Here is a 57,671-nt window from a genome sequence, read left to right on the forward strand (position 1 = left end):
TCCAGCTTCCTTCAGATTCCGCCTCGCGGCGGACACCCTTGCTCTTGGCTAACGGTAGGTGTTCGCCAACCCCCGCTCGGGACTTTCACCCTAGAGATGACGCCCATGCTGGGCGTACATCAAAAAAGGCCTGACACCGTGTTAGGTGTTCAGGCTTTTTTGGTTTCGTAACAACCGTTTATTAAAAGCAGAAGTAAAGTCAAAATTATTGCCTCCAGCATGCCCTGCACCAACTACCACACACGTCTTTTCCTTCAACATAACCATCCCCTTGTCTCTATTTGCACATACAACGATATAGGAGATCGATTTGTGACATGACTTTAATAAATCATTGCAGCATTCGATGATTTCATGGAAAAAGGCCAGCTCTTATGATAAAGCTGACCTGGTCACACGATGGACTTTATTCCTGTTTTCAAAAAACAACCTAAGCTTTCGCGGGCTTAGGTTGTCAGCGTCTTTAAGACGACAGCGCAAATTTAAGCGTCCGGCTGATCGCAGCCGGCAGCACGCTGACGTGTCCCTCACACTCAAACATCGCAAACTCCGCATGTATGGAGGAAGAATACTGCAAGCCTACAGCTAATTGCTTTGCATCATTCACCATATGTTCCCGCTCGTCCTCGCCAACCATGATCAGCAGCTTGGGAGTGTCTCTCTTCCCAGCATATGCCGACTCAAAAATTGTTTTTTCTTGCAATATCGCCTGCCCATTCCACCATATCGACGGGCTGCCTGCCGCATAATATTGAAAGCCGGAAGGACGAGTGAAAAGAGCATGAAGAACAAACAACCCGCCTAAGGAATGTCCAAAGATCGTTTGCCGAGCGTGATCGATTGGAAACGACCTCGAAAGCTCCGGCTTCAATTCCCTCTCAATAAAATCAAGAAAATGATCCGCTCCGCCATTCTCAGGCCATGGGCTGCCGTTCGGCCGCAGCGGCAAATTCTCAGCCGGTGCCGGCATCGTGAAGTCGTAACAACGCCGCTGCATGTCAAACAACTGGCCCGATGGATAACCAATCCCAATCATGACGACGGGATCATAGCCGTGCGGCTTTCGGGTCTGTACCCGAGCAGCCTGTGCGAACGTATCGAATACCGCATCTCCGTCCAACGCATAAATGACGGGATAACCTTCGCGCGGCGGAGAATCATGCGGCAGAGCAATCATAATCCGGTATGCAAGCTGGCGGTGGTTGGACCTCATGACCACTTCAAAGCACCCGTCCACAGAGCGTCTGACCATCTTTTCTCTGATCATAGCGAAATCAACTCCTATACATCATCCATCACTTTGTTGTATGTGACCAGTCCACTGCCGGTCCAATATCGGGCACTCACCTCATATATGTAAGCCCCTCTTGTGATAATCATTCTCATTGATGAAGATTATAGAACAGAAGGGTTCGTTCGGCCATGGAGTTTCTCCGTAAGTTGACTTGGACAATATCCGGTATACAGCAGAAGAAGTTCATCGAGCATGCGATCGACAGCCGATGCTGAATATTCGCACCATGGATCGGAAGGAATCACATTAACACAGCCTTTAGAAACCGCCTTCAGCTTCTGCCACTGCGATGCATGCTGTAGCATCAGCCAAAATGTGCGCGAAGCGGATTCATTGCAGACTAACACCAGCAGCCGGTCTGGATCTAACCTTTTCAACTCATCTAACGTCAAAGGCAGATTATGCGGCGCTTCGCATGGATAGACACATTTTAACCCTAATTGCTGATACAAAATCTCCTGCATGCCTTGATTGCAGTACAAATAAAGGTCGTTGCCATATACACGAAGGATCGCAAGCTGCTCATCTCCTAAAGCGTGTGAGACTTTTTTGCGTGCCACCAGCAACTTCTGCTCAAATCGCTCAATCCATGCTTCAGCTTTCTCCTCTTTCTGAATAAATGCAGCAATCTGACGAAGCTGTTCCTTCCACGTTACTTGAGAAGAAACGAATAGTATTGGTGCAATTCGGGACAGCTTTTGTTTGATTTTATCCGACAGCATGTCCGTAGCAATGACCGCGTCCGGACCGATCTTGCTCATATCGTCTTCTTCCCAATGCCTCTCTCTGTAAACGAAATGCGTCTCAATATGTGCCCCGTGCACTTGATAGTAATAAGGTGTCCATTTGGGATCCAGGGGAGCGGCGATGGGAATGGTGTCTAGTGCTAGCAGCTGACCCATCAAAGCAGGAGAGCAAACTGCAATCCGCTTTTTCGAATGCTGGATGAAAGCGGACGGCGGAATGCCAACTTCCTTTTTGAATTTTCTGCTGAAATAAAACTCATCGCTATAGCCAACGAGCTGGGCAATTTCCCGGATCCGATAATTAGACTCCGTTAAATAGCGTTTCGCCCGATTCATCCTTAACGCCGTCAAATATTTGAGAGCACTGTAACCGAACGTTTTTTTGAACAAATCAACGAAATATTTAGGGCTTACACCTGCCATTTGCGCCAAAGATTCGACCGTTAAAGCTTGATCGTAATGCTCTTCTATATAATGATGAATCTTCATCATATTCGCTCGTGTACTTCCGCTTGTTTCTTCTTTAGAACGTTGTTCATATGGATACATCCTACACCCCGCCTATGACCACTTTTCCGATGAAATCATCATACGGTAAATTTTTCATCTTATGAACATTTTATCAATAATGATAATCATTATCAATTAATAAATGGGTCATTTTTTATTCATCCCCTCCAGCTGTCGAACAAAAAATAACCCGAACCAAAAGGTTCAGGTTATTTGCATGAAATCCATTACTCCGCATAATGGCATGCTGTGTAGTGTCCCGGTCTCACTTCTCTGAATGACGGTACCTCGTTCGCACACTTCTCTGTTGCCAGCGGACAACGCGTGCGGAACGGACAACCGCTTGGTGGATTGATCGGGCTTGGCAGATCGCCGCTAAGCACGATCTTCTCACGCTGAGCAGTTGGATCCGGAACTGGAATCGCCGACATGAGTGCCTTCGTGTACGGATGCAGTGGATTGCTATAGAGCTCCTCGCTATCCGCAAGCTCGACCATCTTCCCCAAATACATGACAGCAACGCGATCACTGATATGCTTCACCATCGCCAAATCATGGGCAATGAACAAGTAGGTAAGGCCGAATTTCTTCTGCAATTCCATGAGCAGGTTCACGACCTGTGCCTGAATGGATACGTCCAAAGCGGAAATCGGCTCATCGCAAATGATGAATTTCGGATTGACCGCAAGTGCACGGGCAATTCCGATCCGCTGTCTTTGTCCGCCAGAAAATTCATGGGGATAACGCGTCGCATGATCCGGATTTAATCCCACGAGATCGAGCAGTTCCTCGATACGCGCTTTCCGTTCCTTCTTATTTTTCGCCAAATGATGAATATCCAATGCTTCACCGATAATATCGGAAACCGTCATGCGCGGATTTAAGGAAGCATACGGATCTTGAAAAATCATTTGAATGTCTCTTCTTAATTCCTTCATTTTACCGGGTTTGAGCTGATAAATATCTTGACCCTCGAAGATCATCTCCCCTGCCGTCGGCTCGTACAGCCGCAGCATGGTTCGACCCACCGTCGACTTACCGCATCCGGATTCACCGACCATGCCGAGAGTTTCACCTTTAGCAATCGTAAAGCTGACATCGTCGACCGCCTTTAAGGTCTGGCCGTTCCCTACATTAAAATGTTTTTTTAGATGATTCACTTCGATAAGAGGCTGACTCATGCTTGCTTCACCTCCTGTGCCATCGGATCAAGCAGCCAGCATCTTGCTTTCTGCGTTCCGCTGACTTCATAGAAATCAGGGTCATGATCCTTACATACCTTCATCGCCATATCGCAGCGATCACAGAAACCGCAGCCTGCTGGAGGCTTAATCAAATCAGGCGGAGTCCCCAAAATTGGAACCAGCTTCTCATCCTTCTTTTGATCCAAGGAAGGAACGGAGCGAAGCAAGCCTTTCGTATACGGATGCTTCGGATTGCGGAAAATCTCCTCAATCGTTCCCTCTTCAACCACTTTACCGGCGTACATAACGATAACCCGGTCGCAAAGCTCTGCCACCACACCCAGATCGTGGGTAATCATAATAATGGACGTGCCCATCTGCTGCTGCAAATCCTTCATCACTCTCAATATCTGAGCCTGAATCGTCACGTCGAGCGCCGTCGTCGGCTCATCGGCGATCAGCAGCGAAGGATCACAAGCTAAGGCGATCGCGATCATCGCTCTTTGTCTCATCCCGCCCGAAAATTCATGCGGATATTGATTCAGCCGCTTATCCGGATTCGGAATACCGACCAAACGCAGCATTTCAACCGCGCGCGCTTTTGCATCCTTGGCCGACATATTTTTATGCTTTATTAAGCTCTCCATAATTTGACTGCCTATGGTAAGGGTAGGGTTCAATGAGGTCATCGGATCTTGGAAGATCATCCCCATTTCCTTTCCCCGAATTTTTTGCATTTGTTTCTCATTATGATGAATTATTTCTTCACCTTTGAAGCGGATCGAACCGCTTCTCATGATGGCAGGCGGCGTAGGAATCAGTTTCATGATGGATTGAGCCGTAACACTTTTACCACAGCCCGATTCCCCAACGATGCCCACTGCCTCCCCTTTATCAACGTGGAAGGAAACGCCGCGAACAGCCTTTACCTCCCCGCCGCGGACCTGAAAGGACACTTGCAAATCATCAACCTCTAACAAGCGTTCCATAGGATCCACCTCCTATTTCTTCATTTTCGGATCAAATGCGTCTCGTAATCCGTCCCCTAATATATTAAACGCCAACATCGTTAAACTAATAAAGAATGCCGGGAAGAACAATCTCCAAGGATAATATGTCCATCCGGAAATCGCGTCGCTGATCATCGTTCCCCAAGATGCGCTAGGAGAGCGAACTCCCAATCCAAGAATGCTTAGGAATGCCTCCGCGAAAATGGAGGAAGGAACGGTCAGCGTGAGCGTAACGATAATCGGTCCCATTGCGTTCGGAATCAAATGTCTAAACAAAATACGTCCTGCACCAGCGCCGAGTGAACGGGACGCCAGTACATATTCTTGGTTTTTGAGCTGCATAATTTGGCCGCGGACAATCCACGCCATATTGACCCAGCCCGTAATGGATAAAGCAAGAACGACGGTGTATAAGCTCGGTTCCATAACGACCAGCAATAAAATAACAACCAGCAAATATGGAATTGCATATAAAATTTCTGCAAACCGGTTCATAATGTTATCGACACGTCCGCCGAAGTAACCCATCATTCCACCGTAAATGACGCCGAAGCAGAGGTCGATTAAAGCGGCAAAAATACCTACTCGAAGTGAAATCGATGCGCCTACCCATGTTCTTGAAAACATGTCCCGGCCAAGATCGTCCGTACCAAACCAATATTCGGATGAAGGGGGTTGGTTCGTCATTTGCAAATTGTTAGAAGCTGGATCATGCGGTGAAATAATCGGTCCCAGAATAGCCATCACGACCAAAATCGCAAGGATCCAAAAGCTGACCACTGCCGGCTTATTTGATTTCACCCGTTCGTAAGCATCCCGCCAAGCAGAGACACTTTCCCGTTTGATCGCTTCAGACGGCCCGTTTTGCGTAAGCTTCGTAAAATCATCCGGCGTTAACTGGATTTTGGAATCTGCCACGGTTACCCCTCCTTCCTGCTCGTCAGTTTAATTCTTGGATCAACAAAGCCGTAAGCTACATCCGTCAAAAATCTAGCAATCATCAATATGATGCCGTAAAAAATCGTCATTCCCATAATCATCGTGTAGTCGCGGTTAGATACACTATCGACAAAGTGCTTGCCGAGACCCGGAATACCGAAAATCCGCTCGATCACGACGGAGCCCGTTATAATATTCGTTGTCATCGGACCTAGATAAGTCACGACAGGAAGAATCGCATTTTTCAGCGCATGGCGAATCATAACGACCTTTTGGGAAAGCCCCTTCGATTTTGCGGTTTTAATATAATCGGAGCTCAGCACCTCCAGCATTGTCGAACGGGTTAGACGCGCGATAAAGGCAATCGGCATCGCGGACAGTGCAATGACCGGCATAATGTAATCCGTCGCAGAATCAAGTCCGGCCACACTGAGAAACTGCCATTTCACACCAAACAAATACTGCATAATATAGGCGAGTACGAAGCTCGGAACAGATACGCCGAGCACGGCGACAATCATCGTAAAGCTGTCCAAAAACTTGCGGTGCTTAAGCGCTGCAATCATGCCAAGCAGCAAGCCGACCGCCACGGAAACGATAATGGCCACAATCCCCAGTTTTAAGGAATAAATAAATGCGTCCTCAATGATTCCCCCTACCGTCTGGAATTTCTTTTTCATCGACACGCCGAGATCAAAATGCAAAAATACATTTTTCATATACGTCACATACTGCTCGAACAGCGGCTTATCCAATCCGTACTGAGCATAAAGATTTTGACGGATAGATTCCGGTACTTCCTTTTCCGACATAAATGGATCGCCCGGAATAGCCTTCATCAAGAAGAACGTGATGGTCGCCAGGACGAGAATGGATACCACCATGAAGACGAACTTCTTGGCCAAATATCTCAACATGCTTTCCACCTCCCAATCTAAAATACAAAGAATTAATATTATCGCTCGAATTTTATGTTGTACGATCGCAAATCAAGGAAGAATGAACTTTACCGGCAAAGGGTGAGCCGGAGAATGCAAAAACGGGATATATATGGGGACCACATATATCCCGTTCCGCTCAAAAATCATGGTTTGCTACAAATTACTTCTCAATGGAGCCGCGAGTAAAGTCAATGTTACCGGAATAATCGATAACGACATTCTTCACATAATCTTGTTGCAACCAAATTCCTGTGTAATAGTAGATTGGAAGGATGGCCATGTTGTCTTCAATCAGAATTTTTTCTGCTTTTGCCATAGCATCCATGCGTACTTGTGGATCGTCCGTTGAATATGCTTCTTGAACCAGCGCGTCATATTCCGCGTTGTTAAAGCCGATATCGTTGTTGCCGCTCGTAGAAGTAAACATATCGATGAACGTCATCGGATCGTTATAGTCTGCACCCCAACCTGCACGTGAAACTTGGTAGTTCAAGCTCGTACGGGTTTGAAGGAACACGCCCCACTCTTGAGAGTCAAGCTCTACTTCAATGCCAAGATTCTTTCTCCACATATCTGCAATCGCTTCAGCGATTTTCTTATGTCCGTCGCCAGGCGTATTGTACAGAATGTTAACCGTTGGCAGCTTGTCCAAACCTTTTTCAGCCAAACCTTCGGCCAAAAGTTTTTTCGCTTCCTCTACATTCTCTTCAAAATATTTGTCTGGGTATTCCTCACGGAATTCACCATTTTGACCTTGAATACCAGGGGAAACCATTCCGAATGCAGGAAGCTGGTCACCTTTCGTCACGTTATCGATGATCGCTTGACGGTCAATCGCCATCGATAACGCTTTACGGATTTTCACGTTGTCAAACGGCTCTTCGGCATTATTGAAATTATAGTAATAAGTACTTGCAATCCCTTTAATTTGCAGATTAGCTTCTGGGTCGTCTTTCAACGCAGGAATTTGATCCGTCGGAATTTCACCGTTCGGACGGCCTGCCCAATCCAATTCACCCGTTTGGTACATGCTCAATTCTGTAATGGCATCCTCGACCATGCTCATTTGCACTTTTGTCAAATGCACTTGATCCGCTTCAAAAAAGTCTGGGTTTTTCGTCAAAACAATTTTGTCGCCATGAGACCATTCACTGATATTGAATGCGCCGTTGGTTACCATCTTTTCAGCGTCGGCTGCAAAGTTAGGGTTTTCGCTAACGTGCTTTTCATTCAGAGGATAGTAAGTAAAGAAGGATACGAGACTTTCAAAATAAGGTGTTGGAGCGTTCAGCTCAACAGTAAGCTCGTAATCACCCGTAGCCTTAACCCCTACTTGGTCAGCATCCGCAATGTCACCCGCGTTGTACTCAGCACCATTTTTCAGGTAGTACAGCTGATAGGCATAAGGAGATGCAGTCTCAGGTGCCAGAGCGCGCTTCCAAGCAAATTCAAAATCAGACGCTTTGACAGGTTCGCCGTTGCTCCATTTTACATCTTCACGAAGCTTGAATACGTAAGTTAATCCGTCTTTGGAAACATCCCATTTCTCAGCAACGGCTGGAACGACATTCCCTTCAGCATCGATGCGAGTCAGACCTTCATAGATCGCTCTCAATACCGTGAAGGATGTGTTGTCTTGAGCAATACCTGGATCCAAAGATGGAGGATCAGAGCTGAGATTGATGCGGAATACTTGCTCGGCACCTTCGGAGGTTTCTTCTCCGTTGCCTGTATTCCCATTATTGTTGTTGCTGCCGCAGCCTGCCAACACAGTTCCCATTACAAGAATGAAGGCAAGCAGGGTAAAAATCCCCTTTTTCATTCATTTTCCTCCTCATCTTTAATTGCGGTCTTGTCCACAAATATCAAATATATTTGACCACCTGTTAATAAATATATATATTTTGTGTAAAAACTGCAAGTAACATTTTCTTACTTTGAAACTTCTATTTCATTCGAATTTCAACATAAATCGACATTTTCCACCATCTCTTCACCACCTTTTTCCTATTGTCGGCTTACATCATTCAGACACTATATGTCATATTTTAGCCAAAAAAAAACTGCTCTTCATAGGAGCAGCTGTTTAGTTCCATTTATATGACTCGAACACTTTGAATGAACGCGGCAAGCATGAACAATATGTAAAATACACTTAATAGTAAAAAGCCAATACGCCAGACCGCCCTTATAATTCTTTGCAGATTCACTTTCCCTTTCAATCGGGATTGGGCGCCGCCTACTAAGCCGATCGCAAGAACCATAAACAACAACAATATGTATATCCCCTGAATCTCTGTTCCAATCAGCGTATCGTATAGACCGGATACAGAAATGGCCAAGAAGGCCGTCGTCACATCCATGGCCAGACTGACCGCCTTCTTCTGATTGTTCCAGAGGCGCTTTGCAATGTACCATGCGCAAATAAAAGGTATAAATGGAAACATGGCTAAAAAGACAACAATATTCACAATAAACTCCATACCGACCCGCCTTTAATCTGATTTTGGTTTTGTATGGACGGTTTCAAGCCCTTTGACTAAGCTGTACAGCATTTGGTGTGTCGGGACTTCAATGCCATGCTCACTGGCTTTTTCTATAATAAAACCATTCATCCAATCCAACTCTGTCGGTCTCCCGTTCATCAAGTCCTGAAGCGTAGATGAATAGTTTTGCGATGTTTGCTTACAAACGTCCTCCACGTAATCCCATAGATTCAGCGGGAGATGGATATATTCTGCCTCCGCCACTGCCGTGACTTCCCTATACAATTGTTTCATCACGCGCTGCAGGTCATCACTTTCAAGCAAAGACCCGTTCCGAATCTTGAGGATCGCAGTTAATGGATTAATAATGGCATTTACCGTCAGCTTTCGCCACAATTCTTCGATAATATTATTCGACAGCGCCGCCCTTAATCCTGCTTTTTCCAGCTTTTCGATGAGCGAAAATGCCCTGCTTTTTTCATTGGAAGAAAGCTCTAAAGGCGCTGTGGAACGACCGATGCTTGTCCGTCCTCGACCAGTATACTTTATATGACCTATACCCAGCCTGAGCGATGCTTCCGTCGTGACGGCCAGCCAATGCATACCCGGAATTTGTGCTTGTATAACATCCATGGCCCTCATTCCATTTTGAAGCCATACCCAATTCGAATTAGGGTGCGCAGTCTTGCGAAATAGTTCCAACAGCTGATCTTGAATATGATGCTGCTTTACAGTAATCAGCACCCATTCCGGGGGCTGTTCCATTACTTTTTCAATATATGCTCCATCAGTTGGGACCGAACTCAATCGTACGACCGAGCCTGCATCTTCGTCTTCGATTCGAATTCCCGCTTCGGATATATACGACGCTTGCTCCATACTCCTAACGGCTAACAGCACCTGTGACGCATTTTGAGAAGCGAGCCTTGCCGCATACAGCATCCCGATCGCTCCTCCTCCGATAACATGAATCATATGAAATCCTCCCCTTTTGTAGTATACAACGGATTGCAGCTGTAAAATAGCAAATGCTCAAGAAAACAGGACCTTCCTTTGTCCTCAAGAGTCAAAGGAAGGTCCTGTTTTCAACTAATCTATTCGTTCCAAATTGCCATTGGCATCCATTTTGAACCGAGGCTTATGCTCATCGTCATCTTCTGCTAAAAGCGCGAGCTTTCTTGCCCTGTCCATAATCTGTATCAGCGCTTTGTAGTCCTCGTTGACGACTTGATAATCACTCTTCACTTCGTTAACTTGACTTCGGAGCACTGCATTCTCCTTCTTCAATTCTTCTAACTGTTCCCCTTTTTCCTTCAATTCTTTTTCATATTGCTTCAGCTGCCGCGTCACTTCCTGATAGTTTGCTTTGAACTGACGCAAATATCGAATGATCCCCTCTATAGAAACCGCGTCATCCTGAACGGCGTCACTCGATTTGTAAGGAGCTGCATCGATCTGATTCGTCGCGACCAACACATCTGATTCCGAGGTATGCTGTTCAGATCCGTGTTTCTTTTGTTTATTTCGTTTTTGTCTCTGCGCTTTAGCGATCTGAATCGCTGTTTCATATTTTTTGCGAACGAAGCTATTCCAGCGAAACCCGCATGCTGCAGCGGTTCTGCCGATTCGTTCCCCTACTTCTTCAAAGGCAGCTAACTGCGTGCCCCCTTCTCTGATTTGGCGAAGGGTGACCTCGGCCAATATCAGGTCATCATCTGGTGTCCAAGCATCTTGACGTGCTGCAGTCATCTTAGTTTGTAACCTCCTATTTAAAAATCATTCATCTCATCATTTCATAGATCAGGCAGCGAGCCATTTATGTCTGTAACCTCTCGCGCCAATCAGAATTCGCTGACGGACCGCTTAGCATCAGCTCAAATACACCTGTAATAATCTTTATGCCGATACTAGAGTTCATAGAATCTATTTCCCGTACTATTTTGTATTTCCAAAAAGGAGGATGAACATACATAGTTCTCATGAAAGTGGCCATCCTAAAAAGCAGAGGAAAGCGTAAATACAGGTCAGATGAGCATTTTGCAAAAAAAATTTGTCATTCTGTCACCTTCCACCCGTTTACACACTTTTCCTCAAAAGGTATAATGGATCATAAAGTACGCATAGAGATCATTGCAGAGAGGGGGATGCTCACATGGCACGCATGTTCAGAGTGCTTGGCTTTTGGACACTGGTTATCGGGCTGATGGCGCTTGCAGGTGATATGGTCGAGATGGCGCTGTTATTCTTCTTCCAAACTGCCGCGTTCGTCCTGCTGGGATACTTGAATTTGTCTGAAAGAGCCTACATGCTTATTTTCTGGGGTTACATGCTCGTCTGCTTTATGGGCTTCACATATTGGACATTCATAGGTATGACCGTGTAAACACATAACGAGTAAGCATGAAAGGCGGCTTCCATTCGAAGCCGCCTTTCTTAATGCATTGTCCCTCCAAGCTTTGTATAAAGACAGCGATAAAGAATATCGTTATAATAGGATATGTTGTTCAGGTGACGACTTAGATCGCACGGAAGTTGTACAATATAAGAATATGATAGAAGGAGTCCCGTCCAATTCATGAAAAAAACAACCATCGTCGTTCTGCTGTTCTCATTCGTTTCGTTGATCAGCGCATGCTCCGGTAAAGGAAACCAATATAAAGAAGAACTGATATTGGCCTTAGAAAACGATACCGTTCCGCAGCAATATCGTTTTGAGGGAGCATTGGATTACAATTTAAATCTAACAGGCATACAGCAGCAGCTTTCCGGAACGGACCAAAAGCTACCCCTGTTGCAAAGCTTCGAGAAAAGCCGTATCGAGTTTGCAGGAAAAACCGATCTGGAACAGACGAAGCTGGAGGCTGACATTCAATTTGAATCAGGTGATTTTGCCCTCTCCATCCCTTTCCTGATCCAAGATGAGCGGATGTATTTTCATATCCCTATGGTCAACGTGCAGGACGAGTATATGGCGGTTCCATTAGATGCTTCAGCCCGTGATCGGTCTGTAGATGCAACTTCAGTCATAAAAAATCTTCTTAAAGAGATCGTGCAAGAGATTAACGGAAAATGGTTTGAGGCAGATGAAAACACGGGAAACTCTGCAGAAGAACATACAAAGACGACCATAAGCATTGAAATTTCTAAAAAAAGCTGGCTGTCCATCATGCTGGACCTAAAGGGTGCTCTTCCTGATCTACTTGCTATATTAACCGATGAACAGTGGATTTCGGAAGAACAGGCAGACACTCTTGAACAACTTCTGACAAGCGACGAAATGATCGATTTCGTGAAAAACATAAAATTGACAAAACCCGGTCAACTCGCATTTACCATCGATGAAGAACATCAAATCTATGGCATCCAGCTGCAGCTTTACCTGAATGTAGATGGTGAAGAGCAGTATATCGATTTTCATTATGATTTAAGCGACTTTAACCAGCCTCCTGCCTTTGACAAACAGGTTCCTGAGCAAATCATTCGATACGAAGATTTGCTAAAGTTTATTCAGCCGTAGCCGTACAACTTGTACGGCTTTTTTTATGTCCCCTCACATATATTGGTTATAGCGAGCAACCCGAAAAAATAACCGTCCAAAATTTCTCAACCTGTGATAAGCTTATATATAGATTGGGGGACAACATGCAACATGTATGCGAGTACAATGAAAAAAGCCCGTAATGCAATCATCATGTGCTTCTGTCTTTTGATGATGCTGGTTCAAACATCGATGGTGTATGGTGAACCAGACAGCCTATCTGACGGAGACTCGGTTGAAATGTATCGGCACCTTCTGCAAAAAGGATTATCTGTTTACGAAATCGATCGAGAATTAGTGCGTCTTGAAAACAAACAGCAGGAAATTCAGCGGGAAATGGAAGAGATTAAGGTGCAGATCGGTAAGCAGCAGCAGGCGATGGAGATCATACAAGAGCAGGCCGGACAAGTCATCCGTTCGTACTATATGGGCCAGCGGGACTCGTTAATTGAAATTTTATTCTCAGCAGATAATTTGTCTGAACTGCTGGCAGCGATAGATTTTACACAGATGATTGTAAAGAATGACAGGCGCAGGCTCAATCAGTATGTAGAGGCACAGCATACGCTCAAAGAGGAAATGCAGCAGTTAAGTGATACAGAGCAGGAGCTTACCGCCATCAAGCAGCAGTTTCTCCTTCAAAGGGAGGAACAGCTCAAGCTTCAAACCGAAATCGCCCGCGAGCTTTCCGAGAACGAGCAGGCAGACCTCATTCAGCAGCAGATCGATGAGCTAAATCGAAGATGGGAGGAAACAGGACTTCCACTATTCGAAAAATATTTCGAAGCTTTAGCTGATGCGATGCAGGATTTGCCATCCGTGTTGGTGAACGATCCCAATAAGCTTCGGCGAGACGGCAGATATTTCGTCATCGAACTCACGGATGAGGAACTGAATGACTTTTTAAGAAACAATAATCCTATTTTCGAGCTGCTCAGCATTCGTTTTGCAAACGGACAAATGATTGCGGAAGGCAAGGCGGAGGATGCTGAAATATCCATTACAGGACAATATTCACTCATGACGGAGCCTGAGAACTTTGTCGACTTCACAGTGACCGAACTAAAATTCAATCAATTCATACTTCCGTCTTCCACCGCGGAACAATTGAAGGAAGAATACAACCTGGCATTTTATCCGTCACTTGTTTCCGATTCGGTTGAAGTTGAAGAGGTCACCTTAGAAGACGGCGTTCTCACTTTAAGAGTAAAAATTGATTTAAGGGAATGGTTGTTCTCATTTTAATTAATTATGGACTCTATGGCGCCAAATAATGCATTCGCTGAAATCTCACCTTCAGCAAACTTAGACCACATGACGGAGAAATCCGTCATTTTTTGTGCTGTCCCAGGCTTCCCTGGCAAAGATTGACCACGTTCTAATTCATCCCGAATCGGCTCCAGTGCATCTTTCCAATCCGCCTGCTCATATGCGCTTTTAAGTGTGGGAAACGCTCCTCCCGCATCGTAAAACTCCAGCTGTGCCTGAACGCTGGTGACCTGATTGAGCCACAAAAGCGCTTCTTCTTTAGCCTCCGAACCAGCTGTAACGACGAAGCTGTGGCCGCTCACGATTCCGCTGCTCCCGCCTTGCTCTGCGGCCGGCAGCGGACTGGATTGGAAAGAGGTGCTTTGCAGCAGGCGGACTTGACTGGCGGGAATCACCGTCAAAGCGAACTGCCCTTCCTCCAGCCATTCCTTTACATCCCCCGCTTCTACCCTGAACGAAGCAGCAGCATCCTCCCCCTCATGACTTGCCTGAATAAGGGATTCCAACTGCATTTCCGCGCTTTGCTGCTCTTTTTGCCACAAGACGTAATACGGCATTAAAAAATTCAGTATCGCTTTTGAGTCTTCAACTTGCAGAGAGATTACATGTCCATCTCCAACTGCATTTCCTGCAGCCAGGCTTTGAATATATTGGATCAACCCGTCCATTCTCTGCAAGTTCTCAGGGCTTATCCCAAATTGCTGCATGATCGGTTCATTGTATGCCAGCGCATACGGTTCTACATCTTTGGGTACGCCCCATGTATAGCCGTTCCATCGGAGTTGTGAAATCACGGCTGAGAAATGCTCCCGTTCTGAATGCATCGACAGCTCAGATGGAATATGTGTTAATAGTCCCATTGCCGCTAGATCATTAACCCAATCGTTCGGTACTAAAATGACATCGGAGGCTGTACCCAGCTGAAGCTGGTGGATCAATGCCTCTAATGACATCGGGTACGCCGTTTGCTCTAATTGTATTTGAATCTGAGGATATTCCTCTTCAAACTGCGTGGTGAGATGCTGCAGTACATCGAATTGTGATTCGGACAATGCGACGGAAGCTGTAAGCTGAACCGTCATTCCACCCGAAGGGACAGAATAAATGTGACGGGGAAAAGGCGAGTTGAAGGTGTCTGAATGGTTGTCAGATGTCGGCAAAGATTGCTGCAGCATAGAACCTGAAAATAGTATAAATATGATGAGGCAGCATACGGCTGCGATTCGGACTTTCCCTTGCACGATCCATCCCTCCATTAGCACCCTTGTCCTCTATATCATATCAAATATCAACGAACAACAGGTAAGGAATTTGTATAGTGTATAGCGCTTTCACACCTATTGACAAAAAGGCGCATCCCCTTTCATTAGAAGAGGATGCGCTTCTTGACTACAACAAATTGGAAGCGAGCTGAGCCAGATGTGACCGCTCACCGCGGAATAAAGTCACATGACCGCTGACGTTCTCCTGTTTAAACCTCTCTATGGCATAGGTCAAGCCATTGCTCTCTGCATCAAGATAAGGATGATCGATTTGCTCCGGATCGCCCATCAGCACAATTTTACTCCCTTCTCCGACCCTAGAAATAATCGTCTTTACCTCATGTCTTGTTAAGTTTTGGGCTTCGTCAATAATGATAAACTGACCTGGGATGGATCGTCCGCGAATATACGTGAGCGCTTCGACTTGAATACTGCTGAGTCCTGCTAATATTTTTTCAATATCTCCGTTCTTTTTCGTATCGAATAAATACTCTAAATTATCGTATATCGGCTGCATCCAAGGTCTGAGCTTTTCCTCTTTCTCCCCGGGCAAGTAGCCGATATCCTTCCCGACCGGAACGACCGGCCTCCCGATCAGAAGCTTCTTGTACCGGTGTTCGTCCTCAACCTTCATCAATCCTGCGGCTAAAGCAAGCAGCGTTTTGCCTGTTCCCGCTCTTCCCGATAAAGTTACTAGCGGGATATCATCATTCAGCAGCAGCTCTAAGGCCATTCTCTGCTGTGTGTTGCGAGCACCGATCCCCCACACGGGTTCGTTGCTTAAATACAGCGGCTCAAGCTTTTGGCCGTCCGTACTCACTTTAAGCAGAGCAGACTTGGACGTCCCCAGCTCATCTTTTAAAATAATAAATTCATGGGGAAGCAGCCTCACCTGCAGCTGAAGGCTTTCCACGCTCAGCATCCGGCATGAATAAAAATGATCTATAATGGACGGATGAACCGTGATCGTGCTGTATCCCGTATAGAAATCAGACACAGGCGCAAGCCGGTCTGACAAATAATCTTCAGCTATGAGTCCAAGCACATCCGCTTTGATGCGGACGAGCGTATCTTTACTGACAATCACAACCTGTTTGGGCTCCGGCTTCTCCTGCTCTTCCAAATGATAATTTAAAGCGACAGCCAAGATCCGGTTATCATTCGTCATTACGCCGAACGTTTCCTGCAGCCTAGAGAAGCTGCGATGATTGAGTTCCACCTTTAGCAGTCCTCCACGTTCCAGTATGACCCCATCATGAAGCCTGCCCTGATCTCTCAACCCATCCAACAGCCTGGATACATATCTCGCATTTCTGCCCACTTCATCCGCGTTTCTTTTTTTAGAATCGATTTCTTCCAATACTGCAGCGGGTATGATGACTTCATTATCGTCAAATGAATAAACCGCATTCGGATCATGAAGCAGCACATTCGTATCCAATACGTAAATCTTTTTCATTACCAGAGTCCTCCCCAGAAAGCACATATTTTTGTAACTGCAGGACAAACTAGGTTTACGAAATCGTAATGAAAGGATGTGATGCAGAGTGCGTTATGCTTTGGTCATTATGGCTCTGCTTACTTTATTCGGTTGCGGCAATGCTAACGAAGCTTCTCCTAATCAAGGCCAAGACGGGCAAAAAGTCCGTGTGAAACAGACCGTGCCGCCAAAGAAAGAAATTAAAGATGCTGAATCCGTAGCACAACGATTAGAGAGCATCGCTGAACAGGTCCCCGATGTCAACTCTGCCAACTGTGTTGTCTTTGGCGATACCGCGATCGTCGGTATCAACGTAAATCAGGATCTGGAGCGTTCCCGTGTCGGTACCGTTAAATATTCTGTCGCCGAAGCCTTGCGAAAAGACCCTTACGGGGTGCATGCTGTTGTGACCGCGGATATCGATATAAACGGCCGCTTAAAGGAGCTCCGCGACGAAATTAGAAAAGGCCGTCCGATTGCCGGATTTGCCGAGGAAATGGCAGACATTATGGGCCGCATCATTCCGCAAATGCCCAAAAATGTGTCGCCGTCACCCGGCAATGTCGAGCAGCGCAAAGAGGATCAGCAGAAGCTAAACCAAAAAAGCATGTAACTTGGACGACATTCACTCGCATCGTTCGACTTTCTCCTCCTTCATGGACACAAAAAGCCTAGCTGTTCGCACAGCTAGGCTTTTCTTATCGCAGAATGGATGATTTTGTCGAGTTTTCTCGCAGCGAATGGCTCACACTGGACTGTCTTCTCAACGTCAGAAGTCCATAAGGCGGCTTTGCAGGTTAACCATCCCTTCATGTCATCCAATTGATGATAAGGAACGAATGTTTCCTGATCTGCTTGAAGAGTGTGCATGTCGTTCTTTACGGCTGAGAGTACAGGCATGTTATGACGTCCTCCTCTATCCAACCTTTACCGACAGTATATCATAACAAAACTGCGGTGATCCATCGCTGTTATTGCCCATTCGCGGATTCGGACTCGGCATCCGTCCCGGTTTCTTCTGGAATGACGGTCTGCGCTTCGTCAGCTTGAAGCCGCTGCTTTAGCTTTTGTTTCGCTTCCTCGAATTTGACCGGATCCAGCTCGATATACGGACTCACCCATCGGCCTTCCAGCGGGATATATTCTATGTTATTGCTGCTAATGCCCGCATATGTCTGAATAATATCGATAATCTGGTTTTTCGGCAAATCGGTCTTCACATTATCGCCCACTGCATCCAGAAGTCCGCCTGCGCTCAGCACCACCGTCGGGGATTTAATTTTATCAATAATAGCTGAAAGCACTTGCTGCTGACGCTGATTGCGTTCTTGGTCGCTGGATGCGCCAGTTCCTCTATTCGATTTACGATAGCGGACGAAATCGAGTGCGTCTTGACCGTCTAATGTTTGCCATCCTGCTTTTAGATTAATATCCGTCCCATCTACGGTATCCACGTAACGCATATCTTGATCGACTTCAACATAAACACCGTCCAATGCGTCAACGACATCCTTGAACGCTTCAAAGTTGATCAGTACCGCATAATCCATCTCGATATCTAAAAATTCGCTAAAGATCGTTTTGACTTCGCCAAATTCACCTTCGCCGTATCCATTGTTTTTGGCGATCGAATAAAACGCATTGGCCTTCCATCCTTCAGAATAGCCGCTCGGATGAATGTACGTATCGCGGGGAATGGAAACCAGCGTAGCTGACTTCGTCTCTGGATTCATAGTGAGCGCCATAATCACATCCGTATTCATTAATCCTAGGCCCTCTCTTGAATCCAATCCGAGCAGTAGAATCGTCATCGGCTTGACGCTGGCCATCTCTTCTTCCGTCGCATCTTTCGCATTGTTTACCGTAATGTCATCCAACACTTGATTTGCCTTGTACCATAAATACCCTGCATATGCTCCTGCCGACAGAAGCAATAGTATAAATATGATCAGGACATACTTTAAAACTGTTTTGCCGCGTTTTTTCGGCTTCGACTTTTTGACCGCTTTATTCCCTCCGCGCGGAGGAAGAGGCTGAGTTGATTGTGTCGTCATTTGTCAGCACCTTTTTTCATTGTAAACTCATTTCATCCGCTTCACATCAGACGGTTCTAGGGATAGGAAGTATTCTGCCAAGGAGCAAGATAGAGAAATCGTCAAAAACAGCGTTATTTTGCACCCTCATCACATAAGACGCCTTGCAGCGATAAAAAGTTCAAGTATCAAAGGGGAAACTAATTATTCGATTGATTTCGTTTCTTCTGCAAATCCATGACAAAATAGCGTATGCGAAGCGTCAGCATCAGCCCCACCGCTACAGACAAGCTGTACACAATCGGCAGTGAAGAATCCGTTTCGAAAATGAGAAGCAGGAACGCCCCCAAGGCCAATAAAATATAAACAATAGCCTCCTTTAGAAGCGGCAGTTTGCGTGCACGGAACACCTTGTTATAGATATAAGCGATGAAGATAAAGATGATCAAATAGATCACCCAATTGTCCATCGTAATTCCAAACAGCCGATCCGTACCATAGTCCGGACCATATGCTCCGTTCTCCGTATCTCCGAACATAAACTTCTTGAAATTAAAATCCAAAATTTCCTCTTGTCCGTTTTGATTCTCCATACCGTTCCTCCTCTCCCAGCGAACCCCTGTTCATACTATCCGTTAATCGTCGTTTTGCGGTGTTTTTCCGCTCTTTCGCGTTCGCTCTTATTCAAAATCTTCTTACGCAGGCGGATCGACTCCGGCGTAATTTCGCAATATTCATCGTCGTTCAAATATTCCAATGCTTGCTCCAATGAAAGCACGCGCGGTGTTTTCATTTTCACCGTTTCATCCTTCGTCGCTGATCGAACGTTCGAGAGATGCTTTTCCTTGCAAATATTGACGACAATGTCGTTATCGCGGTTATGCTCTCCGACGATCATGCCTTCATATACTTCCGCACCAGGCTCCAGGAATAGAATACCTCGATCTTCGATGGAAAGGATACCGTACTGCGTTGCTTTTCCATTCTCCATCGATACCAGCACCCCTTGATGCCTTCCGCCTACATCTGCACCAGCATAAGGCGCATACTGATCAAAGGCGTGGTTCATGATGCCGTATCCGCGCGTAATCGTTAAGAACTCGGTACGGTAACCGATCAAGCCGCGAGCCGGAATCAAAAATTCTAAGCGAACTTGTCCATTTCCGTTGTTCACCATGTTCAGCATTTCTGCTTTTCTTGGTCCTAAACTTTCCATCACCGCACCTGTGCTTTCCTCTGGCACATCAATAATCAAGCGTTCCATCGGCTCCATTTTGACGCCGTCAATTTCCTTAATAATGACTTCAGGCTTCGACACCTGCAGCTCGAACCCTTCTCGGCGCATGTTCTCAATCAAAATGCCTAAATGAAGCTCGCCGCGTCCAGCAACCAAGAACGCATCCGGGCTGCCTGTCTCATATACTTTCAAGCTGACGTCGGTTTCGGTTTCTTTGTACAGGCGCTCCTGCAGCTTTCGGGAAGTTACCCATTTTCCTTCCTTGCCTGCGAATGGGCTGTTGTTGACAAGGAAAGTCATCTGCAGTGTAGGCTCATCAATTTTCAGGACAGGAAGTGCTTCCGGATGTTGGAGATCTGCGATCGTTTCACCGATATTAATATCTCTAATGCCTGCGATAGCCACGATGTCGCCGGCGGCAGCTTCTTCGATTTCAACGCGTTTTAATCCTTCAAACCCGAAGAGCTTTTCAATCCTTGCATTTTTCGTTTCGCCGGCTCGGTTGATTAACGCAATTTGCTGCGCACGGCGAACCTTGCCACGATTGACTCTGCCGATGGCAATACGGCCTAAATATTCATTGTAATCCAGCAGTGTTACTTGAAACTGGAGAGGTTCCTCGGAGTTATCAATTGGGGAAGGAATATGGGAAATAATCGTCTCGAACAACGCCTCCATATTGTCGTCTTGACGCTCTGGATCCATGCTTGCCGTTCCCTGCAGCGCTGATGCATAAACAACAGGGAAATCCAGCTGATCATCATTGGCCTCCAGCTCGATGAAAAGCTCCAGCACCTCGTCAACGACTTCATGTGGTCTTGCGTTCGGGCGGTCGATTTTATTAAGCACGACAATGGGAGTCAGGTTCTGTTCCAAGGCTTTGCGAAGCACGAATTTCGTCTGAGGCATACAGCCCTCGAAAGCGTCAACCAACAGCAGCACGCCGTCGACCATTTTCATAATCCGCTCTACCTCGCCGCCGAAATCGGCGTGTCCCGGTGTATCCACAATATTGATCAGCGTATCTTTATAATGGATCGCTGTATTCTTGGCAAGAATCGTTATGCCTCTTTCTCTTTCAATGTCGTTCGAGTCCATGACACGCTCCTGGATCGCTTCGTTTTCACGAAACGTACCGGACTGCTGAAGCAGCTTGTCAACCAATGTCGTTTTACCGTGGTCGACGTGAGCGATAATCGCAATATTTCGCAGGTTTTCTCTTTTCATATCCAAAAAATTTCCCACTTTCTCTATTTATATTAGAATATCTGTACTTTGTCAGTAAAATAGCGTCGGACTTTGGCCGACGCTAAACTCAGTTGTAATTATACGATTCAGTCTATGAAAATGCAAGCTGCAAAGTGTGGATAATAATGCTTCGAGTTGAACAATTACCATGCTTTAGGCTGTCTGTATATCAATACCACGCCAGCGATGATAAGAGCAAGTGCAAGAAAATAAATGGCTGAACTGAACAAAAAGCTGAAAATTAAAAATATGATGGAAGCAACACCCAAAATAATGGCGGCAATCCACGCACTCTTCGGATGCTGTCTGTCGAAAAGATAAAACTCATAAAGCCCGATCGCCACTCCTAAGATGAAGATCGGCCATAAATATGCCATGGAATCCCATCCGAAAATAATACAGAAAAAGAAGAGAAGTGCATTGGTCGTCAAAATCGCACCTGGAATGAGAACTCCCGCTGGAAGTACACCCCCGAAATACAATAAATGAAACAAAACACCCGGCGCCAAAACAAATATGGGCCAAAAAGCACTACCCACAAATTGGAATACTCCCAGCTTGCCAAGCAAAATAGCCGCTCCGGCAATAATAATAAGAATTCCAATGGAATATTGATGCTTTTTCATAATTTACCTCCATGCCAATAGTCCATTACTCTTTACATACAAGTGTAATGGATTTGACATGAAATTGCTACATCCGACAAAAGGGTTTGATGTCAGTTTTTTACTTTCACCCACAAGCCCATACAGATGACAATCAATGCGGAAAACAAAGGCACAACCCAATGATAAGAGGAATGAGCTTGTATCAGCCATTGCTGCACCTTCTCATCGTTTACAAGCATCTCTCCCGCCGTATATCCTAAAATGGCTGCCCCTAATAGATTTAAGACGGGGAGGCGATCTAGCAGCTTCATCATGAATGTACTTCCCCATATAATAATCGGTATACTTAAGGTGATTCCTGCGATGAGAACGGTCAAGTTTCCATTCGCAATCGCCGCCACTGCCAGCACGTTATCCAAGCTCATAATGAAATCTGCAACAATAATCGTCCATACCGCAGCCCATAAATTAGAAGAGGAGCGCATCTCTCTTTCTTCCTCTTTTTGCGTCAACAGCTTTAATGCAATATACAGCAGCAGAAGCGATCCTAATGCCTGAATCAGCGGAATGTCCAACAGCACGACAGCAATGAATGTAAGAACCAATCGCATGATGACCGCACCAAGTGCTCCCCACCAAACCGCGTATTTACGCTGATCTTCAGGCAGGTGTTTGCTGGCCATGGCAATGACGACTGCATTGTCCCCGCTCAGTACCATATTAATTAGCAAAATTTCCAAAAACATCCACACCGAATCCAATCTAACACCTCCTTGTACATCCAAAATATGTCCAAGCTAGGCGTGATATGATTACCAGGATGAAGAAATAACAGAACATTCATCTCTTGACTAGCCAACTTTTCATCCCCTATAATGAACTCACAAGCACAAAGGGGAGTAGCTGTACAGCAAAGTCGTCATGACGGGAATTTTATTCCCCGGCTTTGTTGGCAACATAACGTTGTTTGCAAGACCTTTGCCATTCACGGCAGAGGTCTTTTTTATATTTCCTAAAAATGGGATGGATCCCGTTTTTGGGCAGTACATAAAATAGACCTCGGTGCACACAATGAAAAGAGGAGTGAAGGACTTATGGATATTTTATCAGCTGATTTTTGGGTCGCTCTTGGAACAATTGTGTTCATCGACTTAATCCTTGCCGGTGATAATGCCATTGTGATCGGACTCGCTGCCAAAAATTTGCCGCATGAGCAGCGTACGAAAGCGGTTATTTGGGGAACTTTAGGGGCCGTCGCAATACGTGTGATCGCTACGATCTTCGTACTGCATTTATTGAAGATTCCTTTCATACAGCTCGTAGCAGGTTTGCTGCTCATATGGATCGCATTTAAGCTGCTCGTTTCGGACGATGATCACGGAAATATAAAAGCTGGCAATAGTCTGATGGCCGCGATTCGTACGATCATTATCGCGGATGCAGCCATGGGAATTGACAATGTGATCGCAGTCGCCGGTGCAGCACACGGAGATACGATTCTCGTCATTATCGGATTAATGATTAGTGTACCTATTGTCGTTTGGTGCAGCACGCTCTTTATTAAACTTACCGACCGTTTTCCGGTTATTATTTATTTGGGTTCCGGCGTTCTCGCATATACTGCTTCCAAGATGATGACGCATGACAAAAAACTAACCGGCTTCTTCGAAGATAACCCTGCCGTGAAATGGATGTTGATGGCTCTTGTTATTATCGGTGTATTAATTGCGGGTAAATTCGTGAATGATCGAAAAGCAAGTCAGAAGAATGAAGCTGTGAATACGCCATAAATGGAAAAATGAAAAAGCCGAGGGGTAGTCATCCCTCGGCTTTATTATTACGGTATTCTGCTGCGACTTTGGTTAAAACAAACGTTCGAATTCATCAGAGAGCTCAGGTTCGTCCTTCATATCGGAAGTGATCGTCATCACCTCTGTATCTCTAACGGCACGATCAATTTCCTCGTCCATCCAATCCATCCCGGCTTCCAGCTTCTCCACCAATCTCAAATTCGGGTTTGTGCTTGGCGATTTAGGAAGGAAGATGGTACAGCAATCTTCGTAAGGCAAGATGGAAGTCTCGTAAGTTCCGATTTCTTCGGCTACTCGAATAATTTCCTGCTTCTCCATCATGATGAGCGGTCTAAGGACCGGAATGCCTGTCACCTTATTGATGACATGAAGACTGGGCATCGTTTGGCTTGCCACCTGGCCTAGATTTTCTCCCGTTATAATGGCCATCGCCTGCTCCTTCTCGGCCAGTTTTTCCGTAATACGGAACATCGCTCTGCGCATCAAAGTAATCAATAAATTATCATTTTTCATCTGTTTAAGCCGAGTTTGAATCTCCGTAAATGGCACAAGGTGGAGTTTTATTTCTTTCGTATATTCACTTAGAATACGCGTCAAATCAATCACCTTTTGCTTTGCTCTCTCACTCGTATAAGGATAGCTGTGAAAATGAACCGCCTCAATCTGAATGCCTCTGCGCATCGCATACCAACCAGCGACAGGACTATCGATTCCACCGGAAAGCATCAGCATCGATTTTCCGCTGCTGTCCACAGGCAAACCTTTTGCTCCTTGAACCGTTTCACTGTATACGAAAGTGCCCTCTTCTCGAATTTCGACGGTGAGCTCCACCTCCGGATGATGTACATCCACTTTTAAATCCTTCATTTGTCTTAGAACATAACTGCCGATGAGATGGTTCAGTTCTTGAGTAACATATGGGAATGCCTTGTAAGCTCTTTTGACTCTCACCTTAAACGTTTTTGGCTCCTTGCTGAAGCTCAGCATTGCCGAGAGTGCCACCTTCTGAATTTCCTCTAAATCCACAGCGCACTTCAGCACCGGACTGAACGACGAGAGACCGAACACCTTCTTAAGCCCTTCTTTAATGGGCTCATAGGGCTCACCATTCAGCTCGATGTAGACACGACCGAATGTTTTGCTTAATGACGCATTAGGATAACCCTTTAATATTCGCTGAACGTGGCTGACCACCTGATTTTCAAACCTAGACCGATTTCTTCCCTTTAAAGTCAGCTCACCAAAACGCAGTAAAATATGATCCGGTTGCATAAGTCCCTCCTATATCATTTGCGGCTTTAATTCCGTCACGGTTTGCTCGATCTTCTGAATCAATTCGCTAATTTCCTCATCCATGGTATTCGCTCCCAAGCTGATTCGAATGCCGCTTGCAGCTCTAGCCCTGCTCAATCCCATCGCTTCCAGCACACGGCTGGGTCTGCTATCGGAAGAGGAACAAGCTGAACGAGAAGACACGTAGAAACCGTGTTTCTCCAGCGCATGCAGTACAACCTCCGATTTCATACCGGGAAACGAAAAGTTGATGATGTGAGGTGCGCAATGCTCTGGCTCCTCCGGCCCGTTCAAGATCAATTCAGGAATCTGTTGAATGGCGTTCTTAATACGCTCCCGCTGGACAGCCATCCTCTTCGTATGTACCTCTCGTCCATCCAACGTCATTCTTAACGCTTTGGCCATCCCCACGATTGCCGCTACATTTTCGGTTCCCGAACGAAATCCCATCTCTTGGCCACCGCCGCTCATAAGCGGCTCCAGCTCCATGCTGGATTTTTTCACTAAAATCCCCGTTCCTCTGGGGCCGTTTATCTTGTGTGCGGACATGCTCAGCAGATCAATGCCCCAATCATTGATTGCAATCGGCAGCTTTCCTACCGATTGCACCGCATCCACATGAAACAATATTTTATGTTGAGCTTTCAACCATTTTCCGATCGCCTCAATCGGCTGAATGGCCCCCGTTTCGTTATTTACATGCATAACACTCACAAGGATGGTATCCGGCCTGACTGCTCGCTGAATGTCCTCCAAATGGACGATTCCCTGTTCATCAGGCTTAACATATGTCACATCGAAGCCGAACGACTGCAGCTGCCTGAAGCTTTCATACACGCATGCATGTTCAATTTGTGTCGTGACGAGATGCTTCCCTCTATTTTGATATTTAAACGCAGTTCCTTTAACTGCTAAATTATTGCTTTCTGTTCCACCCGATGTGAACACGATTTGATCTGCTTTCACTTGAAGCAAGCCTGCATGTACTTCCCTTGAACGCTCCAGCAGTCGTTCCGCCTCCATACCTAATCGATGAAGAGAGGATGGATTTCCGAAATATTTTTCCATCACTTCCGTAACAACCTCGGTAACCTGTTTGAAAGGAGGCGTTGTCGCCGCATAATCCAGATAAACTACCATAAGCGTGTGATTCCTTTCAATTTGAAATGTTTAATCTATATCAGTCCGGTCCAAACTCGTACAAATGAACATTTTACACTGTTTTCGCTGTCGTTTCTAGTAGGTGCCGACGTTTCCTTATAGTATACAGCATCATGATATAGACTAATCGCTTTTCCTACCCGCGTATATTCCCGCAGTTCATGGGACAGTATGTTACTAACACCTGTGATAAGGAGGCATCTGTCTTTTGTTAAAATGGTTCGAGCAAATCAATTTATTTTATTTATTTCTCGTGCTTTTAGCTGTACATCTGATGCTGTACATTTCGCTCGGTACGGATTCCTGGTTCATCACTTCCGTACTGGCCGCGGGTGTGGAGACGATCGCTGTCGGCATTTTAAGAGTCGTGATCCGCAAACGCCAAAAAACTTGAGTCTATGTGAAAAATGCCCTGACAGCGTCCGGTGTCCCGAGCATAAGTTCATACGAGCATAGGGTGGTTGTCGGTAAACACTCCGGCATTCCCACACCTTATGTTTTAGTTAGAGCCATAAAGCCATCAAAGTTATAACCTTTAGCTTTCAAGAAAAACCCCTTCAAGCTGAAGGGGTTTTTGTTGATTTCGATATTTAATCGTATGCCATGCGCAGCAGCATATAAACAATGAATGAAATGGCACCAATCGCAATGGCCGAAATACCGAGACCTCGGCTGCCTCGGCTGTATGCAACAAATCCCATGACTGCACCAACCGGCCCTAAAATAGCTGGAAATATAAATAATGAAGCAATCGATAAAATAAATCCAAAAATGCCGATGCCCGATGCCCCGCCCCGATCTTCCTCTTCGGTATAATTCATCGGTCTGGTTGCCTGCACTGCTTCCGATGCAAATTCTGTATCATCTTCTCTACGACCGAAATCCGTTGCAATTTCTGTATCGTACTTTTTGCTGCCGCCAATATCCGTACCAAATTCCGTATCGCTCACTGTACCGCCAAAATCCTCTGCACTTACGGCTTTCTTGGCGTTACCTGCAGCCGTCTGTTTGCTGCTCGGTTCCATGCCAAATTCGGTATCACTGACAGCACCACCCAAGTTGCCGAAATCAGCGCCTTGAGCGTTGCTTACAGCTTTTGAATGGGTTTGCGATTTTTTAGGGTTCGTGCTGCTGAGATCCGTGCTGAATTCGGTATCTTTTAAAGCACTGCTTTCGACTTTTTCGGATTCGGTTCCCTTTGTCTTGCTTCCCAAATCCGTGCCAAACTCAGTGTCCTCATAGCTTCCGTACAAATTCACATTGTATTTTGTATCCTTTGCGCCCGAAGCAAATCCAGCTTCTTCGGTTTCTTGACCCCATTCGCTGCCGAACTCCGTATCCGCCGTTTCCGTATTGCTTTCCATATCAGAAGCAAACTCCGCGTCTTCTTGTTTACGGTCTAAAGCGGCTGGTCCCAATTCCTCAGAAAGCTCTTCGTCCGTTTGGTCCTGCTTCATATCTTTATAGCCGGATTCAAGACGATACTGTTGTTTAGGTGCTTTCAAGGCTTTCTTTTCCTGATCCTTCACTGAATTTCCTCCTTTCATTTAGATTTGGCCTTAAAGGTGTGGCAGCAAGTGTTCGCCGCTTTTTTCGCACGATCCTGATGCTCCGTATCAAATGATACTCCTGCAAATTCGGCGCTGTAATCTGCATTTGCATGTTGGTCGATATCGATCATGATCCGATCCGCCCCGCAATTGTTGCCTTGATTCCAATAGGTACAGTTGGAAACGGAACATTTTACATCTGGCATGATAGAAATCACCTCCGTTAACAATGTGCCCGTTCCATGAGGCAACTATTCCGACTGCGGTGGGACTGTACAATATTGCATGGATTGTTTGTTTTCCGGAAACAACAAAAAAACCGGCAAATTTGCGCCGGTCTTTCTTTTTATATGTTGCAGTGGGAAACCACTATAGTTTCTCACCCTGCATTCGTAAACGGTTGACATAATCGGATTCATAATAGGCCAAATTCTCGCGAAGCTCTTCAAAAATTTTGGAGCAAGCAAGCGTAATATCTCTCGCTTCTCTTTGCGGCTTTTTACGGAAACGGATGGCATCCTGACCTGTATATGCATAACGGCCGTCTTCCGAGTAGCATTCATGCTTCGGATAGAAGAAGCTGTTAATGCATTGATGATACACATGATACAGCACTTTTTCGGATTGTTCTTCATTAAAAGTGGGTCTTCTCAACAGAATTCCCAACTTCTCATAATAATCTTCACAATAAACGAGCAAATGTCTTAAATCAGATAAAAAGCCCGTATAAAACTCAGTCATTTCCGGTTCATCATTCGTATCAAAGCTTGTAATCGAATAGTGGTTTAAAAAATGCTCCAAATTCTCCATTGCTTGCATTAATTGTTCTTTTGTTGATTCACATAGGGCTTTCACATTTTGTACAGGCATCAGGTCCTTAACCTCCTTCAATGTAGCGAAGAAACCATATCAACGAAACCTATGAACCTTTACCGGTTCTGTTTAATCTGTAAGGCTAACATCATCCTACCACAAAATGCACAGAAACGTAACAATTATCCATACACCTTTCTTTATGATTTTAACTTTTCACACAACAATTACAAGACATAATTCCATTCGTACAATAAGACTCTAATCTTATATGACAACAAGTTATTCCGTGCGCATTTCAGGCTTATCAGGTCTGTACCCAATATGCAGCTAAATCGAGCAATTTTTGATGGAAACGGAGTGTTGATCGAATGAAGGCTATTGCTGTATTAGCTCTATCCGCAGTCGTTGTTGGGATGATTTTATGGGGAACGGCGGATCGTGATCCCGATCCACAAACTCACTCAAAATCTGAGCCGCCAAGCGAACATAACATGGATGCAAAACAGGAACTGACTATTAAAAGAAAAATTATGCAGCGCGATGTTGAGCTGACGGACGAGTTATGCAAGCAGCAATGTTCAAGAGATTTACTTATGTTTCTCCACGGTTCCATGCATCTGTCTGGACATACTGCATCCGAAGCGGCAGCGGATTTCCTTAAGCAGCATCCGCATATGAAATATTTGCGTTGGAATATGCAAGGTAAATCAGCCATAGCCGGAAAGCTTCCAAACAGACCGCCGGCAGATTTGCAGCAGTATATGGAGACTGCGGAGCAAAAAGCAAAACAAGGTAGAACATACTATTCTCCAACAGTGAACATCAATGATCAGTCCTATTATGTCGCAGCCATTCCGGTGAAAAACGGAAAAAATTATGTGACCGCTGTGATTGAACGCAGTGTCCAATCGAAGGTTGAGACCCATCAAAAGAAAAATTTGAGACTCGTTCCTTACCCAAGTGACAAACGCTTTAACATTCAGGCCGCGGACAGCGACAATCTGAAGAAAAAAGATGTAGATCATCCGGAGCAAAATGAAGGCGTCAGCCATTATCACGTTAACCAGTTGGTCGTTAAATTCAAAAACGATCCGACTCCGAAACAACTGCGGCAAATTCGCAATGACATCCAAGCGGTAAAAGCAAAAAAACTCGGCTATACGTATATCTTTGAATCCAATCAAATGAAAATGGACGAGCTGGTGCAATATTTCAAAAAATGGAACATTGAATATGCAGAGCCTCACTACATGTATATGACGAACGACGTATCAGAAGCCTCTCCAAATGATGTTTTATACGAAGAATATCAGTGGAACCTGCCGAAGATTGATACGCTCAAGGGATGGAATATATCGAAGGGTAACGAGGAAGTCGTCGTAGCCGTCATAGATACCGGCGTTGACTTAGACCATCCTGATTTGCAAGGACGTCTCGTAGAAGGTTTAAACATCATCGATGAAACCAAAACCGCCGACGATGATTTAGGGCATGGCACTCATGTGGCGGGCGTCATTGCCGCTTCGGTAAACAACTATGAAGGAGTCGCCGGCATGAGCTGGTATAACAAAATCATGCCGATCAAGGTGCTTGATGAGACAGGCGCAGGCAATACGTATAATGTTGCGGCAGGCATCATTTGGGCGGTCGATCACGGTGCCAAAGTGATCAATATGAGCTTAGGCAACTATGCAGAAGCCCAATTTCTGCATGATGCGATCAAATATGCTTATGACCGGGATGTCGTATTGATTGCCGCTACGGGCAACGATAATACAGAACAACCGGGGTACCCCGCGGCATATCCGGAAGTATTTGCCGTCTCTGCAACGGACCCTACAGGGAACAAGGCGATCTTTTCCAATTATGGCGATTATGTCGATGTTGTCGCTCCGGGTGAGAATATTGCCAGCACCTATCCCGATGCGAGGTATGCTGCACTGTCCGGTACATCAATGGCCAGTCCTCATGTCGCTGCACTCGCTGCGATGATCCGCTCGACGAACCCGCTTCTAACCAATGAAGAAGTCATGGACATCATGCGAAAGACCAGCGTAGACATCGGTACGAAGGGGAAGGACAAATTTTTCGGATATGGCCAGATTGAAGTGAATGAGGCGCTGGAATTTGCTCAAGGCCCTTCTCAATCTTTTTTTCTCTATCCGCAAAGATTTGAAAGAGAAGTAAAAAAGTTGAAAAGTGCCAGTGGAACCTAGATGGTGCCTTGGAAATGACTCTTGAAGACAGAAAAAAACCGTTATTGCACAAGTTGCAATAACGGTTTTTCATTCCGATCAAGTGGTGAATGGAAAGCTTGCCATAAGCCGGGTTCTGTCCTTCCAGTGGTCATCACGGGAACCACCCTCCCACCATTGAAGTGACAATCATCTATCTAGGCAGTACATTGCTGCACTGCTCAAGCGACCAACCTGACGCACCTCGGGCAAAGGCTGTACTGCTATCGCAGCACGGCGTCCATTAGGTCTTGCTCCAGATGGGGTTTACCAGGGAATAAGTCGCCAAATTCCCTCGTGGTCTCTTACACCACGGTTCCACCCTTGCCTGTGCGCATCAGCGCCATCGGCGGTCCATTTCTGTGGCACTATCCTTCAGCTCGCGCTGACTGGACGTTATCCAGCATCCTGCCCTACGGAGCCCGGACTTTCCTCCCGCGGCACAGCCGCCGGCGATTGTCTGTCAAACTTTCCGACTACCTTGAAAGTATACAACCACCCGTACGAATACACAAGTCCAAATGTTTGGAAATTCGCCGATTGTTTTTCTACGCCGTTAGTTTATGCTAAATAAATTGAAAAGGTTCCGTCTGCACGTTCGACACCACGACCTCCGTCGCATAGCCCTGCTCCTGAAATCGCCTGTGCAAATATTCCGCAACCGGCGATTTCATAATTTGTTCAGTATGATGACCGGGATCGATCAGACACATTCCTGCCGCCAGCGCATCTTGTGCAGTATGGTAGTCAATATCTCCGGTAACGAATACATCCGCTCCTTGAAATATTGCCGAAGACATATATCTTGCGCCTTGTCCTCCCATAACAGCTACCTTGCGAACCATCCGATCCAAGTCTCCAACGACGCGTGTCATCGGAACGTCAAACGCCTTTTTGACGACCTCGTTGAATTCACGCAGTGTTACTTCTTGTTCCAGCTTGCCGACACGTCCCAGGCCAAACGGTTTTCCTTCAAGTTTTAAAGGATACACGTCATAGGCTGGCTCTTCATATGGATGTGCCTTCAGCATCGCTTGCACTACGCGCTTCAGCTTTCGTTCCGGCACGATGGTCTCCAATCGAAGCTCCTTCACTTGTTCAAGCTTTCCTTGAGATCCGACATACGGCTTTGTTCCTTCCTCCGGAAGAAACGTACCGATGCCTTCCGTATTAAAGCTGCAGTGGCTGTAAGCCCCGATATGTCCCGCACCCGCCTGCATAACCGCATGCATCAGCTTGTCATGGTGCTCTTCTGGAACATAAACAGCCAGCTTAAGCAGCGGTTCGGTCTGCGTTACCGACAGCACCTTCGTCTTGGATATCCCCAATGCCTCGGCCATCATGTCGTTTATACCGCCCTCCGCAATGTCTAAATTCGTATGCGCAATATAGACGGCAATGTCGTTCTTGATGCACTTCTCGTATCGTTTTCCTGCGGGCTGATCGGTTTGCAGATGCTTCAGAGGCCGAAAAATGATCGCATGATGAGCAATGATTAAATCGACCTTTTCCGCAATGGCTTCATCAATCACCTCATCGGTTATTTCCAGCGTGACCATAACCTTCTTGATTTCTTTTTGCAGCGTTCCCAGCTGCAATCCAATTTTATCATCCTCTACTGCTAAAGACTTGGGGACCCATTCTTCGAATAATTGGATGACGGCTGCTCCTTTTGCAAACAAGTCCATACCTCCTTAAGCCGCTTATAATGCTCCTCAAAGCGTTTTCTCTTTTCGATGCTTTCCGCAGAAGCTGAATTGGCCATATTGTCCATCACCCGACCCAGCTTTCTTAGTTCTCCCGCCCATTTGTTGAGAAACACCTCTGAATGCTCCCGGACTAGATACGGACCGAATAACAGCAGCTCCTCCTTTGTCAGCGTCAGCTGATGAGATAAGGTTGCTGTAACAGGGTAATTCAACCGCAGCTCATCCGCAGAGATCGCAGGGCGCGCAATCAATATTTCATATATTTTCTGATCTTCTTCCAATATCGTTTCGTGCTCCAAATACCAGCCGTTCTTCAAAAGCCAAATTCGGACCTGTTCCTCGCCGACGTTCGGCTGAAGAACAAGCCTTTGAACGCCTTTCAGCTTGTCTTTGCCTTCCTCCAAAATGGTGCAGATCAGGCTTCCGCCCATACCTGCAATCGTAATGCAGCTTGCTTCACCTTGCTGCACGACGGACAAGCCGTTGCCCAGCCGGACATCGATTACCTTTCCCAATCCATGCTGCCTGACATTTTGACAGGATGCACGGTAAGGTCCTTCATTGACTTCTCCTGCAATGGCAGAAGCAATTTGCTCTTGTGCAGCCAAAAATATTGGAAGCAGCGCATGATCGGAACCGATATCGGCCAGCACGCTTCCTTCGGGAACGAACGATGCAATTTTTTTTAATCTTTCAGAAATTTGTATGTTCATGAAATAACCCACTCTGTCCACTTTTTACGAAAAATAAATAACACCGATGCCGAAAAAGCCAGCTTAACCATGAAACTGATCTGTACGGAGTTGCCAACCTCCGCATGTACGGCCGTTTGATACATTTCAGGAGCAAACCAGAGCAGCGCTCCGGCCAATAAATAAACAACGCCGATTTTCTTAGAACGCGTCGTGAACAGCCAGCCTATCCATATGAATAACAGGGACAGCGGCAGCCACATGATTTGAATTTTATACCAAGGCGCGTCGGATTCAATTCGACCATGCAGGATCCAGCTGTAAAACAGAAGCAATGAAATGATTCCGCAAAAGTGGAATACCGGCATTTTCAGCACAATTCCCAAGACAGCCCATAATATACTGCATAGGAGAATATACAAGAGCAGGTATCCTTCTTGACCGCCTGTATGCTGCTTGAGGATGATAATTCCCATGAGAAGCAGTGTTACACATGCAAGCCCGATAAAAACATGGGAGACGAGCGGTTTCTTCCATCGCAGATGTACCCCGTATCCGCCTAACGCGATGACGATACAGATGCTGATCGCGACTTGCGCAAGCAGCGGAAAATGGCGGAAATTCAATAACAGCAGCAGAACCACTCCCACAAGGCCAAACCCAAGACTCCAGCTTTTTAGACCGCTCGATTGAATGCGTTTGACGGAACGCTGTACAGTGCTGCCTCCTTCGTTTTCATCATCTGCATATAAATTGTATAAGAAATCGCAGTATTGTTCGGGAAGAAGCTTGCTTCGTCTCCAATGTTCTATTTCTTTTAAAATGATCGTCCGCTTTTGTGAATCCATCTCTGTTGCCCTCCTCCCGACATCCGCGGGCTAGCTCTAGAAAAAAAACCTTACTGCAAGCAGAAAGGTTTTTTCATCTTAGATTCTTCAATCCATATACGGTCAACGCCGTTTCTATTGGATTATTCGAGGAAATCCTTTAATCTCTTGCTGCGGCTCGGATGTCTTAATTTGCGCAGCGCCTTCGCCTCGATTTGGCGAATCCGTTCTCTCGTAACCCCGAATACCTTGCCAACCTCTTCCAGTGTACGAGTACGCCCGTCATCCAGACCAAAGCGGAGTCTAAGGACATTTTCCTCCCGTTCCGTTAGCGTATCAAGCACATCCTCCAATTGTTCCTTGAGCAGTTCATAGGCTGCGGCATCAGATGGAGCAAGCGCTTCTTGATCCTCAATGAAATCTCCCAAGTGAGAGTCATCCTCTTCACCAATCGGTGTTTCCAAAGACACGGGCTCTTGCGCAATTTTCATAATCTCCCGCACTTTCTCTACACTAAGCTCCATTTCGGTTGCAATTTCTTCCGGGGTTGGTTCACGACCCAGCTCCTGCAGCAGCTGCCTCGACACGCGAATCAGCTTATTGATCGTCTCCACCATATGAACAGGAATCCGGATGGTTCTGGCTTGGTCCGCAATCGCTCTTGTAATCGCCTGCCGGATCCACCAGGTTGCATAAGTACTAAATTTGAAGCCCTTCGTATGATCGAACTTCTCAACGGCTTTGATGAGGCCCATATTGCCCTCTTGGATCAGATCCAAGAACAGCATTCCGCGGCCAACGTATCTTTTGGCGATGCTGACAACCAGTCTCAGATTCGCTTCGGCCAATCTGCGTTTTGCTTCTTCGTCACCCAGCTCTATGCGCTTGGAAAGTTCAACTTCCTCTTCAGCGGAAAGCAGCGGAACTCTACCAATTTCTTTTAAATACATGCGCACGGGATCGTTAATTTTAATTCCAGGGGGCAGCGAAAGATCGTCGTCAGGATGAAATTCGTCTGATTCATCATCCTCGTCGTCATCCGAACGATTCATTCGATCGGATTCATTCACTACTTCAATCCCTTGCTCGGCCAATGCTTCGAAAAACTCATCGATCTGCTCGGGATCCTGCTCATACGGACTAAGCCGCTCCATGATATCTTTATAGGTTAACACCGTGCGCTTTTTGCCGATCTCGATTAATTGGTCCTTCACCTGTTCCAGAGTCAGTTCCGGTTCCATCTCTGTATGCCGATCGTTAGCCATAATCCAACTCCCTCCTCCCCGGAAAGTCGTTACTGTCTGTCTTTATTATGATCTTTCAGCTGTCTTTCCAGGGTTATAATTTCGCTACCTAATTGTATTGCTTTAGCTACATCGCCGATTTTTTCCGCCTGCAGCATTTCCTGCTTTTTTTGTTCGAGCCATTTTTGCTTGGGCACGATTTGAATCGTACGTATATACTCGGTTATAATTTCAGGAGAGTATTCAGGTCCGGGTTCCATCATCAAGATTGTACTGGCCGTTCTGACTAACTCATCTTCCTGGAGCGTGGAAACAAACCGGCTCACATCGGCTTCGCTGTTCTGAGCAAAGTAAGCATATAAGTAAGCGGCTAATGCCGCATGCACTTCTACATTCAACTGGTCTCCAAGCTGTTCTTGAACTTCCAGCGTCAATTCCCGACTGTGCATCATAAGGTATAAAAGATTTCTTTCGGCATGATAATAAGCCGGTTTCAGCGCAGCAGGAGTACTCTTCCTATCATTCATTACATTATTCCACGGTTTTTGTATATTATCCCCAATTCGCTGTTTTTTTTGGTTTTCCTGCCTCATTTCATGCATTTCTTGCTTTAATGTTGCGATTTCAATATCGCAGTCTCGAGAAAGCTCTTTGAGATACAGTTCACGCTCACTTGGAGCCTGCAGCTGGGATATAATATGCAGTGAAGAACGAATATAGGCAAGCTTGCTGTCTGGCTGATTCAAATTGTATTTTCGTTTAAACCATTGCAGCTTGAATTGCGTCGATGTCAGCGGGGACCCGATAATTTCAGTCATAAAAGTCCGATTTCCATGTTTCATGATATATTCATCGGGGTCCATCCGCGGCGGAAGCATCGCGACTTTCACATGAAGACCGGATTGCTCCAGCACCTGCAGATTTTTATAGGCTGCCTTCTGTCCCGCTTCATCTCCGTCATAGCAAAGAATGACTTCAGCTGCATAGCGCTTCATCATGGATGCATGCTCGGAAGTTAAAGATGTTCCCATGGCTGCAACGCCGTTGTCAACCCCCGCTTCCCATGCTTTAATGACGTCAGCATAGCCTTCAAACAACACAATTTGATTTTTCTTCCGAATATACGGCCGAGCTTGATGCAGGTTGTACAGTACCTTGCTCTTATGAAAAAGTTTCGTTTCCGGTGTATTTAAATATTTGGGCTGTTGGTCTGAATGCAGCACCCTGCCTGCAAAAGCAATAATTCGTCCTTGATGATTGTGAATCGGGAAAATAATTCGTTCCCGGAATAAATCCAGATAACCATTGTTTCCATGGCGAACCAATCCGCCCTGCTCCAATGAGGATAAGTTATATCCTTTACTTTCCAATACCTGTGAGAGCTTATCCCAGAAGGCTGGAGCGAAGCCGATTCGAAAGGTGCGAATCATTTTGTCCGTGAAGCCGCGTTCGACTAAATATTGCTTAGCCGGTTTACCCTGTTCTGTACCGTTTAACACCGCCTCATAGAACTTGGCCGTCAATTCATACGCCTCAAGCCACATGCGCATTTCTCTTTGCTCTGGGGTATCTTCCGAGGCCTTGTTGTCCCATTGCACAGGTATTCCCGCTTCTTCTGCCAAGAACGCCACGCTTTCGGGAAACGATAAGCCTTCCACTTCCATTACAAATCGAATGGCGTCTCCGCCAGCGCCGCAGCCGAAGCATTTGTAAACTTGCTTCTCTTGATTCACATGGAATGAAGGGGTTTTCTCGGAATGAAACGGACACAAGCCTTTATAGCTCGTTCGGCCGGATTTGGACAAAGAAACCGTACGGCCTACCACATCTACAATATCGATAGCTTGCAGCACTGCTCGAATCGTTTCTTCCGGAATCATTCCGCTGTTCATATCAGCTCACCTTCAATATGCACACTTTATTATTCGATGCCATGCCTATTTTTCCTGCAAAATACGCAAAATGTTTGTCAAAGCTTGTAGAAAAATTTTTCGATCCGCATCCGTCATGGCTTTTGGACCTTTCGTCTTGCCCCCGCCCCTTCTTTTTTTCGCATTTAAATGCCTCACTGCCAGCAAATAGTCGATATTTTCCGATGTATATTGCTCTCCTCGGTTAGAAACAACAACTGCCCTTTTCCCAAGGGCAATCGCTGCGAGTCCGAAATCTTGTGTAACGAGAAGCTGGCCTGGCCTGATCTGATTGGCAATATACATATCCACCGATTGAAATGCACGGTCCAGCTGTACATAGTGAATGGTCTCACTTCCGCCGCCGTGATCCAAATGATGGTCAATCGTCGATACGAACACGGCCTTTACGCCCATGTCTCTCGCCGCGGAAATAATTTGCTGCTTGACTGGACATGCATCGGCATCTACGTAAATGACAATCTCCTCAGACATAGCCCATTACTCCGTTTCTGCCTGCAATTTCTAATATTATATACGCGAACATGAAAAAAAATCCTGCCAGTTTTCATAAATGTCATTTCTGACCAACGAAGCATCTGATCTGCATCACGATGTACGGTTTAATGGTTTCGATAGTGCCATTCCTGGATGATCGATGCCGTTTCCTCTACCGCCTTATCGGATACGTCGATCACAATACAACCTAGGCGCTCCATTAATTCCTTCGCATAAACGAGCTCCCGTTCGATTCGGTCCACTTGCGCGTATGCGGCATCCTGCCCCAATCCAAGTGACCGGAGTCTTTCTTTGCGAATGGCGTTTAACTTTTTTGAGCTGATTTTAAGGCCGATAATTTTGTGGCGCTTGGCCATAAACAGCTCTTCCGGGGGACTGATTTCTGGAACGAGAGGTACATTGGCCACCTTGAATGTTTTATTGGCTAAGTACATCGACAGCGGTGTCTTTGAAGTTCTCGATACGCCGACCAGTACAATATCTGCTTTCAGAATCCCCTTCGGATCCCGGCAATCATCATATTTAACGGCGAATTCCACGGCTTCGATCTTTTTGAAATACTGCTCGTCCAATCTGTGAATAATGCCCGGTACGTGCTTTGATTCCTGATCTAACCGCTGTTCGAACATGTCTACTGCAGGGCCCAGCACATCAATACAACTCATGCCGTATTCATACGCCCTTCGCAGAAGATAGTTTTTCAGCTCCGGAATAACGAGTGTAAAGGCGATGACCGCATCCGTATCTTTCGCTAATTGAACGACACGGTCTACAGCCGTCTTAGATTCAACGAACGGGAATCTGGTGATTTCCAATTGAACCGGATGGAATTGAGCGGCGGCCGCTCGGACCACCGACTCCCCCGTTTCACCCGCCGAGTCAGATATGACATAAACCTTAAGGCATTTTTTCTTCATATCCGTCATTACCACACTAGTTTTTTAAAGTCTGCGAATTGTTCGAAAGCAACGGAAATCGTCTTTAGCAGAGCCAGACGGTTCTGGCGAACAGCCGTATCCTCCGCCATGACCATCACTTGATCGAAGAAAGCTTCAATCGGCTGCTTCAAGCTGCTGATACGCTGCAGGGCCTCCTGTTCTTGCCCGGAAGCAAGCGCGGCAGTATATGCCGCTTCCTGGTCCTTCCATGCTTCGAACAGCTGCTTCTCCGCATCGTGCTCGAATAGCGCGGGTTGAATTTGTTGATGTTCGGCTTTCGCCGCCAAATTGTGCACCCGATTAAACGATTCTACCGTCTCTTTCATTCCATCGGTATGAACAGCCGCATCCAGCGCCTGCGCCCTGCGGATCGTTGAACCAATGTGCTCGCAGCCGGCGGCCAGTACTGCATCGACCACGTCATACCGAGTAAATTCATTCAGTACATTCTTCACTCTGAGCGCAAAGAAATCCATCAAATCCTTATGAATCTCCTCTTCACTTCTTTTGAGCAGCCCGCTCTTCTTCAATACGGCCATCGAAATGCTGAACAGCTGGGATAATGTCAGCTGCAAATCATGCGCCTGAATAATTTGAACAATCCCTGCAGCTTGTCTGCGCAGCGCATATGGATCTTGTGATCCTGTCGGAATAATGCCGATCGAGAAACAGCCGGTCAAAGTGTCGAGTTTATCCGCAATACTGACCACTGCACCTATGATCGAGGCAGGAGCCTCATCTCCCGAGAAGCGAGGTTGATAATGCTCGAAAATCGCGCGGGCCACCTCCGGCTCCTCTCCGGCTTTCAGTGCGTAGTCCGTCCCCATCACGCCCTGCAGCTCAGGGAATTCATAGACCATTTGAGTAACTAAGTCGAATTTGCATATTGCAGCCGTGCGCTTCACCTGTTCATTCTTCTTGCTGTCCAACGACAGCAATTCGCTGATTTGCTCAGAGATCATCTTAATGCGGCGAACCTTGTCGCCAATCGTGCCGAGCTCCTCGTGGAACACGATTTTATCCAGTTTATGCAGCGCAGTCTCGATAGCGAGCTTCTGATCCTCCAGATAGAAGAATCTAGCGTCGGACAGGCGCGCACGAAGTACTTTTTCGTTCCCTTTGGATACTTGCTCCAGATTATGATCGTTTCCGTTACGAACCGTGACAAAGTAAGGAAGCAGTTCTCCCTTGTCGTTCAATACCGGGAAATATCTTTGATGCTCCCGCATCGATGTGATCAGCACTTCCTTCGGAATATCTAGAAATTCCGGTTCGAAGCCTCCATACAGCACGGTCGGATATTCGACCAAGAACAATACTTCCTCCAGCAAATCCTCGGAAATCGAAATGTTCCACTGCTGCTTCGCAGCAAGCTCATGAATCTGGTTCAAGATCATTTGCTGACGTTCTTCCACATCGACGATGACATATTGCTCTTTCAATGCATCTGCATACTGCCCTGCTTCAGACAAGGTCACTTTATTTCCCAGGAAACGGTGTCCGTTCGACACATTCCCAGCAGCCACACCGGTAATGTCAAAAGAAACGATCTCCTGTCCGAATAAGCATACTAACCAGCGGATCGGCCGAACATAACGCAAATCATGACTTCCCCATCTCATATGCTTCGGGAAGTGCAAAGACGTAATGATTTGCTTCATTCCTTCGGGCAGTACACTGATGGTGGATTGTCCAACACTGCTTTTATTCGCATAAACATATTCCACACCGTTCATCTCTTTGAAAAATAGAGCAGAAGGCTCCACGCCTTGTCCTCTAGCGAATCCAAGAGCCGCCTTGGTCCATTCTCCCTGTTCGTCAAGAGCGATTTTCTTCGCTGGGCCTTTCGCTTCTTCTGTCATATCGGATTGCTTTTCAGCCACTGCCTTCACCAGTACAGCAATTCGGCGCGGAGTGGCGTAGCTCGAAAGTTCCTCATATGAAATGCGGGATTCGTCCAGCCATTTCTTAATTTGTTCTGTCAGCTGTTCCATCGCTCCCCGCACAAATCGAGCAGGAACCTCTTCCATTCCGATTTCTAACAACAGATCTTTAGCCACGTCCATCCTCTCCTTTGCTTTTGAGTAGAGGGAATCCGAGACGCTCCCGCTCCTGCAAATAAACCGCAGCGCACTCCCTAGCCAAGTTGCGTACCCTCATGATGTAGCCGGTTCTCTCTGTTACGCTGATCGCTCCTCTAGCATCGAGCAGGTTAAAGGCATGAGAGCATTTCAGCACATAGTCGTATGCTGGGAAAACCAGATTTTGCTCCATCGTCTTTTTCGCTTCTTCTTCGTACATATTGAACAATGTGAACAGCAGTTTCGTATCCGAGATTTCAAACGTATATTTGGAATGCTCATATTCGGGCTGATGAAAAACATCACCATAAGTAATGCCGTCCACCCACTCTAGATCGAACACATTCTCTTTATTTTGAATGTAAGAAGCAAGACGTTCCAAGCCGTACGTAATTTCAACCGCGACCGGGTTTGCGTCAATGCCTCCGACCTGCTGAAAATAGGTGAATTGTGTAATTTCCATACCATCCAGCCACACTTCCCAGCCTAAGCCCCAAGCACCTAACGTCGGTGATTCCCAGTTATCCTCGACAAACCGGATGTCATGTTCCAGCGGATCGATACCTAATGCCTTCAAGCTGTCCAGATACAGCTCCTGCACGTTATCCGGCGAAGGCTTCAGAATGACTTGGAATTGATGGTGCTGATACAGACGGTTTGGATTTTCACCGTACCTTCCGTCTGCGGGACGCCGGGATGGCTCCACGTAAGCTACGTTCCACGGTTCCGGGCCGATGCTCCGTAAAAATGTCATCGGATTCATCGTGCCTGCACCTTTCTCTACGTCATAAGGCTGTACGATAATACAGTTTTGCTTCGCCCAATAGTCCTGCAGGGTCAAGATCATCCCTTGAAAATTCAAGACCTTCACTCCTTTTCATATATGTTTCTTCTTTATGCAGCCTAAAAAGCCTCCGTCCAACTATGCCTGAACAAAGGCATAGGGACGAGAGGCTGCTCCCGCGGTTCCACCCTATTTGACTCCTCTCTGTCAACGAAACCTTCGAACGGAGAAGAAGCCCACTTTCCGATTTCATGCTCAGGAATGCCCTTCTCTGTATCGATCGATCGGGCTTTCACCATCCCCGACTCGCTGAACTGCTCGTATACAGATACTCTTTTCCCTCAACGCATGGCAATATGCTGATGTTCTCATATATTAGCATGTGCCGACCATTTTTTCAATCTTTGCAAATAATATCGTTCTTCAAATATCGACACACTTATATCCCATACTCCTTCATTTGATCTAAAAACGATCGAGCCTTCCATTTGATATGAATATGCGTATCCATAAACCGCCTTAACAACTGCTGTGTTTGCTGTTTCGTGCCGTCTGATACGTTCGTTTCTCCGAGCCTTTTCAAATCCAGTCTTTGCAACATGTACAGCAGCTTCCGCGCCTTATCGTCCACCGGCATGCGGTACGTATCCTGTGTCTGGCAATCGGTGCACAAGGCCCCACCCATCCCTGGACTAAAGTAGCTCAGCCGCTCCTTCGCTCCACACGACACACACGTATCGAAAATCGGCGCATAGCCTGCTAAATGAAGCATTTTCAATTCATAGGTCTGCATCACGATAACCGGATCCTTGTCAGCTTCAAGAGCTTCGAATCCGGCAATTAACTGATGAAATATTGCGGAGCTGCCTTCCTGTTCCTCCATCAGACGATCTGTAATTTCGGCCAAATAGGCTGCATATGCCGATTTATACAGATCCGTTCTTAGCGCATGAAAGGATTGGATGGTTTCCCCGTGATTTAATGTACCCATGTCCCCAGATTTATAGAAAACAAAGTCAGCATGTGTAAACATCTGTACAACCGCGGAGTGGCGGCTTTTGACCTTTTTAGCACCTTTGGCCATCACCGTCACCTTTCCGGTTTCTGTCAGCAATTTGACAATTTTGTTCCCCTCACCGTAATCAAATGACTTGATTACAACGCCCTCAGCCCTTTGCAGCATAACACCGCTTCTCTCTTCCCATGATCAAAATTATAGTTCCTGCTCCAACTCAGGCAGTTCTTCTACGGAAGCCTGTTGGAACACTTCCTCCTGCCCGTTTTGTTCATTCATTTGCTTATACAATAGATATGCATCCACATCTCCAGTCTTCATAAAATACTTCCACGAAAAGTCTCGCATTCGTATTCAACCCTTTCGATGTAGATAATGATGTGGGTTCATAATAGAACATTTTCCAATATCTGATCTTATATGAGTAGGATGCGAACTTCGCCCTTCAACTATCCCATGCAATAAGTGGCATGCATATCGCGGAAGCAAATCGAACAGGTGATTTAAATCAAATGACGATATAGACTCGGCCGAAACATACAGCTTGAATCTAATCGTTGCGGAATCCTAAATCCCGCAGTACCGCATCTTGATTGCGCCAATCCTTTTTCACTTTAACCCACAGCTCTAGAAAGATTTTTGAACCGAGCAAGTGCTCAATATCATGCCGAGCCTGCTGGCCAATCTCCTTCAACAGAGCGCCTCTTTTCCCGATGATAATCCCTTTCTGAGAGTCCCTCTCCACGAAAATCACCGCTGATATTTCAACAAGTCCATTCTCTTTTACCCGCATATCCTCGATTTGGACCGCGATCGAATGCGGAATCTCCTCACGGGTTAAATGCAGTATTTTTTCTCGAATGAGCTCTGCACATATGAACTGCTCCGGATAATCCGTAACTTGATCCGACGGATAGTACTGAGGCCCTTCCGGCATGTAGCGAATAATTTGCTGCAGCAGTGTTTCAACGTTGCTTCCCTGCAGCGCGGATAGTGGAACCAATTCCGCAAAATCATACAGCTGCTTGTACTGTGAAATGATCGGCAGCAACTCTTCCGGATGCACTTGATCGATTTTGTTCAGACCAAGGATCACAGGGGTGTCAATGTTTTTCAACTGTTCAATGATAAATTTGTCGCCGGCACCCAAGCCTTGTGAAACGTCGATCATAAACAGTACGGCGTCCACTTCGTTGAGCGTGCCCTGGGCGACCTTGATCATAAAATCTCCCAGCTTCGATTTCGGTTTATGTATGCCTGGCGTATCGATGAAAACGATCTGCGCGTGATCCGTCGTATACACGCCCTGAATTTTATTACGTGTTGTTTGCGGCTTATCGGACATAATCGCGATTTTTTGTCCGATGACTTGATTCATAAGTGTGGATTTACCTACATTCGGCCTGCCGATAATCGATACAAATCCGGATTTATAAGTTTGGCTCATGTTTTCCCTCCGTTGTTGTCACATCTCTAACTCAAAAGCGCCGGGAAGCAGCTTCGCTACTGTCGTCTCCGCAGCATTCCCTCGCAAATTCGATAAAAATACCGGCATGTCCGGCAAACACAACTCCACCATCACTTGTCTGCATACCCCGCACGGTGTAATGGGCTGCTCAGTATCGCCAACGACAGCCATGGCTTGAAACGATTTAGGCTGAACACCATCGGCAATCGCACTGAACAACGCCGTTCGCTCTGCACAATTCGTCGGTCCATAAGCGGCATTTTCCACGTTGCAGCCGTAATATATTTTGCCTGATGGAGACAAAAGCGCCGCCCCTACCTTGAATTGCGAATACGGAGTATACGCTCTCTCCCTTGCTTCTTTCGCCGCTTCGATAAGCTTACTCTGCAGACTGTTCACCATGGATCACTCCTTTTTTTGATGTTCTTCTGCTTTTCTATTCGTCAGTTTATACCAAGCACTGTACAACAATCCCCCGAAATAAGCGGCTCCCAGAAGAAGCATAACGAGCCACCTCCAAAGCGGCGTTCCCCCATCCGATGCGTGAACGATTTCAGGCAGCAGGATCAGAATGCCTATACATACAGCAAAGACCGCTGATACAAGAACAGCGGCCGCAGCGGTATCTTTTGCAGCTTTAGCTAAAGGATGAAATTCCGGTTGAACTAAATCTACGATGCATTCCACCGCCGTATTCAACAATTCGCAAGCAATGACCATCGCCATCGCCAAGATCAGCAAACATAATTGGCTCGTGCCGACGCCTAAGAGAAAAGATAGAATCACCACTCCGAGCCCTGCGATGAAATGCAGCTGCAAATTTCGCTGCGTTCGGAGTGTAAAAGCGATCCCTTGCGCAGCGAACGTGAAGCTTTTCACTGCGCTTTTGCGCCATGGATTCATCTGGTTAATCCCGCTTGCAGGAGTACGCTCTCCTGTTTTGAGAACATCACCTTCTCCTGGTCCTCTCCGTCATGGTCGTAACCGAGCAAATGCAGCAGTCCGTGAACGAACAGAAAGCCTAGCTCTCTCTCCGCGGAGTGGCCGTATTCCTCACTTTGCGCAAGCGCCGTTGGAACCGAAATAATGATGTCCCCCAGCATTTCCGAAGGCGACTCTTCTTCAAATACAATGTCCAAATCATCGTCCAAATTCTCTCTCATCGCAAACGAAAGCACATCGGTAGGACGATCGATGCCCCGATATTCTTTGTTCAGCCGATGGATCGTCTCATCGTCGACGAAAGTAAGGTCCACTTCTCCGGACTCCAGCCCCTCCATCTCAGCTGTGATCTCCAGCAGCTGCTTCAGCTTCGAAATGAATGGATCTGTAATTTCATAAACATCTTGCTCGTTGCTCCATTCCAAGCTCACGTTCATGACGCATGTTCTCCCTTTGCCTTGGATTTATCCGGCATTTCCGGGTACTCAATACGAGAGTGGAAAATGCCCAGCAGTGATTCCTTCAGTGATTTCCCAATCGTATCCAGTTCTTTGAGCGTTAAATCGCACTCATTGAACTGTCCATCCTCTAAACGATCTTTAATTATTTTATCGACCATCGAATCAATGTGCTCGATCGTCGGATTTCGCAGCGAACGGACAGCTGCTTCGATGCAATCCGCAATGCCCACTACCGCTGCTTCCTTGCTCTGCGCTTTTGGACCAGGGTAGCGATAGTCTTCCTCCTTGATTTCCTCGCGTTCCTCTTCCGGAAGCTCTTCCTGCATCTTGATTGCTTTATGATAGAAATATTTTAATAGCGTTGTGCCGTGATGCTGGCCTGCGATATCGCAGATTTGCTTCGGAATTTTATACTCCTCCAGCATTTCGACACCGTCACGCGCATGAGCGACGATAATCGATTTGCTTAAGCTTGGCTCGATCTGGTCATGCGGGTTCTGCATGCTTCCTTGATTTTCAATAAAATAGCTCGGACGCTTCGTCTTACCGATATCATGATAGAATGAACCAACTCTGCAGAGCAAACCGTTCGCTCCGATTGCTTCAGCGGCGGCTTCCGACAGGTTGCCTACCATGACGCTGTGATGGTACGTCCCAGGAGTTTCAGTCAGCAGCTTGCGAAGCAAGGGGTGATTCGGATTCGACAATTCAACGAGTCGCAGCGGCGACAAAATGCCGAAGGTGACCTCGAAGAAAGGCAGGAGACCGATCACAAGCACTGCAGTCAGCAATCCGCTGGCGCCACCGAATACGTAGGACATAATAACATCTTTCGTCGTGTAATCATTATGGAGCAGCAGCAGCGCTGTAATCGCAATGATCGAAAACAACGAAACCAATAAGCCCGCTCGTAAAATAATCGAACGCTGGCTTGCTTTATTAATCGCAAAAACCGAAACAAGACCGACCACGGCAGAAACAAGACCAAATCGAAAATCAAATATAGCTTGTCCCGAATCTTGGTTGTACATCATGCTGGACACAATACTCATGATCAAGACGGAGACAAATGCCAGACGATGATCCAGCAATACCGAAATGAGCATGCTGCCAAGCGCTACCGGCGCGAGAAAGCCGATATAGGGATATTCCAGGTTTTGACCCATATGCACAATTTTCATGCACACCAATGTGATGATATAAATCAGCGTCAGCATCAGCAGTTGATTGTTGTTTGTACTGATCGGCAGCTTGCTCTGCCGATTAAACATATAGATCGCCGCGACGAACAGCAGGACAATAAATAAGAGTCCTAATTCCGACCAGAAATTATCTTCTGCATTCGTCAATCCGAGATCAGACAGCTGCTTGTATTTTTCCGGTGTAATGACCTCTCCGGCTTTGACCAATACATCGTTTTTTTGATAATAGATCGGTTCAACACTGGCTTTCGCTTCTTCTTCCGCTTCCCTTGTAGCCTGCTCGTCATAGAATCGGTTCGGGATCATGACGAATCGTGAAATTTCCTGAACAATTTCCCGCGCAGTCGTCGAAGATAAATCTGATGCGTTGACGAGCTCAGCCACCTTCGATCTAGCCGCTGTTGCATCCAGCAAGGCATCGCTAGCCAGCTTTGAGACGATATCCTTCGTCACGTTCTCCATGTCCGCAATTTGATCTACAGAAGCTCTAGGAAGCTTGAAGTATACTTCCTCCGGCAGCCTATACTGCTGTTCAATGATCTCTTTTTCTGCCTCTGCCTTCAGCTGAGGTCTGTCCGACACATTCACAATCGTTCGATTCACGAACACATTAAACTCGCTTGGGAAAAAGCTTTGGAAAATTTTCACCTTTTCCGCGCTCGTGAACTGCTCGTCCCCATTAATCGTCTCCAGCTTATCGTAAATGCTTTCAATGAGATCGGTAGATCTGACGGGAATCGTCGTATAGACATCCTGAACCTTCGCCACAGCTTCCTTCATCGCCTTATCCGTCGCCTCTGTATCCAGAAGCTGTCTTGGGGCTAGAATGTCGCTTTCGCTTCGTGTCCCTTCTTGAATATTATAGGTCGGAGGGATTACCGGATTGGCTAGAGTCACATAAAAGAAGATGATTAGTAAGATGTAAAATACGGCTCGCACCATTCTATTCTGCTGCCAGCCTTGCATTTTTATGGACCATTTCGCTTTCGATGACGTATTTGATGATGTTTTCGCAATCATGGGAGAGTCATTCCTCTCTTATCCATCTTTTAATGCATCCGTATTGTATGCAGTGATGATTTTTTGTACTAGTGAATGCCGAACAACGTCCTGCTCAGAGAAATAGATGAATCCGATCTCTTCCACGCTGAGAAGAATACGCTCCGCCTCTACGAGACCGGACTTTTTTCCCTTCGGCAAATCGATTTGAGTGATGTCGCCGGTGATCACCATCTTCGATCCAAAACCGAGACGAGTCAAAAACATTTTCATCTGCTCCGGTGTTGTATTCTGCGCTTCATCTAAAATAATAAAAGAATCATTCAGCGTTCTGCCTCTCATATAAGCAAGCGGAGCCACTTCGATGATTCCCCGCTCCATAAACTTGGCCACTTGCTCAAGTCCGAGCACATCGTGAAGGGCATCATACAACGGTCTCAAATAAGGATCGACCTTCTCCTGCAAATCTCCAGGCAGAAAGCCTAGACTTTCACCCGCCTCGACAGCAGGCCGGGTCAAGACGATTCTTTTGACCTTGCCTTCCTTCAAAGCAGCAATAGCCATCACGACGGCCAAGTACGTTTTACCGGTACCTGCCGGTCCGATCCCAAAAACGATGTCCTGCTTTTTAATGGTCGTAATGTAATGTCTTTGTCCGATCGTTTTAACGCGAATTGATTTTCCCTTGAACGTACTTGTAATCTCTTCTTTGAACAAATCGAGAAGCTGATCCGCTTGAAACGTTTTGGACAACTCTAGTGCGTATTGCACGTCTCTCTCACTGATCGTATATCCATTTCTGATCAATTCCAACAGCACTTCAAAAAGCTGCTGCAGAGAATCGGTTTCGTTAGAAGTGCCTTGAATTACAACTTCCCCATCGCGGGTTAATATTTTGGCGTCGGTCTGCTGCTCGATAATATGCAGATATTTATCCCCTGGTCCGAAAAGCGACAAGCCTTCCGAGGTATTCTTAAGTTCGATTTTTACTGTTTTTTGTTGTTCAACCAACAGGCCTCATTCTCCTTGATTGATCTGGATTATCGGTTGCTCCTGAGCAATGTTCTGTTCCACTTCGAACAGTACTTTCATATAAACTTTACCACTGTCTGTCTTTTCATGCAAAATATTTGTTTTATGAATGACCGCGCCTTCGCCTGCCTTAGCCAGCAGTCTCTGCTCCGCCTGACTTAAACCGATTGTTTTCGCCTCTTCAACCGTTCTGGACTGCGTCGTCCATTCGGCCTCCATCACCTTCTCGCTCATCCAACCGATCGGAAGCTCCCATCCAAAGATGGAGAATCTCTCGATCTCTCGTATTGCCTCCGATTTCTCGAATTCCGTTTTTCCGTATCCGTAGACCTTCAGGCCTCGGCTGCCGAACACCACATAATTGCGCTGTATCATATTTCCGGTGTAATTTCTCGTTTTTGAGGTCAAAGGAACTTCAATATGCATGACGTGCCAAACTAACCCCTTTACCTTTCCTTCCGCCACGACAATTTGTTGGTTCTCCTCGTCGCCCAGTACTCCGGATATGAGCACATCTCCTTTTTTAACACGCGTATTGGGATCAACCTTCGGGACGCCTCTTTCCGTGAAAATTTCAGTAATCACGGCATCGGAGGTCGAGATCAGGTGCCTTGGATTTTTCAGAGGCTTTTCCTCCTTCAGCGCCGATTCCACCACCTCAATATAAATTTGTGTGCCTTCTTTGCGAACGCCAACCCAGGACACACCGGGCAGCTCCTGCATCAGCGCATCGGACAAAGCTTCAGGTTCGTCCAATTTGAAAGACCACTGATATTTATAGATTCCATGTTTTCTAGCCGCCTGGAGCACTTGCTGCTCCGATATCTTATCATTTCCCGTCACATGAACGCCCCAGACTAACGAGGTCAAAATGTAAATGCCCGCTAAAAACAGCGGAATGCCGAGGGCTAGTACCTTTCTGCGCCAAATTTTTTTCAGCAAGAACGGAAGCCCGTCTCTTCTCAGCACATGCATGCGACAGCCTGTCTGCTTTAACAGCGGCCGGAGCCTGGCTGCATCGCTCACAAACAAGGACATCCGGATTTCTCCAGATGGCCGCTTATGTACATTCCATATTTTAATGTTTCGATGCGTCAGTTCATTAATAAACTGCTCTTGTTTTCCTTTGCGCACTTCAATTTCAACCGAACCTTGCACATAAGTTAAGAAACCGGATTGCACGTCACACGCCCCCCTTATCGCTTTATAAAAGTTAAGCTTGAACGTAACGGATATCGTCAATGGTGCCTTCGATAAACACCTCTTCCGTTAAAATAGCTCGAATCACCAGTCCTGTTCCTTTGATCTCCATCGTTCCCGTACTCAGCTTAAGCTGCAGCTGCTCAGGCGAAAAATGGAGCACTCCCCGATGATTTTCGATATACAGCTGCATATTGCCGATCATCGTAATTCGAGGAAGGTCGAAGACCACATCCTTGGGCAAATCCAGCACATTTGCTGTCCATTTTTTTAGCTTCCGATTTAGGCCGAGCATGAGTAGAATAGCCTCCTATATCGTTTATGGCTTACCCTGATTTTGCTATGAAAGGGAGAATTCACAGGCTCTTACACCATATGCTCGCATCCCATAAAATATGAGTCGCAGCTGAGTCTGTTTATGGGGATTCTCCTTTTGGAACCGGTCATAGGCTTGTTGACGACGGTTCGCTCATAAAGCTGATCAGTAATCCTCATTTGGAAAATCGTACTGCTGGAACGGTGGTTATATGGTGATTAGAGCAATGAAACTTGGCTTCATCCAAGATCGCATCAGTGAAATTCAACAGCTTTTCTGCAAAAAAAGACTGCGGAGAAATATCTCCACAGTCTGAACCTCCAGCATGGAAGGTTGAGATTTCAATCCATCAATTAAATACGATTTCTACCGTAGGGGCGCTTCGCTCTTGGCGGTGCAAAAACTTCCGCCCACATCATTCCCTGAACCGGATCCGGTTTGACGGACATGGTACGCTTCACAGGCGGACCAGCCTTTCTCGGTTTATTGATCATCGAATTAGACATCTGCACGGTACGTGCTGTCGTGGCCATTCGAGCTGACGGTTCCGGCTTTTTCTGTACAGTCTCGCTTATCGCTTGCTTCGATGGACGAGGCCGTTCCGACTGCATCTTCGCTTGTTGTACAGATGGGCGCTCCACACGTTGGCGCTTCGGTGCATGAGGCGGCTGCCCGCCAAACGAAGGCATTCCTTGCCGAGTTCTAGGCTGGCGCTTCGTCTGATTCGTACCGGACTTCACCATTCCTTTAAAAAAGCTGTACACGAAGACCAAGGCTACGATCACGAAGCCGATATTGGATACGATTAAATCCAAGAGGCTTTCCATCATTATTCACCGAGGTCCTTATTATCCCGATCGCTCGTACCGCTCATATTTCCGAACGAATTTCTCATTTGCGTATCGGCATCAATGTTCCTGTAATTCATATAGTCCATTACGCCCATATTCCCTTGCTTGAGCGCTTCTGCCATCGCTAGAGGAATTTGCGATTCCGCTTCGACCACCTTCGCGCGCATTTCTGCCACTCTGGCCGTCATTTCTTGTTCCAGCGCAACCGCCATCGCCCTTCTTTCTTCCGCCTTTGCCTGAGCGATTTGCTTATCCGCTTCCGCTTGATCCGTCTGCAGCTGAGCACCGATATTTCGACCTACATCAACATCTGCAATATCAATCGACAAAATTTCAAAGGCAGTTCCGGAATCAAGTCCCTTATCCAGTACAGTTCTAGAAATAGAGTCTGGATTTTCCAACGTTTCTTTGTGACTGGCTGCGGAACCGACAGTGGTAACAATCCCTTCACCGACACGGGCGATGATCGTCTCCTCACCAGCACCCCCGACTAAGCGGTCGATGTTTGCACGCACCGTCACCCGAGCAATAACCTTTACTTCAATCCCGTCTCTCGCCACAGCGGAAACGACCGGCGTTTCGATCACTTTCGGATTGACACTCATCTGCACCGCTTGCAATACATCGCGGCCGGCCAAATCAATCGCTGCTGCTCTTTCAAAAATCAAATCGATATTCGCGCGCTGCGCGGCAATTAGCGCGTTGACAACCCGGTCAACGTTACCGCCTGCCAAGTAATGGCTTTCCAATTGGTTAATGCTGAGACCCAGACCAGCTTTGTGCGCCTTGATCAACGGATTTACAATTCGGCTTGGAATAACACGTCTAAGACGCATAGCGACAAGTGTAATAATTCCGACACGTACCCCCGAAGATATGGCTGTAATCCACAGCATCAGCGGGAAGAAGCTGAAAAATACAGATAATGCAATGATGGCGACGGCTATGATCACCAACAATGTAACAGTTTCCATGTGATACATCTTCCTTTCTCAATTGTCGAATATTTATATTCCTCAAGCAAAGCTTGATTAGGAATCTTGATGAGGAGAGGCAATTTGTTGCACAACGACACGGCTGCCTTCTACCTTTATTACCTGAATTCGAGAGCCCTTTTGAATATATTCTCCCGAAGTCACGACGTCCACACGTCTGCCGCCCTCCAGCAGCATCGTTCCGGCTGGACGCAGATGCGTCAGCGCTTCTCCAATCTGGTTCATCAACTCAGACTGTTTCTGTGTGAAGGCTTCGTCTTGATTCAACTGCTCTTTCAATATAAATCGATTCCAAACACCGCGATGCTTAAATATTTTTGCCACGATCGCGACAATAATAACTGCAATGACGAAGGCAATCCCCAATGAGATGAGCGCACTGCCTGTATCCGCAGCGGCCATGACGACGCCAATAATCAAGCTGACCGTTCCGAGCGTCCCCAATATACCGAAGCTAGGAATAAATACTTCAGCAATCAGAAGCGCGATCCCCAGGAAAAACAAGAAGACATTCTCCATTCCGGCAAAGCCCGCAATATAGTGCCCGAAGAAATAAATTCCGAACGAAACGATCCCCAAAATGCCAGGAAATCCAAAGCCGGGTACGAGCATCTCGATGGCAATCCCTGCGATACCAATGATGAGGAGCAAGGTCGTAATCACTGAGCTGGAAACAAATCTCGCCAGCTCTTCAAAAAAAGTCGGCTCCACATGAATGATTCCTGATTGACTATGGCCAATCTGTTCCAGCACCTCATCTAGGTTACGAGCAGTGCCTTCTGCATAACCTGCTTTCACAGCCTGTTCCGCAGTAAAGGTGACGAGCTGATTCTTGCCAAACGTTTTTCCTATTTCGGGAATGTCGACAACCATTTGATCATCGACCATACCTTCGGCATACGTCTTATTGCGCCCGTTCAATTCCGCAGCACTGCTCATCTCTGCTTTCCAGAACGATACTGTTTTCGAATCTGTGACTCTTTCGCCGGAGCTGCCGTTTACTACGGCCGCATCCCCAATCGTTGAGCCAGGCGCCATAATGATTTCGTCTGCGTGTAGAGAAATGTAGCTTCCTGCCGAAATCGCTTTTCCTTCGACAAACATCGTCGTCGGAATATCTAGAGCGCTGATCATATCCGCAATTTCCATCGCCTTATCAATCCGACCGCCTAATGTATCAACGGTGAAAATGATATGCTGCGCTCTTGCATCCTCCGCTTCCTGTACCGCTCTCTCTAAAAAGCTGTGCAGACCGGATTCGATCGACTGCTCAATGGGAATGACATAGACCAAGTCGTTCGGACTTGTCGGTTCATCCGCTTGCGCGTGAAGAGTGCCTCCGACTGTCATGCATATCATAAACAGAAGAAGCATCGTTCTCCGAAACCATAGACTTTGCATGTATACCTAACCTCCGTATCGGCAAACTTCTATTTCATGATATCTTATACGTTACGATACCATACTCCGTTTCATGTGAGAAATATGAAATTTCATCATTGCTGGGAAATCTAAGTGTCTGAAATAATTTTGCATGCAAAAAAACACTCCTATAAAGGAGTGTTTTTTTGCTGAAGCTTATTTTATGGCAGCAGCTGCTGCACCAATTGGTTAACAAGCTTTCCGTCGGCCCTTCCTTTTACCTTGGGCATAAGGGCACTCATCACCTTACCCATGTCCGCTTTGGAAGAGGCACCTACTTCTTGGATGGTCTGTTGTACTATAGATTTTACTTCTTCTTCCGTTAATTGGGCGGGCATATACTGGGTAATGACGTCAATTTCCTGCCGCAAGTTTGCCGCTAAATCTTCGCGACCCGCTTTCTCAAATTCTTGGAGGGAATCTTTCCTTTGCTTTAGTTCGCGATTCAGAATATCAAGCACTTCGCTGTCTTCCAGGGTTTTCTTCTGGTCAATCTCCACGTTCTTTATCGAGGAACGGATCATACGGATAACGGAGAGTTTGAATTTATCCTGGTCCTTCATCGCTTGCTTCATATCTTGATTCAATCGTTCGCTTAAGCTCATGTCAGTATTGTTCCTCCTAGAACTTTCTCTTACGAGCAGCCTCAGACTTTTTCTTGCGCTTCACGCTAGGCTTCTCATAATGTTTACGCTTTTTTACTTCTGCCAATACTCCGTCTTTTGCAATTGTACGCTTAAAGCGACGCAGTGCGGCATCAAGTGATTCATTTTTGCGAACTTTCGTTTCAGACACCAGCTTTCCCTCCCTCCGAGCAGACCGTCCAAAGAAAACGGTATATCAAACAACATTATATGTTATGGAAGCGGACAGTGTCAACCATTCAAGGCGCCTAGTTTTTCACCGCCCAGCAAGTGGTAGTGAATGTGAAATACGACCTGTCCGGCATCCTGATTACAATTGTTGATCAGACGGTATCCGCTCTCGTGAATTCCGAACTCTTTAGCGATTTGACCCGCGGCCAAATGAATTTCACCAAGCAGAAATGCATCTTCTGTTTCTAAATCATTCATGGTAGGAATATGTTTTTTGGGAATAATTAAGATATGTATTTTCGCTTGAGGCGAAATGTCGTGAAATGCAACGACGTGTTCATTCTCAAATACTTTGTTGGAAGGCACTTCACCTTGGACAATTTTGCAAAAAATACAATTTTCCATTGACCTGACTCCTTCTACAATATAGTTCTTTCTATTTTACCTGAAAAGGGGCGTTCTCGTCCATTCTGGAAGGAAATCATCATACAGGAGGCACATAATGAACAATTTAGGCGGGAAAAGCTTTATTCTTCGCTTGGAAATGACAAACGAACAAATGAAGTTCGCGGAAATCGCTGCAGCAGTATCCAAATCTGGCGGAGATATGGTTGCGATCGATGTGATCTCCACATCTCCGAGTTTCAGTATTCGAGATATTACCGTAACGACCGACAGCAATTCGAAAATGGACACCATCATTCAAAGAGTAGAACAATTGGATGGGGTCAAACTTCTTCACGTTTCCGATCGGACCTTTTTACTCCATCTGGGCGGAAAAATCGAGACAAAACCGAAAACACCGATCACGAACCGTGACGATTTGTCCCGGGTATATACACCGGATGTGGCAAGGGTATGCATGGCCATCCATGAACAGCCTGACAAGGCCTACAACTTGACCATCAAAAGAAACACCATTGCCGTGATAACAGATTCCAGCGCCGTGCTCGGTTTAGGGACCATTCACCCAAACGCAGCTATGCCGGTGATGGAAGGGAAAGCGATGCTGTTTAAGCAGTTGGCCAATGTCGATGCTTTCCCGATCAGCCTGAATACACGCGATACGGAGGAAATCATCGAAACGATCATTCGCATATCACCTGCCTTCGGCGGCATCAATCTGGAAGATATCGCCTCTCCCCGCTGCTTCGAAATCGAAGAGCGGCTGCGCAAAGAGCTGGATATTCCCGTTTTTCACGATGACCAGCATGGCACGGCAGTAGTCCTGTATGCCGCACTGCTGAATGCGCTCAGAACCATAGGGAAAAGCATCAAGGATGTGAAGGTGGTCGTCTGCGGGATCGGTGCGGCAGGTGTCGCCTGCAGCAAAATACTGCTGGCCGGCGGCGTCAAAGAATTGATCGGTGTAGATCGCGCCGGCGCGCTGCATCGTGAAGAGAGCTACGACAATCCGATTTGGCAGTGGTATGCGGAGCATACGAATCCGAATGCTGTGAAGGGTTCCTTAAGTGAAGTTATTAAAGGAGCAGATGTTTTTATTGGCTTGTCAGCCGGAGGAATTCTAAAGCGTGAGGATGTACAGAGCATGGCGAAGCAGCCGATTGTGTTCGCAATGGCCAATCCCGAACCGGAAATCAAACCCGAGTTGATTGAGGATATTGCCGCAGTCGTTGCGACAGGCAGATCGGATTACCCGAATCAAATCAATAATGTCCTTTGCTTTCCGGGCATGTTCAGAGCAGCCTTGGATTGCAGAGCCAAAGAAATCAATGAGCCGATGAAGCTCGCTGCAGCGGAAGCAATTGCCTCCGTGATCTCTGATGCCGAGTTAAGCCCATCTTACATCATTCCAAGCGTATTTAACGATCAGGTCGTGCCGATGATTCGCAGAAGAGTCATCGAAGCAGCCATCCAAACCGGTATGGCCCGCAAAATCCCTAAAGATATTCATCATGTATATAACTTTCCATAAAAAAACATGCCCCCGCAATCGTTTCTAGGCAGCGGGGGCCTTCCATATTCGCGAAAATATTCGCAACGAATGCCTTTGCCACTAGATAAAGAATGGAAGCAGCGAAAGACCGGCTATTCCACCGAGTGGATATCCGAATCGGCGGAAGTACCATGGATAGCCGAAACCGAACGGATAACCGTAGCCGAAGCCAAAACCGAATGGATATCTCGTTTGTCCGGTTGTACCGTATCCTGTCGGTCCATATCCGCCTGGATATCCATATCCCCCGTATCCTCCAGGGAAACCTCCATATTGGCCCGGTTGATAGCCATATCCCGGATAACCTGGATAGCCTTGCAAACCTGGCACATAACCACCCGGATAACCGTATCCGCCTACTGTTCCCGGTAAAGCTCCCGTTCCCGTATAGCCCGGTACTCCATAACCGTAGCCATAACCGGGATAAACGCCAGTTGATGTGTAAGGGTACCTGTATGATCCAGTTTGAGCTACTCCCGGTACTGGCATCGCTAAGTATACATTCTCTTCATCCACGTTTTCGATGATTGCATGCATCGTCTGACCATCTTTCGTGTGAATCATCACAAATTGATTGACATGCTTTTTGCATAACTCGTAAGCTTCTTTTTTGTGCATTACGAACACCTCCAAAGGCAGTATATTCGCCTATGGGCATTTGGCTACTGCGAGCAGCATTTTTTTAAAAAGTACGCTTCAAAATCGTGTTGGCATAAGCCTGCCCCCCTGAAATTAGGGTATTCCCGGAATCCCCCTCCCCCGAAACTGAAGGCTGATTCATCGGCTCGCCCTTATCTATATGAGCTAATTTTTTTGTGCTGAACGGCGACATATAGATGTGATAAAATAGGAAGAGCTTGCGTCAATAGAAGGAGAGAACTTGATGAATTCAAAGGAAATCGAAGAGAAAATCATCGAGCAGTTCAAACAGGATGAGGAAATGATGATTCTTGTATTTACGCAGTGGTGCGTCAACCACGATCTTGATCCGATGGAGATTTATTTAAAAGCTTATCCCGATCAACAACATAATCCCCGTTTGCTGAAAATGATGGAGCTCGCCGTCCCGAAAGAGGAAGCCGGTCATATTCCCGATGAAACCTTATTAGGAGTGCTCGATTTATACGGAAATCATGATCTGGCATCGGTAACCATGGAGGAGAAAGCAAACCAATTGAAGCGCTCCTAAATTGTGAGCTGCATATCACATCTTCCCTGCGCGCATAATGCATGATGAAAGTACAACGCGCTTGGAAGGAGGGAAACTCATGTCCCGCAATATCAACAATGAAGCAAATCAAAAGCAAAAGGGAAACCAACAGGACGATATGACTGCAAAATCAAAGAAAAAATAATGATTTAAAAACGGCTGCCCGCCGATAAAAAGGACCTCCAACGGTTAGTGTGATCTAACGAATTGGGGTCACTTCAAATCGCGGGCAGCCCTTTTTATTTTACAACGCTTCTAAATGAACTCGGCTGCCGAGTCCTGTATCGTTCGCTGACGTGACGATCAGCTTGCGCGGGAGTCTGGCCCTTAATTCCGGCACGTGACTGATAACGCCGACGCTGACATGATCATTGCGCAGCTTTTCAAGTGCGTTTACAACAGTCTCTAATAAATCTGGATCCAATGTGCCAA

At 46.4% G+C, this 57,671-nt stretch carries 59 protein-coding genes and 1 other RNA gene (1 of these 60 running past the window's edge); 9 read left to right on the forward strand and 51 right to left on the reverse strand.

Going from position 1 to position 57,671, the window contains the following annotated elements:
- Window positions 1–463: 463 nt before the first annotated feature.
- The 10 genes from ACFPXP_RS20560 to ACFPXP_RS20605 all read right to left on the reverse strand — a co-directional run bounded on the left by ACFPXP_RS20560 (window position 464) and on the right by ACFPXP_RS20605 (window position 10,859).
- Entirely contained in the window at window positions 464–1,267 is an 804-nt protein-coding gene (locus tag ACFPXP_RS20560; protein ID WP_379896306.1) for an alpha/beta hydrolase, read from the reverse strand.
- 128 nt (window positions 1,268–1,395) lie between these two features.
- Window positions 1,396–2,589 carry an AraC family transcriptional regulator gene (locus ACFPXP_RS20565; RefSeq protein ID WP_379896308.1) on the reverse strand — a complete coding sequence of 398 codons (1,194 nt, stop codon included), beginning with the start codon at window positions 2,587–2,589 and terminating at the stop codon, window positions 1,396–1,398.
- A gap of 188 nt (window positions 2,590–2,777) precedes the next feature.
- Window positions 2,778–3,731 carry an ABC transporter ATP-binding protein gene (locus ACFPXP_RS20570; protein WP_379896310.1) on the reverse strand — a complete coding sequence of 318 codons (954 nt, stop codon included), beginning with the start codon at window positions 3,729–3,731 and terminating at the stop codon, window positions 2,778–2,780.
- Window positions 3,728–4,723, reverse strand: a complete 996-nt coding sequence (locus tag ACFPXP_RS20575) for an ABC transporter ATP-binding protein (protein WP_379896311.1) — start codon at window positions 4,721–4,723, stop codon at window positions 3,728–3,730. The genes ACFPXP_RS20570 and ACFPXP_RS20575 overlap by 4 nt, the downstream gene beginning before the upstream one ends.
- Before the next feature lie 12 nt (window positions 4,724–4,735).
- On the reverse strand, window positions 4,736–5,662 hold the full coding sequence (locus tag ACFPXP_RS20580) for an ABC transporter permease (protein ID WP_379896312.1): 927 nt from the start codon (window positions 5,660–5,662) through the stop codon (window positions 4,736–4,738).
- A 2-nt stretch (window positions 5,663–5,664) separates the two neighbouring features.
- Window positions 5,665–6,600, reverse strand: coding sequence for an ABC transporter permease (locus tag ACFPXP_RS20585; RefSeq protein ID WP_379896313.1), 936 nt, complete (start codon window positions 6,598–6,600; stop codon window positions 5,665–5,667).
- A gap of 184 nt (window positions 6,601–6,784) precedes the next feature.
- Window positions 6,785–8,446 (reverse strand): peptide ABC transporter substrate-binding protein, encoded by a 1,662-nt coding sequence (locus tag ACFPXP_RS20590; RefSeq protein WP_379896314.1) that lies wholly within the window; start codon window positions 8,444–8,446, stop codon window positions 6,785–6,787.
- 274 nt (window positions 8,447–8,720) lie between these two features.
- A complete protein-coding gene (locus ACFPXP_RS20595; RefSeq protein WP_379896315.1) occupies window positions 8,721–9,107 on the reverse strand; it encodes a DUF3397 domain-containing protein in 387 nt (128 codons plus the stop codon).
- A 12-nt stretch (window positions 9,108–9,119) separates the two neighbouring features.
- Window positions 9,120–10,085: a ketopantoate reductase family protein gene (locus tag ACFPXP_RS20600; protein ID WP_379896316.1), complete on the reverse strand. Its 966-nt coding sequence runs from the start codon at window positions 10,083–10,085 to the stop codon at window positions 9,120–9,122.
- A gap of 114 nt (window positions 10,086–10,199) precedes the next feature.
- Window positions 10,200–10,859: an RsfA family transcriptional regulator gene (locus ACFPXP_RS20605; RefSeq protein WP_379896317.1), complete on the reverse strand. Its 660-nt coding sequence runs from the start codon at window positions 10,857–10,859 to the stop codon at window positions 10,200–10,202.
- 403 nt (window positions 10,860–11,262) lie between these two features.
- On the opposite strand from ACFPXP_RS20605, the gene ACFPXP_RS20610 reads away from it, so the two are divergent.
- The 3 genes from ACFPXP_RS20610 to ACFPXP_RS20620 all read left to right on the forward strand — a co-directional run bounded on the left by ACFPXP_RS20610 (window position 11,263) and on the right by ACFPXP_RS20620 (window position 13,893).
- Window positions 11,263–11,493 (forward strand): DUF2626 domain-containing protein, encoded by a 231-nt coding sequence (locus ACFPXP_RS20610; RefSeq protein ID WP_379896318.1) that lies wholly within the window; start codon window positions 11,263–11,265, stop codon window positions 11,491–11,493.
- Window positions 11,494–11,685: 192 nt separating this feature from the next.
- On the forward strand, window positions 11,686–12,627 hold the full coding sequence (locus ACFPXP_RS20615; protein ID WP_379896319.1) for a hypothetical protein: 942 nt from the start codon (window positions 11,686–11,688) through the stop codon (window positions 12,625–12,627).
- Between the two features lie 132 nt (window positions 12,628–12,759).
- On the forward strand, window positions 12,760–13,893 hold the full coding sequence (locus tag ACFPXP_RS20620; protein ID WP_379896321.1) for a coiled-coil domain-containing protein: 1,134 nt from the start codon (window positions 12,760–12,762) through the stop codon (window positions 13,891–13,893).
- Here ACFPXP_RS20620 and ACFPXP_RS20625 read toward each other — a convergent pair.
- Both ACFPXP_RS20625 and ACFPXP_RS20630 read right to left on the reverse strand, forming a co-directional pair.
- Window positions 13,890–15,158 carry an extracellular solute-binding protein gene (locus tag ACFPXP_RS20625; RefSeq protein WP_379896322.1) on the reverse strand — a complete coding sequence of 423 codons (1,269 nt, stop codon included), beginning with the start codon at window positions 15,156–15,158 and terminating at the stop codon, window positions 13,890–13,892. The two genes, ACFPXP_RS20620 and ACFPXP_RS20625, sit on opposite strands and share 4 nt — an antisense overlap.
- Window positions 15,159–15,306: 148 nt before the next feature.
- Window positions 15,307–16,638, reverse strand: a complete 1,332-nt coding sequence (locus ACFPXP_RS20630; RefSeq protein WP_379896324.1) for a PhoH family protein — start codon at window positions 16,636–16,638, stop codon at window positions 15,307–15,309.
- Between the two features lie 88 nt (window positions 16,639–16,726).
- Here ACFPXP_RS20630 and ACFPXP_RS20635 point away from each other — a divergent pair, with 88 nt between their 5' ends.
- A complete protein-coding gene (locus tag ACFPXP_RS20635; RefSeq protein WP_379896325.1) occupies window positions 16,727–17,272 on the forward strand; it encodes a YhcN/YlaJ family sporulation lipoprotein in 546 nt (181 codons plus the stop codon).
- A gap of 74 nt (window positions 17,273–17,346) precedes the next feature.
- Here the strand turns inward: ACFPXP_RS20635 and ACFPXP_RS20640 are convergent, their stop codons facing one another.
- The 6 genes from ACFPXP_RS20640 to ACFPXP_RS20665 all read right to left on the reverse strand — a co-directional run bounded on the left by ACFPXP_RS20640 (window position 17,347) and on the right by ACFPXP_RS20665 (window position 22,546).
- Window positions 17,347–17,559 (reverse strand): hypothetical protein, encoded by a 213-nt coding sequence (locus ACFPXP_RS20640; RefSeq protein ID WP_379896327.1) that lies wholly within the window; start codon window positions 17,557–17,559, stop codon window positions 17,347–17,349.
- Window positions 17,560–17,630: 71 nt separating this feature from the next.
- Window positions 17,631–18,713, reverse strand: a complete 1,083-nt coding sequence (locus ACFPXP_RS20645; RefSeq protein ID WP_379896328.1) for an LCP family protein — start codon at window positions 18,711–18,713, stop codon at window positions 17,631–17,633.
- A 179-nt stretch (window positions 18,714–18,892) separates the two neighbouring features.
- On the reverse strand, window positions 18,893–19,285 hold the full coding sequence (locus tag ACFPXP_RS20650; RefSeq protein ID WP_379896330.1) for a YlaH-like family protein: 393 nt from the start codon (window positions 19,283–19,285) through the stop codon (window positions 18,893–18,895).
- Window positions 19,286–19,320: 35 nt separating this feature from the next.
- The gene (gene typA / locus ACFPXP_RS20655; protein ID WP_379896332.1) at window positions 19,321–21,156 is read right to left on the reverse strand and encodes a translational GTPase TypA; all 1,836 of its coding nucleotides are present in this window, start codon (window positions 21,154–21,156) and stop codon (window positions 19,321–19,323) included.
- Between the two features lie 164 nt (window positions 21,157–21,320).
- The gene (locus tag ACFPXP_RS20660) at window positions 21,321–21,803 is read right to left on the reverse strand and encodes a hypothetical protein (RefSeq protein ID WP_379896333.1); all 483 of its coding nucleotides are present in this window, start codon (window positions 21,801–21,803) and stop codon (window positions 21,321–21,323) included.
- Between the two features lie 92 nt (window positions 21,804–21,895).
- A complete protein-coding gene (locus ACFPXP_RS20665) occupies window positions 21,896–22,546 on the reverse strand; it encodes a TerC family protein (RefSeq protein ID WP_379896335.1) in 651 nt (216 codons plus the stop codon).
- A 333-nt stretch (window positions 22,547–22,879) separates the two neighbouring features.
- Between ACFPXP_RS20665 and ACFPXP_RS20670 the strand changes: the two genes are divergently transcribed.
- The gene (locus ACFPXP_RS20670; RefSeq protein WP_379896337.1) at window positions 22,880–23,575 is read left to right on the forward strand and encodes a TerC family protein; all 696 of its coding nucleotides are present in this window, start codon (window positions 22,880–22,882) and stop codon (window positions 23,573–23,575) included.
- 72 nt (window positions 23,576–23,647) lie between these two features.
- On the opposite strand, the gene thiI is transcribed toward ACFPXP_RS20670, so the two are convergent.
- A complete protein-coding gene (gene thiI, locus ACFPXP_RS20675; RefSeq protein ID WP_379896338.1) occupies window positions 23,648–24,868 on the reverse strand; it encodes a tRNA uracil 4-sulfurtransferase ThiI in 1,221 nt (406 codons plus the stop codon).
- A gap of 9 nt (window positions 24,869–24,877) precedes the next feature.
- Entirely contained in the window at window positions 24,878–26,029 is a 1,152-nt protein-coding gene (locus ACFPXP_RS20680) for a cysteine desulfurase family protein (protein WP_379896339.1), read from the reverse strand.
- Window positions 26,030–26,258: 229 nt separating this feature from the next.
- On the opposite strand from ACFPXP_RS20680, the gene ACFPXP_RS20685 reads away from it, so the two are divergent.
- Window positions 26,259–26,444, forward strand: a complete 186-nt coding sequence (locus ACFPXP_RS20685) for a hypothetical protein (protein WP_379896340.1) — start codon at window positions 26,259–26,261, stop codon at window positions 26,442–26,444.
- Window positions 26,445–26,640: 196 nt separating this feature from the next.
- Here ACFPXP_RS20685 and ACFPXP_RS20690 read toward each other — a convergent pair whose 3' ends face one another.
- The 3 genes from ACFPXP_RS20690 to ACFPXP_RS20700 all read right to left on the reverse strand — a co-directional run bounded on the left by ACFPXP_RS20690 (window position 26,641) and on the right by ACFPXP_RS20700 (window position 28,470).
- Window positions 26,641–27,579, reverse strand: coding sequence for a hypothetical protein (locus ACFPXP_RS20690; RefSeq protein WP_379896341.1), 939 nt, complete (start codon window positions 27,577–27,579; stop codon window positions 26,641–26,643).
- 14 nt (window positions 27,580–27,593) lie between these two features.
- Window positions 27,594–27,806 (reverse strand): DUF1540 domain-containing protein, encoded by a 213-nt coding sequence (locus tag ACFPXP_RS20695; protein ID WP_379896342.1) that lies wholly within the window; start codon window positions 27,804–27,806, stop codon window positions 27,594–27,596.
- Window positions 27,807–27,969: 163 nt separating this feature from the next.
- Entirely contained in the window at window positions 27,970–28,470 is a 501-nt protein-coding gene (locus ACFPXP_RS20700) for a DUF3907 family protein (protein WP_379896343.1), read from the reverse strand.
- 314 nt (window positions 28,471–28,784) lie between these two features.
- On the opposite strand from ACFPXP_RS20700, the gene ACFPXP_RS20705 reads away from it, so the two are divergent.
- The gene (locus ACFPXP_RS20705) at window positions 28,785–30,632 is read left to right on the forward strand and encodes a S8 family peptidase (protein WP_379896344.1); all 1,848 of its coding nucleotides are present in this window, start codon (window positions 28,785–28,787) and stop codon (window positions 30,630–30,632) included.
- 89 nt (window positions 30,633–30,721) lie between these two features.
- Here ACFPXP_RS20705 and rnpB read toward each other — a convergent pair.
- The 26 genes from rnpB to ACFPXP_RS20835 form a co-directional block, all read right to left on the reverse strand.
- Window positions 30,722–31,122: RNase P RNA component class A (rnpB, locus tag ACFPXP_RS20710), an RNA gene on the reverse strand.
- A gap of 94 nt (window positions 31,123–31,216) precedes the next feature.
- Entirely contained in the window at window positions 31,217–32,332 is a 1,116-nt protein-coding gene (locus ACFPXP_RS20715) for a Nif3-like dinuclear metal center hexameric protein (RefSeq protein WP_379896345.1), read from the reverse strand.
- A complete protein-coding gene (locus ACFPXP_RS20720) occupies window positions 32,272–33,072 on the reverse strand; it encodes a tRNA (adenine(22)-N(1))-methyltransferase (RefSeq protein ID WP_379896346.1) in 801 nt (266 codons plus the stop codon). Before ACFPXP_RS20720 ends, ACFPXP_RS20715 begins: the two co-directional genes overlap by 61 nt.
- On the reverse strand, window positions 33,069–33,899 hold the full coding sequence (locus ACFPXP_RS20725; protein ID WP_379896347.1) for a hypothetical protein: 831 nt from the start codon (window positions 33,897–33,899) through the stop codon (window positions 33,069–33,071). Before ACFPXP_RS20725 ends, ACFPXP_RS20720 begins: the two co-directional genes overlap by 4 nt.
- A gap of 122 nt (window positions 33,900–34,021) precedes the next feature.
- Window positions 34,022–35,143, reverse strand: coding sequence for an RNA polymerase sigma factor RpoD (gene rpoD / locus ACFPXP_RS20730; protein WP_379896348.1), 1,122 nt, complete (start codon window positions 35,141–35,143; stop codon window positions 34,022–34,024).
- Window positions 35,144–35,172: 29 nt separating this feature from the next.
- Window positions 35,173–37,014 carry a DNA primase gene (dnaG, locus tag ACFPXP_RS20735; RefSeq protein WP_379896349.1) on the reverse strand — a complete coding sequence of 614 codons (1,842 nt, stop codon included), beginning with the start codon at window positions 37,012–37,014 and terminating at the stop codon, window positions 35,173–35,175.
- A 45-nt stretch (window positions 37,015–37,059) separates the two neighbouring features.
- Window positions 37,060–37,527, reverse strand: coding sequence for a YaiI/YqxD family protein (locus tag ACFPXP_RS20740; protein WP_379896350.1), 468 nt, complete (start codon window positions 37,525–37,527; stop codon window positions 37,060–37,062).
- A 128-nt stretch (window positions 37,528–37,655) separates the two neighbouring features.
- A complete protein-coding gene (locus ACFPXP_RS20745) occupies window positions 37,656–38,477 on the reverse strand; it encodes a pyruvate, water dikinase regulatory protein (RefSeq protein ID WP_379896351.1) in 822 nt (273 codons plus the stop codon).
- The gene (glyS, locus tag ACFPXP_RS20750; RefSeq protein WP_379896352.1) at window positions 38,477–40,549 is read right to left on the reverse strand and encodes a glycine--tRNA ligase subunit beta; all 2,073 of its coding nucleotides are present in this window, start codon (window positions 40,547–40,549) and stop codon (window positions 38,477–38,479) included. Before glyS ends, ACFPXP_RS20745 begins: the two co-directional genes overlap by 1 nt.
- Entirely contained in the window at window positions 40,542–41,432 is an 891-nt protein-coding gene (glyQ, locus tag ACFPXP_RS20755; RefSeq protein WP_379896353.1) for a glycine--tRNA ligase subunit alpha, read from the reverse strand. The genes glyS and glyQ overlap by 8 nt, the downstream gene beginning before the upstream one ends.
- Window positions 41,433–41,793: 361 nt before the next feature.
- On the reverse strand, window positions 41,794–42,537 hold the full coding sequence (recO, locus tag ACFPXP_RS20760) for a DNA repair protein RecO (protein WP_379896354.1): 744 nt from the start codon (window positions 42,535–42,537) through the stop codon (window positions 41,794–41,796).
- Window positions 42,538–42,567: 30 nt separating this feature from the next.
- Window positions 42,568–42,717, reverse strand: a complete 150-nt coding sequence (locus ACFPXP_RS20765) for a YqzL family protein (RefSeq protein ID WP_379896355.1) — start codon at window positions 42,715–42,717, stop codon at window positions 42,568–42,570.
- 202 nt (window positions 42,718–42,919) lie between these two features.
- The gene (gene era, locus ACFPXP_RS20770; protein ID WP_379896356.1) at window positions 42,920–43,816 is read right to left on the reverse strand and encodes a GTPase Era; all 897 of its coding nucleotides are present in this window, start codon (window positions 43,814–43,816) and stop codon (window positions 42,920–42,922) included.
- Between the two features lie 18 nt (window positions 43,817–43,834).
- Entirely contained in the window at window positions 43,835–44,239 is a 405-nt protein-coding gene (cdd, locus tag ACFPXP_RS20775) for a cytidine deaminase (protein ID WP_379896357.1), read from the reverse strand.
- Window positions 44,240–44,242: 3 nt separating this feature from the next.
- Entirely contained in the window at window positions 44,243–44,740 is a 498-nt protein-coding gene (locus ACFPXP_RS20780; RefSeq protein WP_379896358.1) for a diacylglycerol kinase family protein, read from the reverse strand.
- A complete protein-coding gene (gene ybeY / locus ACFPXP_RS20785) occupies window positions 44,737–45,216 on the reverse strand; it encodes an rRNA maturation RNase YbeY (protein WP_379896359.1) in 480 nt (159 codons plus the stop codon). Before ybeY ends, ACFPXP_RS20780 begins: the two co-directional genes overlap by 4 nt.
- Complete coding sequence (locus tag ACFPXP_RS20790; RefSeq protein WP_379896360.1) at window positions 45,213–47,462, reverse strand: HD family phosphohydrolase; 2,250 nt, start codon at window positions 47,460–47,462, stop codon at window positions 45,213–45,215. Before ACFPXP_RS20790 ends, ybeY begins: the two co-directional genes overlap by 4 nt.
- Before the next feature lie 18 nt (window positions 47,463–47,480).
- Window positions 47,481–48,452, reverse strand: a complete 972-nt coding sequence (locus ACFPXP_RS20795; protein ID WP_379896361.1) for a PhoH family protein — start codon at window positions 48,450–48,452, stop codon at window positions 47,481–47,483.
- A gap of 6 nt (window positions 48,453–48,458) precedes the next feature.
- Window positions 48,459–49,655 carry a sporulation protein YqfD gene (gene yqfD / locus ACFPXP_RS20800; RefSeq protein ID WP_379896362.1) on the reverse strand — a complete coding sequence of 399 codons (1,197 nt, stop codon included), beginning with the start codon at window positions 49,653–49,655 and terminating at the stop codon, window positions 48,459–48,461.
- A 31-nt stretch (window positions 49,656–49,686) separates the two neighbouring features.
- The gene (gene yqfC, locus ACFPXP_RS20805; protein ID WP_379896363.1) at window positions 49,687–49,968 is read right to left on the reverse strand and encodes a sporulation protein YqfC; all 282 of its coding nucleotides are present in this window, start codon (window positions 49,966–49,968) and stop codon (window positions 49,687–49,689) included.
- 374 nt (window positions 49,969–50,342) lie between these two features.
- Window positions 50,343–50,804, reverse strand: a complete 462-nt coding sequence (locus tag ACFPXP_RS20810; protein ID WP_379896364.1) for a hypothetical protein — start codon at window positions 50,802–50,804, stop codon at window positions 50,343–50,345.
- 14 nt (window positions 50,805–50,818) lie between these two features.
- Window positions 50,819–51,823, reverse strand: coding sequence for a flotillin-like protein FloA (gene floA, locus ACFPXP_RS20815; protein ID WP_379896365.1), 1,005 nt, complete (start codon window positions 51,821–51,823; stop codon window positions 50,819–50,821).
- A gap of 48 nt (window positions 51,824–51,871) precedes the next feature.
- Window positions 51,872–53,236 (reverse strand): NfeD family protein, encoded by a 1,365-nt coding sequence (locus ACFPXP_RS20820; protein ID WP_379896366.1) that lies wholly within the window; start codon window positions 53,234–53,236, stop codon window positions 51,872–51,874.
- Window positions 53,237–53,418: 182 nt separating this feature from the next.
- Window positions 53,419–53,862: a GatB/YqeY domain-containing protein gene (locus ACFPXP_RS20825; protein ID WP_379896367.1), complete on the reverse strand. Its 444-nt coding sequence runs from the start codon at window positions 53,860–53,862 to the stop codon at window positions 53,419–53,421.
- A gap of 16 nt (window positions 53,863–53,878) precedes the next feature.
- The gene (gene rpsU, locus ACFPXP_RS20830) at window positions 53,879–54,052 is read right to left on the reverse strand and encodes a 30S ribosomal protein S21 (RefSeq protein ID WP_379896368.1); all 174 of its coding nucleotides are present in this window, start codon (window positions 54,050–54,052) and stop codon (window positions 53,879–53,881) included.
- Window positions 54,053–54,132: 80 nt separating this feature from the next.
- Entirely contained in the window at window positions 54,133–54,477 is a 345-nt protein-coding gene (locus ACFPXP_RS20835) for a histidine triad nucleotide-binding protein (RefSeq protein ID WP_379896369.1), read from the reverse strand.
- A gap of 94 nt (window positions 54,478–54,571) precedes the next feature.
- Here ACFPXP_RS20835 and ACFPXP_RS20840 point away from each other — a divergent pair, with 94 nt between their 5' ends.
- Complete coding sequence (locus tag ACFPXP_RS20840; protein WP_379896460.1) at window positions 54,572–56,008, forward strand: NAD-dependent malic enzyme; 1,437 nt, start codon at window positions 54,572–54,574, stop codon at window positions 56,006–56,008.
- 81 nt (window positions 56,009–56,089) lie between these two features.
- Here the strand turns inward: ACFPXP_RS20840 and ACFPXP_RS20845 are convergent, their stop codons facing one another.
- Entirely contained in the window at window positions 56,090–56,647 is a 558-nt protein-coding gene (locus ACFPXP_RS20845) for a hypothetical protein (protein WP_379896370.1), read from the reverse strand.
- Between the two features lie 265 nt (window positions 56,648–56,912).
- On the opposite strand from ACFPXP_RS20845, the gene ACFPXP_RS20850 reads away from it, so the two are divergent.
- Window positions 56,913–57,218: a hypothetical protein gene (locus ACFPXP_RS20850; RefSeq protein ID WP_379896371.1), complete on the forward strand. Its 306-nt coding sequence runs from the start codon at window positions 56,913–56,915 to the stop codon at window positions 57,216–57,218.
- A 265-nt stretch (window positions 57,219–57,483) separates the two neighbouring features.
- On the opposite strand, the gene ACFPXP_RS20855 is transcribed toward ACFPXP_RS20850, so the two are convergent.
- Window positions 57,484–57,671, reverse strand: the 3' end of a protein-coding gene (locus ACFPXP_RS20855) for an AAA family ATPase (protein WP_379896372.1). 3,250 nt of this gene lie beyond the right edge of the window; 188 of the gene's 3,438 nt are visible here — the last part of the coding sequence; its start codon lies beyond the right edge, outside the window; the stop codon is at window positions 57,484–57,486.

It is taken from the genome of Marinicrinis lubricantis, from assembly GCF_042658665.1.
In the GTDB taxonomy this organism is placed as follows: Bacteria; Bacillota; Bacilli; order Paenibacillales; family KCTC-33676; genus Marinicrinis; species Marinicrinis lubricantis.

Excerpts from the sequence above, each read along its gene's own strand:
- ACFPXP_RS20820 (WP_379896366.1), bottom strand. The coding sequence starts at position 53,236 with ATGCAAAGTCTATGGTTTCGGAGAACGATGCTTCTTCTGTTTATGATA.
- ACFPXP_RS20670 (WP_379896337.1), top strand. The coding sequence starts at position 22,880 with ATGGATATTTTATCAGCTGATTTTTGGGTCGCTCTTGGAACAATTGTG.
- ACFPXP_RS20745 (WP_379896351.1), bottom strand. The coding sequence starts at position 38,477 with ATGACGGATATGAAGAAAAAATGCCTTAAGGTTTATGTCATATCTGAC.
- ACFPXP_RS20560 (WP_379896306.1), bottom strand. The coding sequence starts at position 1,267 with ATGATCAGAGAAAAGATGGTCAGACGCTCTGTGGACGGGTGCTTTGAA.
- cdd (WP_379896357.1), bottom strand. The coding sequence starts at position 44,239 with ATGGTGAACAGTCTGCAGAGTAAGCTTATCGAAGCGGCGAAAGAAGCA.
- recO (WP_379896354.1), bottom strand. The coding sequence starts at position 42,537 with ATGCTGCAAAGGGCTGAGGGCGTTGTAATCAAGTCATTTGATTACGGT.
- ACFPXP_RS20850 (WP_379896371.1), top strand. The coding sequence starts at position 56,913 with ATGAATTCAAAGGAAATCGAAGAGAAAATCATCGAGCAGTTCAAACAG.
- ACFPXP_RS20600 (WP_379896316.1), bottom strand. The coding sequence starts at position 10,085 with ATGATTCATGTTATCGGAGGAGGAGCGATCGGGATGCTGTATGCGGCA.
- ACFPXP_RS20585 (WP_379896313.1), bottom strand. The coding sequence starts at position 6,600 with ATGTTGAGATATTTGGCCAAGAAGTTCGTCTTCATGGTGGTATCCATT.
- ACFPXP_RS20725 (WP_379896347.1), bottom strand. The coding sequence starts at position 33,899 with ATGGATTCACAAAAGCGGACGATCATTTTAAAAGAAATAGAACATTGG.
- thiI (WP_379896338.1), bottom strand. The coding sequence starts at position 24,868 with ATGCAACCGGATCATATTTTACTGCGTTTTGGTGAGCTGACTTTAAAG.
- ACFPXP_RS20650 (WP_379896330.1), bottom strand. The coding sequence starts at position 19,285 with ATGGAGAATCAAAACGGACAAGAGGAAATTTTGGATTTTAATTTCAAG.
- ACFPXP_RS20620 (WP_379896321.1), top strand. The coding sequence starts at position 12,760 with ATGTATGCGAGTACAATGAAAAAAGCCCGTAATGCAATCATCATGTGC.
- ACFPXP_RS20765 (WP_379896355.1), bottom strand. The coding sequence starts at position 42,717 with ATGCGAGACTTTTCGTGGAAGTATTTTATGAAGACTGGAGATGTGGAT.
- ACFPXP_RS20660 (WP_379896333.1), bottom strand. The coding sequence starts at position 21,803 with ATGAAAAAGCATCAATATTCCATTGGAATTCTTATTATTATTGCCGGA.
- ACFPXP_RS20590 (WP_379896314.1), bottom strand. The coding sequence starts at position 8,446 with ATGAAAAAGGGGATTTTTACCCTGCTTGCCTTCATTCTTGTAATGGGA.
- floA (WP_379896365.1), bottom strand. The coding sequence starts at position 51,823 with ATGTATCACATGGAAACTGTTACATTGTTGGTGATCATAGCCGTCGCC.
- ACFPXP_RS20720 (WP_379896346.1), bottom strand. The coding sequence starts at position 33,072 with ATGAACATACAAATTTCTGAAAGATTAAAAAAAATTGCATCGTTCGTT.
- ACFPXP_RS20835 (WP_379896369.1), bottom strand. The coding sequence starts at position 54,477 with ATGGAAAATTGTATTTTTTGCAAAATTGTCCAAGGTGAAGTGCCTTCC.
- yqfC (WP_379896363.1), bottom strand. The coding sequence starts at position 49,968 with ATGCTCGGCCTAAATCGGAAGCTAAAAAAATGGACAGCAAATGTGCTG.
- ACFPXP_RS20695 (WP_379896342.1), bottom strand. The coding sequence starts at position 27,806 with ATGCCAGATGTAAAATGTTCCGTTTCCAACTGTACCTATTGGAATCAA.
- typA (WP_379896332.1), bottom strand. The coding sequence starts at position 21,156 with ATGAAAAGAGAAAACCTGCGAAATATTGCGATTATCGCTCACGTCGAC.
- ACFPXP_RS20570 (WP_379896310.1), bottom strand. The coding sequence starts at position 3,731 with ATGAGTCAGCCTCTTATCGAAGTGAATCATCTAAAAAAACATTTTAAT.
- dnaG (WP_379896349.1), bottom strand. The coding sequence starts at position 37,014 with ATGAACAGCGGAATGATTCCGGAAGAAACGATTCGAGCAGTGCTGCAA.
- ACFPXP_RS20645 (WP_379896328.1), bottom strand. The coding sequence starts at position 18,713 with ATGACGACACAATCAACTCAGCCTCTTCCTCCGCGCGGAGGGAATAAA.
- ACFPXP_RS20630 (WP_379896324.1), bottom strand. The coding sequence starts at position 16,638 with ATGAAAAAGATTTACGTATTGGATACGAATGTGCTGCTTCATGATCCG.
- ACFPXP_RS20790 (WP_379896360.1), bottom strand. The coding sequence starts at position 47,462 with ATGATTGCGAAAACATCATCAAATACGTCATCGAAAGCGAAATGGTCC.
- ACFPXP_RS20610 (WP_379896318.1), top strand. The coding sequence starts at position 11,263 with ATGGCACGCATGTTCAGAGTGCTTGGCTTTTGGACACTGGTTATCGGG.
- ACFPXP_RS20845 (WP_379896370.1), bottom strand. The coding sequence starts at position 56,647 with ATGCACAAAAAAGAAGCTTACGAGTTATGCAAAAAGCATGTCAATCAA.
- ACFPXP_RS20575 (WP_379896311.1), bottom strand. The coding sequence starts at position 4,723 with ATGGAACGCTTGTTAGAGGTTGATGATTTGCAAGTGTCCTTTCAGGTC.
- ACFPXP_RS20700 (WP_379896343.1), bottom strand. The coding sequence starts at position 28,470 with ATGCCTGTACAAAATGTGAAAGCCCTATGTGAATCAACAAAAGAACAA.
- ACFPXP_RS20595 (WP_379896315.1), bottom strand. The coding sequence starts at position 9,107 with ATGGAGTTTATTGTGAATATTGTTGTCTTTTTAGCCATGTTTCCATTT.
- ybeY (WP_379896359.1), bottom strand. The coding sequence starts at position 45,216 with ATGAACGTGAGCTTGGAATGGAGCAACGAGCAAGATGTTTATGAAATT.
- ACFPXP_RS20740 (WP_379896350.1), bottom strand. The coding sequence starts at position 37,527 with ATGTCTGAGGAGATTGTCATTTACGTAGATGCCGATGCATGTCCAGTC.
- ACFPXP_RS20565 (WP_379896308.1), bottom strand. The coding sequence starts at position 2,589 with ATGTATCCATATGAACAACGTTCTAAAGAAGAAACAAGCGGAAGTACA.
- ACFPXP_RS20825 (WP_379896367.1), bottom strand. The coding sequence starts at position 53,862 with ATGAGCTTAAGCGAACGATTGAATCAAGATATGAAGCAAGCGATGAAG.
- ACFPXP_RS20640 (WP_379896327.1), bottom strand. The coding sequence starts at position 17,559 with ATGCCTGTACTCTCAGCCGTAAAGAACGACATGCACACTCTTCAAGCA.
- ACFPXP_RS20680 (WP_379896339.1), bottom strand. The coding sequence starts at position 26,029 with ATGGTAGTTTATCTGGATTATGCGGCGACAACGCCTCCTTTCAAACAG.
- rpoD (WP_379896348.1), bottom strand. The coding sequence starts at position 35,143 with ATGGCTAACGATCGGCATACAGAGATGGAACCGGAACTGACTCTGGAA.
- ACFPXP_RS20605 (WP_379896317.1), bottom strand. The coding sequence starts at position 10,859 with ATGACTGCAGCACGTCAAGATGCTTGGACACCAGATGATGACCTGATA.
- ACFPXP_RS20780 (WP_379896358.1), bottom strand. The coding sequence starts at position 44,740 with ATGAATCCATGGCGCAAAAGCGCAGTGAAAAGCTTCACGTTCGCTGCG.
- ACFPXP_RS20705 (WP_379896344.1), top strand. The coding sequence starts at position 28,785 with ATGAAGGCTATTGCTGTATTAGCTCTATCCGCAGTCGTTGTTGGGATG.
- ACFPXP_RS20615 (WP_379896319.1), top strand. The coding sequence starts at position 11,686 with ATGAAAAAAACAACCATCGTCGTTCTGCTGTTCTCATTCGTTTCGTTG.
- era (WP_379896356.1), bottom strand. The coding sequence starts at position 43,816 with ATGAGCCAAACTTATAAATCCGGATTTGTATCGATTATCGGCAGGCCG.